Raw genomic sequence first — 57,671 nt, 5'->3', positions numbered from 1 at the left:
GTTCGACCGCAAGGGCGCGGCCGACGCACTGCGCGACGTCGCCAAGCAGGTGCAGCGCAACCGCGAAGCCTTCAATGTGATGCCGGACCAGATGCCGGTCTTCGGCACCATGGCCAGCCGCTTCAACGACGACGGCGTGACCGCGCTGTACCAGGCGCTGAAGCCACGGCTGACTGCCCTCGGCCTGCCGCTGAAGGACGGCCGCCTGCCCGCGGTGAACACCCGCCACAGCACGCACCAGGTGCCCATCGTGCCCGGCGCGCGCGTGCGCTACCTGGCCGAGATCAGCGACACCGTGCGTGGCTACAAGGCCAGAGCCCGCAGCCAGGCCCGGCTGGCACGCGAGATCCAGCAACTGCGCGAGAGCGCCCGCATGCTGACCGAAGCGCGGCCGGAAAAGAACAACGCGGTGGCTGCGCTGGACGACCTCGCACAGCAGCGGGACCAGCGCCAGGACGCCGACGCCCGCGCCCTGCTCGCCGACTGGCCCGTGCTGCGCGAGGCCTACGCGGCCGACGAACTGGTGGTCAAGGTGCGCGACAAGGAGATCCGCTCGGCGCTGACCACCACCTCGCTGTCCGGCAGCAAGATCCGCAAGGTGGCGCTGCCGCAGTACGAGGACCATGGCGAGATCCTCAAGTGGCTGATGCTGGACAACGTGCCCGGCCGCTACCCCTACACCGCCGGCACCTTCGCATTCAAGCGCGAAGGCGAGGACCCGACACGCATGTTCGCTGGCGAGGGCGACGCCTTCCGCACCAACCGGCGCTTCAAGCTGGTGTCCGAAGGCATGCCGGCGCATCGCCTCTCCACCGCGTTCGACTCGGTCACGCTCTACGGCCACGACCCGGACCTGCGGCCGGACATCTACGGCAAGGTCGGCAATTCAGGTGTCTCCATCGCCACGCTGGACGACATGAAGGTGCTGTATTCAGGCTTCGACCTGTGCAGCCCCACGACCTCCGTCAGCATGACGATCAACGGCCCGGCGCCGACCATCCTGGCGATGTTCATGAACACCGCCATCGACCAGCAGTTCGCCAAGTTCGAGGCCGAACACGGCCGCGCGCCAGATGCGGCCGAGCTGGCCAAGCTGCGCGCCTGGGCCCAGGCCAATGTGCGCGGCACGGTGCAGGCCGACATCCTGAAGGAGGACCAGGGCCAGAACACCTGCATCTTCTCGACCGAGTTTTCCCTCAAGGTGATGGGCGACGTGGCCCAGTACTTCGTGCAAAACCAGGTGCGCAACTTCTACTCGGTCAGCATCTCGGGCTATCACATCGCCGAGGCCGGCGCGAACCCGATCAGCCAGCTGGCCTTCACGCTCTCCAACGGCTTCACCTTCGTCGAAGCCTACCTGGCGCGTGGCATGCACATCGACGACTTCGCGCCCAACCTGAGCTTCTTCTTCAGCAACGGCATGGACCCGGAATACACCGTGCTGGGCCGCGTGGCGCGCCGCATCTGGGCCGTGGCGATGAAAGAGAAGTACGGCGCCAACGAACGCTCGCAAAAGCTGAAGTACCACGTGCAAACCTCTGGCCGCAGCCTGCACGCGCAGGAGATCCAGTTCAACGACATCCGCACCACGCTGCAGGCGCTGATCGCCGTCTACGACAACTGCAACAGCCTGCACACCAACGCTTTCGACGAGGCCATCACCACGCCCACCGAAGACAGCGTGCGCCGCGCAATGGCCATCCAGCTCATCATCAACCGCGAGTGGGGCCTAGCCAAGAACGAGAACCCCAGCCAGGGCGCATTCATCATCGAGGAGCTGACCGAACTGGTCGAAGAAGCCGTGCTGGCCGAGTTCGAGAAGATTGCCGAGCGCGGCGGCGTGCTGGGCGCGATGGAAACCGGCTACCAGCGCAGCAAGATCCAGGAAGAGAGCATGCACTACGAGATGCTCAAGCACACCGGCGAGTACCCCATCATCGGCGTGAACACCTTCCGCTCGCCGCATGCGGACGCGGTGCCTCAGCAGATCGAACTGGCCCGCTCCACCGACGAGGAAAAGCAGAGCCAGCTGACCCGCCTGCGGGATTTCCACACCCGCCACGCGGAACAAGCCCCCGCGATGCTGCAGCGCCTGCAACAAGCCGTGATCGCCAACCACAACGTGTTCGAAGTCCTGATGGACGCCGTGCGCGTCTGCTCGCTGGGCCAGATCACCGCCGCGCTGTTCGAGGTGGGCGGGCAGTATCGGCGCAGCATGTGAGGCCAGATTTCACAAGCATGTTCAGCGCCGCTCAACATGCTGAAAAGCCCCGCTGAAGATCTTTCCCCATGAGGACTCCGCCAAGCCATTGTCATTAAATACATTTTCCGAAGGAATTCAAGATAAATTCCTGGCGTCGTCCACTTGCTCAACACCCATGCCACAGTTCATTCACCGTGAGCTCAGGCTTCTCAACCCTCGCTTTTCGTCCCCACTGCTCGATGTCCTGACGGACCTGGAGCACCTGCGTCGGCTGGAAATCAAGGCCACCACGCCGCCCTCGGTCTTCCAGCAGCTCAAGCAGGTTTTCCATTTCCTGGAAAGCCTGGCCTCTGCACGGATCGAGGGCAACCACACGACGCTTGCGGACTACATCGAGACCAAGGTGGCGGCGCCCTCGGCCGATGCACCAGCCGACTCCATCAAGGAAGTGGTGAACATCGAGCGGGCGATGGAACAGGTCGAGCAGGCAGTCACCCCAGGCGCACCGATTGGCAACCATCTGATCCGCGGGCTGCACGCCACTGCGGTGCACGCGTTGGTCCGCGAAGGCGACGCGACACCTGGCGCCTACCGGACTGGCCCGTTGCGCATCGCCAAATCCGACCATGCGCCGCCGGACGCGATCCAGGTGCCGGGCTACATGGAAGAGTTGGTCGGCTTCGTCAACCGCGAGGACCAGAAAAAGTACGACCTGATGAAGGTTGCACTAGCCCACCATCGGTTTGCCTGGATCCACCCCTTCGGAAACGGCAATGGCCGGGTGGTACGCCTCTTCACCTACGCGCTGTTGATCAAGTACGGTTTCCGGGTCAGCGCAGAAGATGGCCGCCTGTTGAACCCGGCCGCCGTGTTCTGTGCAGACCGGGAAAAGTACTACGACATGCTCGCCAAGGCCGACGCTGGCAGCGACGAGGATTTGGAGGCGTGGTGCACCTACGTGCTCACGGGCATCCGGGACGAACTGAGCAAGGTGGACCGGCTCGCCGATTACGACAACCTGACCTCGGAAATCCTCGTACCGGCCCTGACGCACGCTCGCCAACGTCAGCTGGTGACACCGCAGGAAGAGCGCATCCTGCTAGCCGCCATCAAGGGCAAGGTGGTGAAGTCTGGCGACCTCACGGATGCCATGCCCGGCCTCACGGGCGCTCAGCGTACTTACCAGATCCGCCGCTTGGTCGGCAACGGGATGCTGCAGCCCATCTACTCAGACGCGCGGCAATACACCATCGGGTTCAGCAGCAACATGCTGCTCCGTGGTGTGGTGCGCGCCTTGACCGATGGTGGCTTCATCTCCAGCGCGCTGGCTGCGGACGGCGCCAGCTGATCTGCTTTCGCACCCCAAACGCGCGCTTGGCTGACACGCCGATGTTCATCGCGCCCTCACAATCCAGCAGAGGCTGGCGATGCTCCGGCCTGGAGAACACCTGACGATGCCGTCGAGCGAAAGTGCCCACCCGCCGCCCGCCGACGCGCTGGACAGCCGGCGGGCTGACCTGCGCCGCATGAAACTCATTGCCGCTGGCATGCTGGTGCTGGCGATTGCGGGCCTGGTGCTGGCCGAATGGCAAGGTGCGCAAGGCGGCTGGGCCTGGGTCAAGGCTTTCTGCGAGGCGGCGGCTGTGGGTGCGATGGCCGACTGGTTCGCGGTGGTGGCGCTGTTCCGCCACCCGCTTGGCCTGCCGATTCCGCACACCGCCATCGTGCCCGAGAGCAAGGACCGCATTGCCGACAACCTCGCGGCCTTCGTGCGCGACCATTTCCTCGAACCCGGCACGCTGCTGGCGAAGCTGGAGCAGGCCGACCCTGCCGCCAAGCTGGCCGAATGGCTGGCCGAGCCGGGCAACACCCAGCGGCTGACCGGCATCCTGCAGGCGGCGGTGGCCGAAGGCCTGTCGCTGATGGACGATGACGCGGTGCGCCGCCTGATCGACAAGCAGCTGGCGCGGCTGGTGGAACGCTGGGACGCGCCTGGCGCGGCCAGCCGCCTGCTGCAGCTGCTCACGCAGGACGGCCGCCACCACGAGCTGCTGGACAGCGCACTGAAGCAGGCCGGCGTGTACCTGCAGCAGCCCGAGGTGAAGGAGCAGGTCTCGGACATGGTGCTGAAATACGCCCGGCGCGAATGGCCCAAGATGCTGGCGGTGGTCGGCTGGGTCAAGTCCCCCGACACCATGGCCGACGACTTCGCCGTGAAGCTGACTGACGCGCTGCTGGACGAAATGGCTGCGGTGCTGAACGAGCCCGGTCACCCGCTCAGGCAGCGTTACCACGCCTGGTTCGAAGGTTTCATCGAACGCCTGCAGCACGACCCTGCGTTGCGCGACAAGGCCCAGGCCCTGAAAGTCGAGCTGCTGCAGCACCCGGCGCTGCGCGATTACGTGGGCAGCCTGTGGACCGACCTGAAGGCCCACCTGCAAGCCAACCTCTCCGCCCCCGATTCACCGATGGCCGAGCGCCTGCAGCAGGCCATGGCGCGGCTGGGCAAGGAGCTGGGCCGCGACCCGGCGCTGCGCGAGGCGATCAACCGTCATGTGCTGTCCGTCGCCGGCCGCATGGCCGAGTCGATGCGCTTCACGCTCACCCACCACATCTCGCAGACCATCAAGGGCTGGGACACGCCGCACCTGGTCGAACAGGTCGAGCTCGGCGTCGGCCGCGACCTGCAGTTCATCCGCCTGAACGGCACGCTGGTGGGCGGGCTGATCGGGCTGCTGCTGCACGCCTTGCTGCTCCTGGTGCACTGAAGGCGCCGGCTGGGGCCTAAAAAAACAGCGATCCCGGCGTCATCTGCAAGCTCAGCCACTCGTCTAGAGTGGACAGGCCACATCGAGGCCTGTGTGTCCCCCACCTGACCTGGAGCCCGCATGACCCACCAATACCTGTTGCTGCTGCACGAAACACCCGCCCGCTACGCGGACATGAGCGCCGACGAGATGCAGGAGATCGTCGCCCGGTACGCCGCCTGGGCGCAGCAGATGGCCGAGCAAGGCCACCTGGCTGGCGGCGAGAAGCTGGTCGACGACGGCGGCCGGCAGCTGCGGCTGGTCAACGGCCGGCCCGTGGCCACCGATGGCCCGTATGCCGAAGCGCATGACGTGATCGGCGGCACCTTCGTGCTCAAGGCTGAAAGCGATGCCCAAGCCGAGGCCCTGGCCGCCACCTGCCCGCACCTGAACGGCGGCAACTGGATCGAGCTGCGGCGCATCGACCCGGTGAACTGAGCCTTGCCACCCACCCCGGCATGCTCGCCGAACTGATCGCCGGCCAGCGCCCGCGCCTGCTCGCACACCTGGTCCGCCGCTTCGGCCTGGCCCACCTGGCCCTGGCCGAAGACGCGGTGCAACAGGCCTGCCTGCGTGCGCTGGACCACTGGCCGCGCGAGGGCCAGCCCACCAACGCTGCCGGCTGGCTGCTGCGCGTGGCCGAACACTGGGCCATCGACCAGCTGCGCGCGGCCCGGCCGCTGCAGGCCTGGGACGATCTGCCCGCGGAGCAGACCGAAGCCTTTGCTGCGGCGCCAACCGCCAGCGCGCGTTTTGCTGGCGAGCTGGACGACGACGAACTGGCCTTGCTGTTTGCCGCCTGCCATCCCGCCGTGCCACCGGCCTCGCAGGTGGCGCTGGCGCTGCGCAGCCTCACCGCGCTGCCGCTGGACACGCTGGCCGACGCGCTGCTCACCACCGAAGCCGGGCTGGCCCAGCGCCTGGCTCGGGCGCGGCAGGCACTGGCCGGTGTGTCACTGACCGTGCCCACCGGTCCTGAGCTGCCCGCACGGTGCGAGGCCGTGCTGGCCACGCTGCTGGTGATGTTCGGCGAGGGCATGAAAACCAGCGGCCGCCAGGGCGACCGGCAGGCTGGCGAGGCCCACGCACAAGCGCTGTGCTGGGAAGCCATTCGCCTGGCCCGCGCGGTCGCAGCCCACCCTCGCACCGCCAGCGGCGAGGCCGACGCGCTGGCCGCCCTGCTGCTGCTGCACGGCGCCCGCCTCAGTGGCCGGTTGGACGAAGCGGGCGACATCGTCCCGCTGCCCGGCCAGGCCCGGGACCGCTGGGACGCCGGCATGATCCGCATGGGCCTGGCGCACCTGCAGGCGTCGCAAGGCACGCCGGCCGAGCGCGGCAGCGGCCCGGCCACGTCCCACGCCCCGCTGCTGACGCGCTACCACGTGCTGGCCGGCATCGCCGCCGAGCATGCGCTGGCGCCCACCCCTGCGCGCACACACTGGCCGCGCATCGTCGCCGGCTACGTCCTGCTGCTGCGACTGGACCCGTCACCCGCGCCGCGCCTGGGGCATGCGATTGCGCTGGCCGAAGCCGGCGAGCCCGCCCAGGCGCTGGCGCTGCTGCAGGCCTGGCTGCCGCAAGGCCCCGCCGCGCTGCGGCCCCATGCGCTGGCGGCGATGGCCCGCGCCCACGAAAGACTGGGCGACACCGCCCAGGCCCTGGCCAGGCTCAGCGAAGCCATCGCCTGCGTGCGCCACCCGGCCGATGCGCGCATGCTGCAAGCCCGTGCACGCACGCTGGCCGCATCGGCGGAATGAGGGGCTACGCCGCCTTGCCGCTGAGCCAGCGGTGCACCGCGCCGGCGAAGCCTTCTTCGGTCTGCAGCTGCTCGCGCCGGCACAGGTTCACCAGGTAGCCGGCCAGCTTGTACGACAGCGCGCGCAGGTCGTCCTGGCCGTCCTGGAAGAAGTGGCCGGCTTGCAGCAGGTTTTGCAGCGTCCATTCGATCTCGCTGGCCGCAATGTCGAAGCCGTTGGCGCGCAGCCGGTCCTGCGCACGGGCCGCGTGGCCCTCGGCGCCGCCGGAAGCGGTTTCCGCCACGGCTTCGAGCAGCGCGCGGAAGGCTGCAGGCGCCAGCGGCGGGGCGCCGGTGTGCTGGTGCACTTGCAGGATCAGCGCGCGCAGCGGCGGCTCCACGCCGGCCAGGCGCTCGTCGTCCGGCGGCAGATTCGTCAGTGCCGGGATTGCCGGTGCGGGCACGGGCAGCTCGATGCCCAGCGCCTCGCGCACGAAGACCGCCGGGTCGATCAGCAGGTCGGCCGAGGCGCGGTAGGCGGCTGCGGGGAAGCCGATGGCCAGCACGGTGGTGCGGCGGTCGGCGCGGCGCAGCTTGCGCAGCACCGGCGTGAAGTCGGCGTCGGCCGAGAAGAGGATGAATTCGTCGAACGCGGGCTCGTTGCGCATCAAGTCAACGACGTCCAGCACCAGGTGGATGTCGGTGGCGGTCTTGCCTTCGCTGGTCAGCGGCGGGCAGTCGATGACATCAAAACCGGTTTGGTTGAACGCCGTGCGGTAGCGCTGGTAGGCCTGCGGATTCAGGTAGCAGCGGCGCGCCAGCAGCCGGCGCCTGGCGCCCGACAGCGCATGCTCGGGCGGCGGCAGGCTGTGCAGCAGCCAGTCCACCCAGCGCGTGGGCTGGCGGGCGAACTGGTCGGCCACGGCGGGGTCCAGCTCGCGCAGGCCGGAGTAGACATTGTCGAAATCGACGAACAGCGCACTTTTCATGGCGACCATTCTCGGCCCTGGCGAGCGGTACCGGTCGCGACCGCCAGTCTGCGGCTACCCGAAAGGAGGATGCGGCGCCGCGCGGCGGCTGCGCAGAATCGGCCGTTGCCGCTCGTCTGCCAGGAATCCGTTCCATGTTTCCACGCCCTTCCGCCGCCGCGGCGCCCGCATGAACAGCCCGCTGCGCGAGGACCTGAGCCCGTCGCTGGCGATGCTGGGCATTGGCACGCTGGAAGAGGCCGCTTACCGCGAACTGCTGCGGCGGCCGGGCAGCACGGTGGAGGCGCTGGCCGAATCGCTGGGCAGTGACGCCGGCAGCGTGACGGCCGCCACGCAGGAACTGGCCCGCAAGGGCTTCGTGACACACGCGCCGGAGCGCGTGCCGCGGCTGTTCGCGTCGCCGCCGGACATTGCCATCGAGTCGCTGCTGCTGCAGCGCCAGCAGGAGCTGCAGCTGGCGCGGCTGGCCATTCCGGCGCTGCAGCGCGTGGGCGGCGCGGCGCCGGCCGGCGCGCCCATCGTCGAGGTGATCGACGCCGACCCGGCCGCCCAGTGGCAGCCTTACGAGCAAAGCCACCGCGGCGCCGTCAAGGAAGTCATGGTGCTGGTGCGGCCGCCGTTCCTGGTGTCCGCACCAGACCGGCTGGAGATTGCCCGCGCCGAGGCCCGCGCCCGCGGCGTGCGCTACCGCAACATCATTCACCCGGACACGCTGCAGTTGCCCGGCTGGCCCGAGGCGCTGCGGCGCGTGAGCGAAGCCGGCGAGGAGCTGCGCCTGCTGTCGCAGCTGCCATTCAAGATGATCGTGGCCGACCGCGGCTTCGGCCTGCTGCCGCTGAACATCGACGAGCCCGAAGGCCCGATGCTGCTGCTGCGCGGCTCGGCCGTGCTGGACGCGCTGTGCGAGCTGTTCGAGACGCTGTGGCAGCGCGCCGCCCCCCTGCGCTTCAGCCCCAGCGGCGAGATGACGCTGGGCACGGCCGCCGACATCGAGCCGGACGCGATGCTGCCGCTGCTGGCCGCCGGCATGAAGGACAAGAAGATTGCCGAGCAACTGGGCATTTCCGAGCGCACGCTGATGCGCCGCATCGACGGCCTGTACCGCTCGCTGGACGCGCGCTCGCGCTTCCAGGCCGGCTGGCTCGCGGCCTGGCGCGCGGCAGGGCAACCGCCGCCCACCTCCTCGCCTCCGCTCCCGCCCTGAATTGAAAAAGGCCCGCGAGGGGCCTTTGCTTGGGTGGCGCAGGCGACGCTTACTTCTGCGCCTTCACCGCACGGCGCTGCAGGCTGCCGTCCGCCGTCACGAAGAAGTTGCCGATCACGACCGAGGCCTCGGCATAAGACGGGTCGCTCTTGCGGCCCATGTACAGGCGCAGGCCGCCTTCGGCGCCGCTCTTCAGCTTCTTGGACAGTGCCAGCGGGAACTGCAGCGTCTTGGTCTGGCCTGCGTCCAGCTTGATCAGGCTGGGCTTCATCGACTGCTCGGTACCGGCGGTGAAGATGGCCACACCCAGCGGCGAGCCGGACATGTAGGCGTTCACGTTCACCCAGGTCCACATTTCCAGCGGAGCGCCGGTGGTGTTGGCCAGGTCGACCGACAGCGTGCAGGCGCCCGCTTCGGTGGTGACCGTGTCGCAGCCACTCACATTGGCCACGGCCATCGGCGGCAGCGAGAGCGACAGGTCGATGCGCTGGTTGGCACTGGTCGGCGCGTTGAACGCCGGGCTGCGTGCAATGCCGTAGCCACCGCGCGCCTGGGCCTCGAACTGGTAGCGGCCGGCCGGCACCTGCGTGGTGTTGAGCTGGTACTTGCCGGTCTCGTCCAGGTAGACGAACTCACCCGGCTCCTGCGAGCAGAACTCGTCCGTCTCGCGCAGGCAGATCCACAGGTTCATGCGCGGCGACAGCGCCACCGGCAGCGGCACGCCGGTGTCGGCGGCTGTGAGCGTGCCGACGATGAACGTGCCCTTGGCGGCAGCGGCCTTGCCGGCTTGCAGCGCGCCCTGGCGCGCCTTGGCCGCGGCCGTCCTGCCCGGCTGCTGCGCCACCAGTTGCTGCGCCACGCCTTGCAGCTGCGACTCGACACCGCCCGGCGTCTGCGCCAGGCGCACGCCCTGGCTGAAGCCGGTCGTCTGGTTCGGCTGGCCAGGAGGCGAGGCGAAGAAGCTGACGATGGAATAGGCGCCGGTGTCGCGCGTGCCCACGTAGACGGACTGCGTGACCTGGCGCGTCTCGCCAGCCGCCAGCGTCAACACCGTCGGCTTGTAGCCGCCGTTGCCGCTGCTGTACTGGGTGTCCGGCGTGGGCATGTTGGTGCGGGCCGTCACCTGCGCCCAGACCTGCGTCTTCACGTCCTTGGTCGAGTGATTGGTGACCTGGTAGCCAATGTCGCACCAGCCGTTGTTCAGCGTCGTGCAGGGGTTGAACTCGGCAAACGCGATCTGCAGCGGCTTGAGCAGCAGCGCCTGCTGCAGCGTGCCTTCGGCCTCCAGCTTGAAGTGCTTGGTGTACTTGGTGCTGAAGTCGTTGGCACCGGCCACCAGCTGGTATTTGCCGGCCGGCAGGCCATCGGTCGCAATCGCCCAGGTGCCATCGTCCAGCACCCCGCCACCATTGGCAAACGCGGTGCAGAAGTCCTGCTCGGTGCCCGAAACGTCGCATTGGTACAGCGCGACAAACGGCCACAGCGAAGCATCAATGGCGTGGCCCTGGTCGTCGAGCAAGGTGCCGCTGACAGCGCCAGCGTGCGCCGCGCCGACGGCCATCGCGCCCAGCAGCGCGGCAGCGCCCAGGGCACGGGAGTGAAGGGAAAACAGCATGGGAAGCGTCCTGGTGGGTGTGCCGGAAAGCCGGTGGCCAAGCCTGCGGCAGGTCCGCCACCAGGCCCGATGGAGGCACCGGGGTCGTGGACCGATGTTCAGGCATCTGCCTACCCAGCGGCACGGCCGTCTTCTGCCATGGCAGAAGATGGTCAGGGCAAGTTCACCACCCTGTCAGCGACGGACCAGCCCGAACCCGCATTGCGCCTAGCCCTGCCGGCTTCTGAACGTGCACGCTCAGGTTCTTTCCGCAGCCATGGATTTGGCGAAGACGCGGTTTTCATACGCCTTGCCTTCAATGACGTACTGCGTCGCTCCCACGTGCCTGTATCCCAGGGCCGGGTAGACCTTCAACGCCCGCGCATTGCCAACCCAGGCCGTGAGCCACACATGCGCGGCCGCCCCCTCCTGCGCCTTGCGCTCGGCCATCGCCATCAGCCGCCGGCCAATGCCGCAACCCTGAAACGGCGCCTGCACGTACAACCGCAGCACTTCAATGCCATCGGTCGCCGGAACCGGGCAGACCGTGTCGAAAGCCAGGTCCATGAACCCCACCAGCCATTCGCCACGCTGCACGACCGTGATCTCCACGTCTGGATCGCGCAAGCGCCGCTCGAACGCAGCCAGCGAATAGACCAGGCTCGCCTCCCGCGCCAGGTCGGTGTTGATGCCGTTGGTGGCGTAGGTGTCCAGAAACACCTGCGTGGCGAGCACGCTCAGGCAGAGCGCGTCTTCGGGCGTAGCCGTGCGATAGGTGAAAATCTGGGTCATGCAGAAATGTCAGGGTTCACGGCGATGTAACTCAAGGTAGAGGTCACGAAGGGGCTGAGGCATCTGCTGCCAGTACGGCGAGCACCTTGCACTCGGCACTTGCCAGAAGGGATTCTCCACAAACGCCACATCAATGCATCGCGGAATCCCGTCAGATGCGCGGGCAAGTGCACGGCTTATAAACGATAGAGATCGAGCACCATGCGGAATGCGGGCCCAGCCATATCAACATCATTCGACAGACATATGAATTTAGACTCACGGCATCTCTTCGACTTCGAGGCAAATGGGAGGCTTGGCCCTCCATGCTTCTCACGCAACTATCCGAAACAGCGAAGTAGGAATTGAAATTTGAGGCCGTGATTTACCTCGAATGGTCATGGGTAAATCTATCCACTGAAGAGAAAAATCGGCGCTTGCTTTACGCTTCCTCAAAATCTTCTTTAGTAACTCCAGAAGATCCCCGAACGTAAGGCGCTCCTTCATAATCCACTCCATTACCTCCAGCAGGAAATCCACCTCAATGGTCGCACGCGATGCCGAGGCGCCCAATTGAGAGCACAAAAATGACGCAGCCACATAAGGAATATCTTCCGGGCGCTGCCACGCGGAAGGCAAACTATGCCACTCCACCCTTCTTGCGAACTGAGATCGTAGATTGTCGAAATTTATCTTGAGAAAGTCTGCATCGATAAAGAAAAATCTGACTCGTTTTTCGGCGGCACGATTCAGAAGCACGACACCATTTGATGCAACCGTTGAGCCGCCTTTTAATTTCAGTACCTCGTCAACAATTATGAATATTTTTTCATCATCTTCTTGGCGACAGGTTGCACATATCTTCTCGATAACCTCATTCGGCTTAGAGAGATCCCACTTTATATCAATCTCCTCGACCGAGAATGTCTTCCACCCGCCCTCCCTTGCCACCGCGGATAGGCGCGACGCAATAAGGCTTTTACCACTACCCCCAGTCGCTGCCAAAACTATAGACTTCAGGTCATCCCTAACATCACTTACCATCTTTGAAAGCGCCCGCTTTGTTACATCGGAGACGCTTACTACATCTGGTATATCCGTCTTAGCATCCTGTAGCGAAATATCAGCGCTTACAGGCAAGTAGCGAGCTGCCCCAGCCACGCTTGCCAGCGACCGAATGTCTCGTCTATAGGTATCCGTATTTTGACGCAAGGGGTGTATGTGATGCCACCGGGAAATTTGATACGTAGCAACAACATTCATCGCATGGCAAATGGCGCCGACTAAACTGCCATTGCTGGGCTTTTCGCGAGGCAAAGCTGCCGCCACAGCTCCGAGGAATACATCAGAAACTCCAACTTGCTGGCTTTTACTCTTGTCCGCAGCAGGCAAACCCGGAAGTTGCATCAGTCGGAAATTGTTTTCATTTTTATCATGCTCAACCAAAAGAATGGAATCAATCCAGTCATCGCCCACGAGAACAGCAATCGCATCCGCACTCCTGAATGACGCTAGGCAATTATGAATGAAGTCCGCCCCCACTTCCGCCTGACCAATATTCTGACTCCAGAAACTGGCATCCTCCTTCGAACCGACGAGTTTGCACCATTCCGAAAGCGTGCATACGATTGCGCGGCTAGTGGAAAATCTATACTTTGCCGCATCGTTACGAATGCGCATAAACAGAGGAATACTTCTATTTTCACAAAAAATATTGATGGCATCGACAATTTGAACATGAAGGCATCCGAAGTCGACATCATTCAATACCATACTATCCAGCGGCGATTTCTCATGAATATTATTTATGGTGTCGACAAGCTCAGCCACCTGCCTATCCACTGGAACGTGGACATGCCCGAAATCCGAAAATCTAGCATGCCGCTTATAGTATTCCCGGCTATTTTCAGCACGATCAATAGTTACAAGGCGACTAATTGTTGTCATGGACGCATCGGTCTCATCTTGGATTCCCCGCAAGTGAATACGGCGGGTTGCGCCATCCCTATCTTGCGACTGCTCTAAAATACTCCGAAATGAGCCCCATGGCGACTTACCAACCAAGCCCCAGAGAAATACGGTTGTGTCAGGAGATACGTTCACCGCTCTTGCGGTAGTGGCCGCGCCTCCCGCAGTATCAAGTCGGCGATGAACTCGAAACGACCCCTCCCCGGGCACGGGCGGAGGTTTATCGATAGAAGAGAAGACAAATGCAGTGTGGTCGATGAGTAAGTCACCGGCGATAAAAATATTCCGCGGCTCTCGCGATGCAACTTGAAGTTCTCGGTTCTCAGACGACTTTTTTCTGGCAGCTCGTTGGGCCATGATGCACCTTTTATTGACACTAATGACAATTCATTGTCATAAGATGAACGCTACGGAAGCAATCAGTAGAGACGCGAATAGAGCCGGAGCGAGCCTTGGCAACAACCATGGTTTGCACATCGGTCAAAGAGAGGCATGCCGTGTGACAACTGGCTAGTTAGCCTTATAGCCCGAATTGTTGGATCGTAGCTATACGGCAAGCATCATCAACTTGATGGATTTGGCTGCGCATAAGCGCGCTTACAAGTCACTCATGAGTTCACCAACCTATCAGCCGCAGTTGAGATGAGCCCACCGATGCGACGGAGCAACGACCGAAGCTCCTCAACACCTGCATTGGAAATTCGCGTGCAACAAGGGGCCAAGTCTTGCACTAATAATTCCTCGACGCCACCACAGCCCTTACAACGCTTTCAAATGTTAGAAGGCAAGACCCGCCCACCAACTTTCACCTCTTTTCCCCATGCTCTTTTGACCGAGGCGGCCAATGTGTAAACCTGCGCAGTCAGACGTTCGTGGGGAAAATAAGCGACTCCACGACAGCATCTCGATTTGCGAGAGAAGCGACCTGCAGTGATTCGATAATCACGGTGCACGCCTGGAGATAGTCATTAATAGCGCGCAACGTCTTGATCGGCGCCCCGCTTGCTTTGGCCTCGGCAAACGCTAGGGACTGAATGTGAGCCGATGCCTGGCGCACACGCGCTCGTGCGAACTCGCCACACTTTATGAAGTGGAATTGAGCAGCAAGGGAAATGCACAGGTCTTTGCACTTTACGAGATGGGAAACCTGATTCTCAGGAACACCTGTCAGGGCTTGACTGGGTGGTGAACTCGAAGCGACCGCGGTGAAGAACGTCCCAGAATGAGTTCTCGATCGCTCAAAGACGCGTCTCAGCGGTAGGAAGTTAAAGTAGCGGCTCTGAAAAAGGTCGCGAACCCCGTCGAAGAGTGGTGTCGCGTCGTCCATAAGTGACGCGGCCATCAAGAAAACTTCGCGCCAGCTATCTTCAAAAAAATGCGCCTGAATTACTGCATGAAGAACGCCGGTGTGCGCGGTTTCCACGATATTTCGCGCAGCAAAGTATTCGTGCAGTGTCAAATGGGAGAAAGAGTAAATCCCAATCGCTCGCTCCACAAGCAGGCCATGCTGAGCTTCTACCGCTTTCAGAATATCAATCGCATCAGTGGTCTTGCTCGCATCTCTCGGAGGTAGCTGATCCAGATACTCGTCAATAATGTCGGTTGCGCGCTGAACAGGAAAGAACACCTCAGACTTGAGAAAAGTCTTTGCTGCGACACGCCCGAGAAGTTGTTCCCGCCGAATATAGGAGAGTGTTTTGTAGAGTTCGTCTCTTCGAATGCCACGCGAGGCATCCCACTTGCGGAGCAGTGCGTTAGTCGCCTCTTGATACAGCTCAACCCGTCGCTTTGGGAACGAGAGCGTTTCGTCAAAAGCCAGACACAGTAACGCAAGCAAAAGGGGAGTTCTTGCAAGATCCCTCAGGCCTTCGTTCTCATCGTGAGTCCACTGCGTGAGAAAGCGTTCGCGGGCACTTTCGGCTGCGGTATACCATTTGGCAATAAAGTCGAGCTGCTGCTCTTGAGTAAAATCAGCAATTTCGAAATAATCAAACTGATCGAAAGAGTATTCTGCTGCGGCGATTCGACAAGTCAGAATCATCTGCGCAGTTGGATATTGGCGAGAGAGCCGGGTAAGCGCCGTTATTGCTTTCTGCCTCGCGTCATTTTCCGGAGGCACTTCGTCCAGCCCGTCGAGAAGGAGCATAGCGGTCCCGGTGGCTAGCAGGTGCTCAGCAAAGAGATCCGAGTTAGGAAACCCGCAGATTCGAAATTCGTCTCGTATGAAATTTTCGAGTGAGATACCACTGTCGTGCCACTCTTTAAGTGAGATGAAGACTGGTGTCCTGGGAATCTCGCCTTTGCAGCATAGAAGGCACAGGGTCTTTAAGAAAGTTGACTTGCCTGCCCCCGGCTTTCCAAGGACGTAAACGCGCACCCGGTCTCGGACGATTTCAAGCAACGGCTTCCTGATGATTTTTGGTGGCAATCCAGTACTTTCCCGAAGGCTGCCGCTTTCCTCATCGATCTGAAGCCTACGGTAGGCAGTTAGTTGGTCAAGCACGAGTACATCTGTGTAGATGCGATCAAGCTGAATTGGCTTGGGATTTCCTAGTAGCTTGGTGCTACTATAAAGATCGATCAAGCGCAGCTTATACGCAGCCTCGCTCTTGCCCCAATTGTGTTTATTCCATTTTTTCTTCGCGCTTTCAGCTGCGCCTTCAACGACATTTGATGCCAACGCATCCCAAAGTGCTGAACCAAGGGTAAGCGCGGCTGATACTGGTTCGATTGCCATGATTGTTGGACTTTGAGAACTGACGAATAAAAGGGACTTCCCTGTCCCGAACTCGCCGCTCAACAGCAGCCGGCAACCAATGCCGCGACGGGAATTGCGATACCTCACCGAATGCTTCAGAAGGGGAAGCTCGTGGCGATTCTGACCGTGGGCATTGATCTCGCCAAGAATGTTTTTGCCGTGCTCGGCATTAACAAGGTCGGGCATCCTCAATTGGAATGACCTTTCCTGCAGACATGCATCGAACCATGTCGGCCCGGCCTACGCAGCTCGCCGAAGGCTGCCCGTCAACCCTGCACCGGCAACGTCACCACCACCCTCAACCCCGGCCCCGCATCCTCGAACTTCAGCGTGCCCCCATGCGATTCAGCCACAAGCCGGCAGAGGTACAAGCCGAGGCCAACCCCACCGTCTCGCCGAGTGCGCGCCGCATCCGGCCGGTAGAACGGCTGGGCGAGGCGGTCGCGTTGGTCGACGGGGACGCCGGGGCCGCGGTCGCGTACGCTGAGGCTCAGTTGCTGGCCGTTGCGGTGGGTGGCGAGGTCCAGGGTGCCGCCGCTGCCGTGGCGCAGGGCGTTGTCCAGCAGGTTGCGCAGCAGGAGTTGCATGCGGCTGCGGTCCAGTTGCAGCGTGGGCAGTGTGGGGTCCAGCTGCCATTCGATGGGCTGCTCGGGGCATTGCTGGGCGACTTGGTCGCGCAGCAGCTGGTTCAGGTCGACCGGCTCGCGCTGCAGTGCGTCGTGGCCGCGGGCCAGGCGTTCGCTTTCGAGCAGGTCGTGGATCAAGTCGCGCATTTCGGCCAGGTCGCGCAGCAGGGCCTGGCGTTCGGGGCCTTCGGCGACGAGTTCGGCGTTCAGGCGCGCGCGCGTCAGGGGGGAGCGCAGTTCGTGGCTGATGGCGAGCAGCAGGCCGCGCTGGCCGTCCAGCATGCGCTGCAGGTTGGCGGCCATGGCGTTGACCTGGATCGCGAGTTCGCCGAGTTCGTCATGCTGGCGCAGCGGGATGGGCTGGCTGAAGTCGCCGGTGCCGTAGCGCATGGCGCCGGCGCGGATGTCGTCCAGCGGGCGGAACAGCTTGCGCACGTAGAAAAACGCCAGCCCGGTGAGCACCAGCAGGCCGCCCAGCGTCATGCCGGAGAACCAGCGCGGGTGCTCCTGCCATTGCCAGGCGGCAATGCCGTAGCGGATGTGGTGGCCGTCGGACGTGCGGCGGCTGAGCAGCGCGCGCAACGAGGCGTCGTGCGGCAGCTTGCGGCCATCGCTCGCGTCCTGCGGCGTGTTCGGGCTTTGCCAGTTGACCAGCGGGCCGTCGATGCCGATGCTGATCGGCAACCGCTGCGTCAGCGCCTGGGCGCGGGCAATGTCCGGCGGGCTGCCGATCTCGGCGGTGAGCCGGTCCAGGTAATCGCTGACCAATGGCTTGACCAGCTCGCGCCAGCCGGTGGAGAACACCTCGCGCGAGCCGGCGAGAAAGACCAGCGTGGTGCCCACCGCCAGCAGCACGAACAGGAAGACCAGCCGGCGCTTGAGCGAATGGCCCAGGCCATGGCGCCAGCGGCGCGCGGCATGCACGGCGCGGTGCCGTCGGCAACGTTCCACCACGCGCTGCATCAGCATCATGGCAGCCGCGCCAGCGCGAAGGTGTAGCCGGCGTTGCGCAGGGTCTTGATGGCGTCCAGCGGCTCCAGCTTGCGGCGCAGGCGGCTGACCAGCACGTCGACCGCGCGGGTGTAGAGGTCGGCCTCGCGGCCTCGCAGCCGGTTCAGGATCTCCTCGCGGCTGAGGATCTTGTGCGGGTCACGCGCCAGCAGCCACAGCAGCTCGAACTCGGTGCCGGTCAGCTCCACCGGCTCGCCCTGGCGGTGCACGCTGCGGCGTTCGAGGTCGATCACCAGGCCGTCGAAACGCAGCAGGTGCGGCGGGGCTTCGGTGGCGGCGAGGGCCGGCGCATGGCTGGCCACGCGGCGCAGGATGGTCTGCAGGCGGGCCGCAAGTTCACGCGGCTCGAAGGGCTTGGGGAGGTAGTCGTCAGCCCCCAGTTCCAGGCCGACGACGCGGTCGGTCAGGTCACCGCGGGCGGTGAGCATCAGCACGGGGATCTGACTGTCGCGGCGGATGCGGCGGCACAGCTCGAAGCCGTCCATCTCGGGCAGCATCACGTCGAGGATCACCGCGTCGATGCCGCCGGCGGCGAGCCGGGCCAGGCCTTCGCTGGGCCGCAGCGCGGCCTCCAGCGCGAAGTCGAAGCGGCGCAGGTAGGCCGCGAGCGGCGGGGCCAGGAGTTCGTCGTCGTCGATCAGCAGGATGTGGTGCATGCAACAGCCGGGCCGCGGCGGGCGCCACGCGAGAGGAGGCTCAGATTCTGACTTGCGCCGCGTAGTCCTGCCACCAGCCGCCGAAGCTGCGTGCCAGCTGCTGCTCTTCCCGCGGCACCTGCCACTGCCACAGCAGCAGCGCGTAGCCCAGGGTGCCCAGCAGCAGGCCCGGCCAGGCCAGCGCCACGCCGGTGCCGGCGAGTGCCAGCGTCAGGCCCAGGTACATGGGGTGACGGCACAGCCGGTACGGCCCTTCGTCAACCAGCATGGCCGGCCCGCTGAGCCAGCCAGCGCCGGCGGCGTGCAGCTTTTGCGCCGCCCAGCCGGCCAACGCCAGGCCGAGCACCGCCAGCGTGCCGCCCATCGCGGCCACCGCCCTGCCCCAGCCTGCAGCTTCAGGATGCAAGCCCGCCGTGGCGCTAGCCAGCACACCGCCGGGCTCGGCCAGCACCGGGACCAGCCAGGCCACGCCGGCCTGCAGCGCCAACGCGGCACCGGCCAGCAGCAGCGTCATCAGCGAGCCCATCACCGGCCAGACCGCCGGCGGCGGCAGGTCGGTCACTTCGGGCTCGCGACGCCGCCAGCCGCTTCGCATCATCAGTGCGAAGCCCACGCTCAGCCCCGGCCGAAACGATCACCGTGCCTGGCCATGAAGGCACGCACTTTTTCCTGCTGGTCAGGGCGCAGGCTGTCGTAGAAGTCGGCTGCGGCGGTCAGCACCTCGGGGCCGGCCTTCTGCACCGCGGACAGCTTCTGGTCCATCAGCGCTTGCGCGCCGGCACGGTCAAAGGCATTGCCGGCGATCAGGCGTTGCATGGCCTCGCGTGGCGAAGCGTCGGCACTGCCACCCTTGATGGCCGCGCGCTGCTGCTGCAGCACGTCGGCCAGGGTGTTCAGCTTGGCTTGCTGGGTGGTGTCCAGCACCAGCTCCTTCTGCACGCGCTCGATGACGTGCACGCGCATGCGCGCCATGTCGGCCTCGCTCATGTGGCTGAACCGGTTGCCGGCATAGGCCGCTAGGCCGCCGAACAGCACGCCGACGCTCAACAGGCCGATCAGGCCGCGTTTGATCCAGGTTTTCTTCATGGCGCTCGCTCCTTTGTCGCAAACAAAAACAGGCACGGGGTGAACCGTGCCTGAATGCTGCGCCCGAGGGCGAGTGAAGTCTTCTCGACGCTGTGTCGCTGCGTATCGTTTTATTGCAGCGGCAGCGGAGCTCAGAAGCTGTGAATGGACCGGTCGAGCCCGAAAGGCTTGTCAAAACGGGCCCAATCTAGGCGCAAAGCACAGCTGTAGCTCGGGCTACAGCGAGCATTTGCAACGACGAGTGGGCGTGTTTTGGCGGGCCGAGCGGGTTCGAGTGGTTCGTTCACAGCTTCTCATGTGTCCATCATCGCGGTGTCGTTGTCCCGCGCGGAAGGGTCGCCGTCGACCGGCTCGCGCGGCGTTCGGCTTCGTGCACCGCTGCTGCCGCGGGCGCTGGTGGCCTTGCCCACCCGCGCCGGCTTGGCGGTGCTGGTGATTGCGTGGCTGGCGGGGCTGAGGTCTGCGGCCGGTGCGACGGCAGCGGCCAGGTCCGGGCAGGTTTGCACAACAGCCTTGGCCGGGCCCGCCCGCCGCGCGGCGGTGCTGCGCGCGGTGGCGCCAGATGAACGCCGGGCCGCGGCAATCACCGGCTCGGCTTCCGAGCGCTCGACGACGAGCACCTGCTCCATCAGTTCGCCCCAGCTGGCTTGCGCTTCGCCACGCATCTGCATTTCGCGTTCGCGCATCAGTTCGGCAAAAGCTTCGGACTGCCGGTCGACCTGCACCGGGCGCGCCAGCTGGCGATCGATCGCGCGCTGGCGCGTGGGCACGGCATGGCCAAAATGCTGGGCCACGCGCTTGACGACCGACTGGTACATCTGCGAAACCCGCGAGGGCGTGACCTGCAAGGACTTGGCAACCTCCACCGGCGTCAGGCCGACACCGAGGTAGGCGTCGATGACCATGCGCTCGCGCTCGGGCAGGTCGGCAAAAAACCGCTCCAGCCGGCGCAGCACGATGCCGGTGTCCACCCGCGCCTCGACTTCCTCCTGCGCGGTGGCCGGATGGAAGCGCTGCCCGCCGCCGCCGTGTTCATCGTCATCGGATTCGGCCAGGGACTGGTGGCGGCCGAACTGGTCGGCCTGCATCAGCGAGGAGATTTCCTGCGCGCTCATGCCGGTGGCCTCGGCCAGCAGGCCCAGGCCGGGTTCTTTTCCGTCACGGTTGCGCAGGCGCTCGCGGGCGATCTGCACGACCTTGATCTTGCGGCGCTCGCCGCGGGTCAGGAAGTCCATCTGGCGCAACTCGTCCAGCATGGCGCCCTTGACGCGCATGCGGGCGTAGCGCACGAACGCTTCCTGGGCGTCCGCGCTGTCGCGGTCGCCTTCCCATTCAAAGCTCACCGCCGCCTGCGCCACCGCGATCAGTCCGACCTGGATCAGGTCGGCCCGCTCCACGTTGGCTGGCAGATGGCGCACCAGTGCCTGGGCCTGTTTGCGGACCCAGGACTGGTTCTTGGCGATGAGAACCGACGGCACACCTTGCAGCGAGATCATGGAACAGAATCTTAGGCCGCCACCTGCTGCCAGGTCTGCCGAGGAGCCGGGTCTTCGGCGCCGATATCGGCAGTTTGCCGCAGCCTCGCGGACCGCTCGCTGTCCGGCTGGCAACCGATCATCGGCCGCCGCGCCAGACTGTTTAGCGCCCGGCGCCTTTTAACGGTTTCAAATCAATTCAAGGGCAACCGCGTCCGCGCCCGCGGCCTGGACCTCGCCGATCTCGGCGGCTTCGGCAAAGCCCTGCGCGCGGAAGATGGCCAGCACTTGGTCGACCGCTTCCGGTGCGCACGAGACCAGCAGGCCGCCGCTGGTCTGCGGGTCGCTGAGCAGTGCTTGGTCCACCGCGCCAAAACCCGCCGGCAGCCGCACCTGCGCGCCGTAGCCGGCCCAGTTGCGTGCCGAGGCGCCGGTCACGTGGCCGGCCTGGGCCAGTGCGCGGGCGCCGCTGAGCAGCGGCACTTTCGCCCAGTCCAGCCGCAGCGAGCAGCCGGCGCCGCGCGCCAGTTCCAGCGCATGGCCGGCCAGGCCGAAGCCGGTCACGTCCGTCAGCGCGTGAACGCCCGGCAGCGCGGCCAGCGCCGGGCCGGGCGTGTTGAGCTGGGTGGTGCGGGCAATCATTTCGGCATAGCCCTCGGGCGAGAGCTGGCCCTTCTTGAGCGCCGCCGAAAACACGCCCACGCCCAGCGGCTTGCCCAGCACCAGGCGGTCGCCGGGCTTTGCATCGGCATTGCGGCGCACGTTTTTCGGATGCACCAGGCCGAGCGCGACCAGACCATAGATGGGTTCGACCGAGTCGATGGTGTGGCCACCGGCAATGGGAATGCCGGCCGCCTGGCAGACCGCCTGGCCGCCGGCCAGGATGCGGCCGATGGTCTCGACGCTGAGCACGTTGACCGGCATGCCGACCAGCGCCAGCGCGAAGATGGGCTTGCCGCCCATGGCGTAGACGTCGCTGATGGCGTTGGTGGCGGCAATGCGGCCGAAGTCGAACGGGTCGTCGACGATGGGCATGAAGAAGTCGGTGGTGGCCACCAGCGCCAGCTCGTCGGTGAGTTGCCACACGGCAGCGTCATCCGAGGTCTCGATGCCGACCAGCAGCTCCGGCGGCACCGGCAACCCCGGCGCCTGCTTCAGGATGCTGCTGAGCACACCGGGCGCGATCTTGCAGCCGCAGCCGCCGCCATGAGAAAGCGAGCTGAGCCTGGGTTCACCGGCAGGAAGGGAGGGGGAAGAAGCGTTCATTCGGCGCAATCAGGAAAGCAGGTGTGCATTGTCGGCCGCCGCTCGCAACGCACGGTAATGCTCGGGCAGGGCCGGCTGGTAGCCGGTGGTGCGCTGCAGCGCCAGCAGTTCTGTCGCCTGCGCCGTGCCTTCGGACGCGAGCGCGAGGAAGGCCTCCCGCAAGGCTTCGCGCAGCGCGCTGGGCAGGCCGGCCTGGGTGACCCAGAGGTAGTCGTGGTACGGCGCGGTGGTGTGGAAGACCTGCAGCGCGGCAGCGTCCGGCGAAGGCTGGGCCACAGGGGCAGGCGGCGTTTGTGAGGCCGGCGCGCTCGCGGAGCCCGGCGCGCGTGGCTGGCTCAGCGATTGCCAGGCCGCAAGGCTCAGCGCACCGGCGTCCACCTTGCCGCTGGCCACGACTTGCAGCGTGCTTTGGGCGCCGCTGGCAAAGGCCAGGCGGCGCAGCTCGGTGGCCGGTTGCATGCCGGCAGCCAGCAGTTCGCTGCGTGGCATCAGGTGACCGCTCGGGCTTTGCTGCCCGGCAAAGCACAGCGTGCGGCCTTTCAGGTCGGGCAGGCTGCGCAAGCCCAGGCTGGGCCGGGCAACAAAGACCGAGCGCCACCGGTCGTCCTGCGCGCGCTGCACCAGCGGCTGCACCTGGCCGCCGCTGCGCGCATCGGCCAGCAGGTACTGGAAGCCGCCGCACCAGGCCAGGTCGGCCTGGCGCTGGACCAGCGCGTCCACCACGCCGGTGCTGTCCGGCGCCATGACCCAGACGACCGGCATTTCCAGCCGCGCTTCCAGGTAGGCGCGCAGCGGGGCGAAGCGGCGGGACAGGTCGCCACCGGCCGCCTCATCGGCCAGCCCGGTGACGCGCAGCACATTGGCCGGCTCGTCGTCGGCCCGCAGCGGGCCGGCTGCGGCCAACAGGCCGAGGGCGGCTGCCAGGCATTGGCGTCGGGTGGCGGCGGGAACAGAAGCAGTCGAGACAGGCGGGAATGACATGGGGACAGGGCCGGTGAAGCAGGCGGCCGAAGGGCCAACCCGCGCTGGCAATATAGAGCGTAGAGCGCAAGCGCCAGTTGCTGGCCGAGATGGTGCCGCGATGCACCATCGAACCGGGCTTCAGGACACCGTTTCGCCGGCCTGCGCCGCGGCGCGCTCGGCCAGCGCCGTCGGCGCAATCGAGGCCAGCGTCTGCATCAGGCGGCCGAACTGGCGCTGCAGTTGCGCGGCTTCGTCCAGCAGCATGCGCAGCTCGGCGGCGTCGCGGCAGGCGGCTTCCAGCGTGCAGGCCGCCTGCTCCACCTCCGTGGCCGCGATCACCGCGGCCGCGCTGCACAAGGTGCGCGCCAGTTGCGCCACCTGGGCCCAGTCCCCGGCGGCGACCGCTTCGCCGAGCTCGGTGTCGGTATGGTGGTGGTGTTGGCGAAAGCGCTGCAGCGCGGCCTGCCACAGCACCGGGCTGCCGCCGCAGCGGGCCATGCCCAGCGTCGCGTCCAGCCCGGCCCAGGTCGCCAGTTCGTCCGGCAGCACCGGCTCGCCAACGGGCAGCCACTGCAGCAGCGACACATACAGCTTGTTCGGGTCGACGGGCTTGCCGACGTGGTCGTTCATGCCGGCGTCCAGGCAGGCCTGGCGGTCGTCGAAGAAGGCATTCGCGGTCATCGCCAGGATGGGGGTGTGGGCGTGGCCAGGCAGCTGGCGGATGCGGCGCGTGGCCTCCAGCCCGTCGATGCCAGGCATCTGAACGTCCATCAGCATCAGTGCATACGGCCGCGCCTGGGCCTGCGCGATGGCCTCGCTGCCGTCGCTGGCCAGGTCCACGGCCAGACCCACTCGCCGCAGCAACTCCATCGCCACTTCCTGGTTGACCGGGTTGTCTTCGGCCAGCAGGATGCGCGCGCCCGCATGGCGCTCGCGCAGCAACTGCTCCAGCTCGCCCGGCACCGGCCCGGCCGAAGGCCCCGGCCGGGCCAGCCGCGGCAGCGGCGCCGCCTGCTCGGCACTGAGCTGGACCAGGCTGTCGTGCAGCATGGAGGCGGTGATGGGCTTGCCCAGCACGGCGGCAAAGCCCGCCTCGCGCGCCGGCAGCAGCAGGCTGGCCGGGTCGCCGGCGCTGATCAGCAGCGCGCGCAGCGTCGCCGCGGAAGCGGGTGAACTGAGGCGCCAGCGTCTCAGGGTTTCCAGCCCGTCCTGGCCGGGCATCATCCAGTCGACCAGCGCCAGGTGGAAGGGCCAGCCATCACGCTCGGCCTGGGCCAGCTGGCGCAGCGCGTCGTGGCCGCTGTCGGCCGTCTGCACCGCCAGGCCCATTTGCTGCAGCATCACGCCCAGTGCCTCGCGGGCCTCGGGCTGGTCGTCGACCAGCAGCACGCGCCGGCCCTGCAGCATCGGCAGCCGGCGCGAGGCCTCGGGCCGGTCCGACAACACCAGCCAGGCCGTGAACCAGAAGCGGCTGCCCTCGCCTGGCGTGCTGCGCACGCCCACCTCACCGCCCATCAGCTCGGCAATGCGGCGGGTGATGGACAGGCCCAACCCGGTGCCGCCAAAGCGCCGGGTGGTGGAGGTGTCGGCCTGCTCGAAGGCGTTGAAGATGTCGGCCAGCTTGTCCGCCGGAATGCCCACGCCGTTGTCACCCACCTCGAAGCGGATCTGCACCTGGCCTTCGCGGCCGGCCGTGGCTTCGCCGACCATGCGGCGCCCGCGCAGCACCACGCAGCCGTGGTCGCTGAACTTGATGGCGTTGCCCAGCAGGTTGAGCAGCGCCTGCGACAGGCGGGTCGGGTCGCCGATCAGCCAGTTCGGCAACTCGTCGGTGTCCAGCACCAGCTCCAGGCCCTTGTCCTGCGCGCGCTGCGAGACCAGGGCCATCATGCGGTCCAGCAATTGGTCGAGCGAAAACTCGGTGCGCTCCAGCTCCAGCTTGCCGGACTCGATCTTGGACAGGTCCAGGATGTCGTTGATGATCTGCAGCAGGTGGCTGGCGGCGTCGTTGATCTGGCCCAGGCGGCGCAGCTGCTGCGGGTCCTCGGTGTCGCGCTGCAGCAGGTAGTTAAGGCCGAGGATGGCGCTCATCGGCGTGCGGATCTCGTGGCTCATGTTGGCCAGGAAGGCGCTCTTCGCGCGGTTCGCGCCTTCGGCCCGGTCGCGCGCCAGCGCCAGCGCCTGCGTGCGCTCGGCCACCTGGGCTTCCAGCTCGTCGTGGTACTGCGCCAGCTCGACCGCATGGCGGCGCTGGCTGCGCAGGTGCAGCGCCATCGCGGTCCACAGCCCCGCCAGCAGCAGGCCGGCCAGCATCAGCGCCCACAGGAACAGCCGCTGCTGCTGGGCGCGCAGGCGCTGCACCCAGTCGTTCAGCGCCTGGTCCAGCCGGACCGCGGCCCGGTCCACCGCCTGCAGCGCCAGCCTGAGCTCCAGTTCCTCGGCCGGGCCAGGGCGCGGGCCGAGCTCGGCCAGGCGCTCGCGCAGCGCGCTCACCTCGGGCACCAGGTCGCCCGGCGCCGGTTCGCCTGCGGCCACCAGCGCGTCGTTGGCCGCCCGTCCCAGCCGCAGCAGCGCCATGGTGGACTGGTGCAGCAGCGCCTTGCCCTGCTCGGGCTGCCAGGCCGAATCGGGCCTGGCGGCCAGCGTCAGGTACAGGTCGCCGGTGACCAGCTCGACCCGTGCCTGGCGCATGTCGCGCAGCAAGGTGTTCAGCGGAATGCGGCTCTGCATCTGCTGCCAGAACAGCATCAGCAACAAGGCCCCGACCAGGCTGGCCCCGACGACGGCCAGCAGGCCCACGCGACCCGCCCGGGCAACCACCATCGGCAAAGGTGCAGGCTGGTGGCGCTTGATCATCTTCATGAGGCCGGCGCCAGCAGCTTGGCCAGCGTGACCGGTCCGGGCAGGTCCTCCGGCGCAAAACCGAAGCGCTGCATCAAGGCCCGGTGCTCGGGCGAACCGACCACCTCCGCCTGGGCCTTGTTCCAATGGCGCTGCAACTGGCTGTCCTCCAGGTGGAACTCGAACGCGACCCAGCCCGGCTCGGCACCTTCTGCCACCGGCGTGGCCAGCATGGGCACGGCACCACCCACGGCGGCCAGGTTGCGCACGGTGGGCAAGGACAGCATCAAAGCCTGGGCCAGTCCCTGCTGCACGGCTTCGCGGCCTTCCACCGCGTCTCGCACGACCACCAGCCGCGCGTCGCCCAGCCCGGCCTGGCGGGCCTGCTGATGCTCGACCGAGCTGCTCAGCACCGCCAGTTTCAGCCCCGGCTCGGCGGCCATGGCCTGCAGGCTGGCCGGCAAGCGGGCGTCGCTGCGGTGCAGCAGGCCGGCGGCCACGCGTTCCGTCGGTTCGGAAAACAGCAGCTTGCCGGCGCGCTCGCGGGTCACGAACATGCCGGCGGCAATCAGGTCGAAGCGGCGCTCCTGCAATTGCGGGATCAGCTGGTCAAAACTGGTCTGCACCCATTCGATGGCCGGCAGCCCGGCGCGCGCAGCGATCAGGCGGGCCAGTTCGGGCGATTCGCCGGTGACGCGGCCATCGGCCCCCAGCTGCGCATACGGTGCCTCGATCGCGTAGCCCACGCGCAGCACGCCGGCAGACCGCACGCGGCCCAGCGCGTCTTCAGGCCGGCCTGAAAAAATGACCAGCAACAGCAGCACGCCCAATGTCAGCAGGGCGGCGCCAACCATCTTTTTGCGTGACACAGCCACCTCTCGGTGCCGGGACATTTCCCTGGCAATGGCGGGCAAGAGCAAACGGTCTCGAAACAGCTGAATCAACTCTAGCGCAGTCTTCCTGCCTGGCGGGGCAGCAAATGCCCTCTGCCAGACTTGTGCGCAGCCTTGCAACTTAACAGCTTGGATTGCCTGCCGGCATCAGGGTTCCGCGCAAAGCTGTGGCGGCCAGGGCAATAAAAAAGCAGCTTCTCACGAAGCTGCCTTCCGGATGCACGAGCTGCAGGGTCAGCGCATCTTCATGCCGCGCATTTCGTCGGGGCTCAGCTGGCCGTCCTTGTTGACGTCCAGGCTGTCGAACTTCTCGGCCAGCTTGGGCCGGCTGGCGACTTCATCCTTGCTCAGCATGCCGTCACCATTGGTGTCCAGCTTGCCGAAAACGTCGGACTTGTGGGCTTCGCTGAAGGCGCGAAGTTCCTGCGGCGTCAGCTTGCCGTCCTTGTCGGTGTCGATCATGTCGAACTTGCCGGCAATGGCCGGGGCAGTGGCGGCTTCTTCACGGCTGATCGCGCCGTCGCCGTTGGTGTCCAACTGCTTGAAGTGGGCGGCACCCGGGCGGGCGGTGGCAGGATCGGCGGCTTGCGCGGCCGGCAAGGCCAGTGCCAGCGCGAGGGCGGCGAGCGGGCTGAACAGCAAAGCGGTACGGGACATGGAGGTGCTCCTTGGTCGTTTCGGAAAGGACAGACAGCGGAAAAATCTGCGTGGTGAATCGCGCTGAGCGCCGCCACGGTGGGGCGCCATCTGGCGCGTCCCGTGCACAACGTGGCCCGGCGGCAAGGCGTTGATCCTCGCTGCGGCGCATTACAGCTCTTTACACCGCCGCAAACTCGACTGACCTGGGGCTTGGCAATCGGGGGGCCTGCGGCGCCGGCCGGGCCAGCGGTTCACAATCTGCCCATGATCGAAGCCCCGTTCACCCCGCGCCAACGTTTCGACGACCCGGAAGCCGCCCTGGCCCAGGTCGTCGCCCTGTACCAGGCCCAGGTCAAGCACCTGCGGCAACAACTGCAAGCCTATGTGGACGGCCAGGCCCCGGCCGGCCGGGTGCGCGCCTGGTACCCCAGCGTGCGGGTGCAAACGCACACCGACCAGCGCCCCGACAGCCGACTGAGCTTCGGCTTCGTGGCCGGCGCAGGCACCTACGAAACCACGTTGACCCGGCCCGACCTGTTCGGCGACTACTACCGCGAGCAGTTCCGGCTGTTGCTGCGCAACCATGGCGGCCAGGCCATGGCGCTGGACGTGGGCCTGGGCACGCAGCCGATTCCCGTGCACTTCTCGCTCGGCGAGGCCGACCACATCGAAGGCACGCTGACGGCCGAGCAGCGAGCCCGCCTGCGCGAGCATTTCGACCTGCCGGACCTGGCCGCGATGGACGACGGCATTGCCAACGGCACCTACGAGCCCGGCCCCAAGGAGCCGCATCCGCTGGCGCTGTTCACCGCGCCGCGGGTCGATTACTCGCTGCACCGGCTGCGCCACTACACCGGCACCGCGCCCGAGCATTTCCAGAACTTCGTGCTGTTCACGAACTACCAGTTCTACATCGACGAATTCATCCGCCTGGGCCACCAGCTGATGCAGGGCGCCAGCAGCGACTACACCGCGTTTGTCGAACCTGGCAACGTGGTGACGCCGCGCGAAGGCACCGAGCAACGGGCCAGCGGCATGGCGCCGCCGCGGCTGCCGCAGATGCCGGCCTACCACCTGGTGCGCGAAGGCCATGGCGGCATCACGATGGTCAACATCGGTGTGGGCCCGGCCAATGCCAAGACCGCGTCGGACCACATTGCCGTGCTGCGGCCGCACGCCTGGATCATGCTGGGCCACTGCGCCGGCCTGCGCAACACGCAGCAACTGGGCGACTACGTGCTGGCCCACGGCTATGTGCGCGAGGACCATGTGCTGGACGAAGAACTGCCGCTGTGGGTGCCCATCCCGGCGCTGGCCGAGGTGCAGGTGGCGCTGGAGCAGGCGGTGGCCGAGGTCACCCAGCTCTCCGGGCAGGCGCTCAAGACGCTGCTGCGCACCGGCACCGTGGCCACCACCGACAACCGCAACTGGGAACTGCTGCCGCACCCGGGTCCCGAGCGCCGCTTCAGCCAGAGCCGCGCGGTGGCGCTGGACATGGAAAGCGCCACCATCGCAGCCAATGGCTTCCGTTTCCGCGTGCCCTACGGCACCTTGCTGTGCGTGAGCGACAAGCCGCTGCACGGCGAGATCAAGCTGCCTGGCATGGCCAACCACTTCTACCGAGAGCGGGTGGACCAGCACTTGCGCATTGGCATCCGCGCGCTGGAGCTGCTGCGCAGCGCTGGCGTGGGGCAGCTGCACAGCCGCAAGCTGCGAAGCTTTGCCGAGGTGGCGTTCCAGTAGCGCAAGGTCTGCCGCGCTTCAAGGCGCGAGGCTTTCCAGGGGCAGGGCCGCGGCAGCGTGGCCCTGCCCTTTTTGCTTGCATGCCGCCGCGGCAGTGGCAGGCACGCGACATGCGCAGCCTGGGAATTCTCTTCAATCAATAATCGTTCTCATTTCGATTATGATTGGGTTTACTTTCCTTAACCGATTTGCCGAGGCGAACGCCGCCGCAGCCGCAAGTGGCAGTCGGGGTCAGCAACAGACCGGGAGGGTTCGCAAGCGTTGATCGCCGCCGGGGCCGCCCGCACAGCCCGGCTGGTTCGGCATGCGCGCGCCGCAACCCCGATTCGCATTACCCAACTCATTTGTCTCCCATGTCGCAATACATCCGCAGCCGTCGCCATGCAGGCGCCAACGCCGTCGCCCTGCTGAGCGCTGTTCCGATGGCCGTGCTGGCCCAGACCGCGCCCACCACCCCGCAGCCCACCGACGGCGCGCTGCCCACCGTCAGCGTCAAGGCCCAGCGCGAAGTGCCGTTCAAGGCCGACACCAGCGCTTCGTCCAAGATCACCCAGCCGCTGATCGACACGCCTAAGACCATCACCGTCATCAAGAAGGAAACCCTGCAGGAGCAAGGTGCCACCACGCTGATGGAAGCGCTGCGCAACACCCCGGGCATCACGATGCAGCTGGGAGAAAACGGCAACACCTCGGCGGGTGACGCCTTCCAGCTGCGCGGCTTCTCGGCCCAGAACTCGACCTTTGTCGACGGCATCCGCGACCTGGGCGCGGTGACCCGCGACACCTTCAACCTGGAGCAGGTCGAGATCGTCAAGGGCCCGGCAGGCGCCGACATCGGCCGTGGCGCCAGCGGTGGCTACATCAACCTGATCTCCAAGCTGCCCAGCCTGGACGACTCGCGCCAAGGCTCGCTGACGCTGGGCACCGCGAGCAAGAAGCGCGCGACGGCCGACCTGAACCAGGCCATTGGCGACAGCACCGCCATCCGCCTGAACCTGATGGCGCAGAAGAGCGGCGTGGACGGCCGTGACGAGGTCGAGAACAAGGGCTACGGCGTGGCACCATCGATTGCCTTCGGCCTGAACACGCCCACCCGCGTCTTCCTGTATTCGCAGCACATGCGCCAGGACAACACGCCCGACGGCGGCATCCCGACCATCGGCATGGACGGCTACTACCGCGCCGTCACAGCCTCCGGCACTTCGGCCACCACGGCCGAGCAGGCTGCCGCGATCACTGCCGGCGAACGCGTGCGCCCGGAGAACTACTACGGCAGCAAGGACGACTACGAGAAGGTCAAGGCCGACATGGTCACGACCCGCTTCGAGCACGACCTGACGCCCACCACCACGCTGCGCAGCGCCTTCCGCTTCGGCCGCACCCACATGGACCGCGTGCTCACCGGCATTTCGTCGACCATCAACGGCTCGGACATCGGCAGCCCGATCAAGGACCCGTCGGAATGGACCGTGGGCCGCTCGCGCCAGCGCACCGACCAGACCAACGAGATCATTGCCAACCAGACCAGCGTGACGACCAGCTTCGTCACCGGTGGGCTGAAGCATGACCTCAGCGGCGGCCTGGAACTGACACACGAGCGCCAGCAGACGCTGGGCACCGGCACCACCGCGCAAACCATCAAGGGCGTGAACTACACGGCCATCGCGATCCCCGCGGCCAACCTGTACGACCCGAACACCAACGACGTGCTGGGCATCCCCTACCTGACCGGCGCAGACACCGAAGGCACGACGCTGACCGCTGCGGTCTACGCCTTCGACACGCTGACGCTGAACGAGCAGTGGAAGCTGAACGCCGGCCTGCGCTTCGAGCGCTACCGCATCACGACCAAGGCCGGCACCATCGTGACCAGCGCCAACCTCAGCAGTCACCCGGGCTACGCGGTGGGCGGCATCGACGTACAGGAACTGCGCGACGCCGACAACCTGCTGAGCTGGAACCTGGGCGCGGTCTACAAGCCCACCGCCGACGGCACCGTCTACGCGGCCTACTCGAACTCGCTGACGCCTCCGGGCAGCGCGAACTTCTCGCTTTCGGCCACGGTCACCAACGCGGCGAATTCCGCGATGGACCCGCAGGAAACGAACAACATCGAGCTGGGCACGAAGTGGGACCTGCTGGACAAGCGCCTGAACGTCTCTGCCGCGCTGTACCGCTCGGAAAACAGCAAGCAGGTCACGCAGGACACGGTCGACCCGACGATCTACCGCCAGGAAGGCAAGACCCGCATCACCGGCCTGGAGCTGTCCGCCGTTGGCCAGATCACCAATTTCTGGCAGATCACCGCCGGCATCGCCAAGATGAAGACCGAGCAGCTGAGCCAGACCAGCGTGTCCAGCACCGACAGCTCGGTCACCACCACCACCGGCGTTCGCTGGTCACCCGACCTGACCGCCACCTTGTGGACCTCGTACACCCTGAATGCCTTCACGCTGGGCGGCGGCGTGCGCTACGTGTCGGACCAGAAGCGCGTGATCTCGAAGAACAGCCTCAGCACCACGCCTGACAACGTGCCCGAGATCCCGTCGTACACGGTGGTGGACCTGATGGCCGCGTGGAAGGTCAGCAAGAACGTGAACCTGCAGCTCAACATCGGCAACCTGTTCGACAAGGAATACATCAGCACGCTGAACAACAGCGGCGCTCGCATGCGCCTGGGCGCGCCGCGCAATGCCTCGCTGACCGCCAGCGTACAGTTCTGATGCGCGTCGCGCGCCACGAGTCAGGCGACTGACGCGACGGTTGCGGCGCTGCTGCGAACGTGAAGGCCTCGGTGAAAACCGGGGCCTTTTTTGTTGTCGCCATGTGGCGTTCATGGCCTCTTGCTTTGCACCAGGGCCAGGCGTACCGTGGACGCGCAACCCGAAAGGAGCGCCCCATGTCAAGCCCAGCATCGCCGGCAACAGCCGGCCTGTCAGCACGGGGCGCTGCGGCCCGCGATGCCATGCACGCGATCCGCAGCCTGGCGTTGATGGGCCCGGCCGCTGCCGGCAAAACATTGCTCGCCGAGGCGCTGCTGCACCGCGCCGGCATGCTGGGCGCGCCCGGCAGCCTGGAGCGCGGCAGCACCGTCAGTGATTTCGACCCGCTAGAGAAACGGCTTCAACACTCGCTCAACAGCGCGGTGATGCACTTCGCACACGATGGCACCCGGGTGCACCTGCTGGACACGCCCGGCACACCCGACGCGCTGGGCCAGTCGCTGCCGGCCCTCGAAGCGGTGGACACCGCCGCCATCGTCATCAATGCCGCCGCCGGCCTGGAGCCGATGGCGCTGCGGCTGATGGCGCAGGCCGCAGAACGTGGCCGGGACCGCATCCTGATCGTCAACAAGATCGACGCGCCCGGCGTGGACCTGCCCGGCGTGCTGGCCCAGCTGCAGGCCGCCTTCGGCCGTGAATGCCTGCCGCTGAACCTGCCCTCGGCCGGCGCAGCGCGCGTGGTGGACTGCTTCTTCCAGCGCCAGGGCTCGGCCGACTTTTCGTCGGTGGCCGACGCGCACCGCGCGCTGGTGGAGCAGGTGGTGGAGGTGGACGCGGCCTTTGTCGAGCGTTACCTGAACGAGGGCGACCTGGATGCCAGCGAGCTGCATGCGCCGCTGGAAGAGGCGCTGCGCCAGGGGCACCTGATTCCGGTCTGCTTCGTCTCGGCGCGCACCGGCGCAGGCGTGAAGGAACTGCTGGACGTGATCGTGCGGCTGTTGCCCGACCCGACCGAAAGCAACCCACCGGCCTTCCTGCGCGGCGAGGGCGAGGAAGCGCAGCCAGTGCAGGCCACGGCCGACCCGGCGCTGCCGGTGCTGGCCCATGTGTTCAAGGTGCTGCAGGACCCGTACGTGGGCAAGCTCGGCGTGCTGCGCGTGCACCAGGGCACCTTGAAGCGCGACATGCAGTTGCTGATCGGCGATGCACGCAAGCCCTTCAAGGTCGGCCACCTGTTCCGGCTGCAGGGCAAGGAGCACTTGCCGATTGATGAGGCGCTGCCGGGCGACATTGCCGCCATCGCCAAGGTCGATGCACTGCATTTCGACGCCGTGCTGCACGACAGCCCCGACGATGGCCGGCTGCACCTGGCGCCGCTGAGTTTCCCGACCCCCGTGCACGGCCTGGCGATTTCGCCGCAGCGCCATGGCGACGAGCAACGGCTGTGGGAGCTGCTGCAGAAGCTGGTCGACGAAGACCCTTGCCTGCGGCTGGAACATGTGGCCGCCACGCATGAGACGGTGGTCTTCGGGCTGGGCGAGCTGCACCTCAAGGTGCTGCTGGACCGGCTGCGTGAGCAGCACCACTGCGAAGTGCAGACCCAACTGCCCAAGGTCGCCTACCGCGAGACCATCACCGGCCAGGCGGTGGGCCAGTACCGGCACAAGAAGCAGAGCGGCGGCGCCGGCCAGTTCGGCGAGGTGCACCTGCGGGTGGCACCGCTGGCGCGTGGCGAGGGCCAGCGCTTTGTCGACGAGGTCAAGGGCGGCGCGATTCCCGGCAGCTTCATGCCGGCGGTCGAGAAAGGCGTGCACGAAGCGCTGGCCGCTGGCGTGGTCGCCGGCTTCCCCGTCGTGGACGTGCAGGTCACCGTGTACGACGGCAAGCACCACAGCGTGGACTCGAAAGACATCGCCTTCACCACCGCCGCGCGCAAGGCCACCTGGCTGGCGCTGCAGGAGGCGCGGCCGCTGCTGCTGGAACCCATCGTCTCGCTGGAGCTGCAGCTGCCCACCGGCTCGCTGGGCGACCTGACCGGTGATCTTGCGTCCCGCCGCGGCCAGGTCACCGGCACCGACCAGCTGGCCGGCGGCTGGAGCGAAGTGCGCGCACTGGCACCCGCGGCCGAATTGCAGGGCTACCAGAGCCGGCTCAACGCGCTGACCGGCGGCCAGGGGCGCTACACGCTGGCGCTGTCCCACCACGAAGCAGCCCCGCCGAATGTGCAGCTGCAGATGGCCAAGGAGTGGCAGCGGCACGACGAGGGCTGACGCCGAGATGCCGCGCCTTTGCGCGGCATCAAACCCATGGGCAATCCATGCGGCTCACTTTGCGAATCATTCGCATTTGCAGTAACATGAGTTCACTGCAATGCAGCAACGTGGCACCCCGCCAGTTGGCGCTGGCGGCCCTTGCGGCCAGCGTGTGTTTGACCGCCGCCGCTCCCGCCCGCCCCGTTTGTTGCCACCATGCGCCCGCTGCCCGTTCCTGCCCTGCCCGTGCCTTCGGGCGCCGCTGCCGCGCCGCCGGCGCCGCACGCCGCGGGTGGCTTCCGGTTCATCGAGCGCGAAGACCTGGGCGGGCGCAGCCGGCAACTGCTGAGCCTGGGCGTGCTGGCGCTGCACGCCGGCATCGTCTGGGCCTTGCTGCAGGCCAAGGGTGAAGCGCTGGAAGCGGCGCCTGAGCCCAAGGTCCTGACGGTGCAATGGATCGCACCACCAGCCCCCACGCCCAAGCCACCGGCCCCACCGCCACCGCGCGTGCAGAAACTGCCGCCACAGCCACCCCGGCCTGTGCTGGTGGCACCGCCCACGCCCAGCGCCGAAGCGCCCACCTTCACCGCACCGCCGCCGCCGGCTGAGCCGGCGCCGGTCGCGGTCGCCGCCGTGGCAGCGCCGCCCAGCCCGGCGCCTGCCCCCGCGCCAGCGCCACCGGCCGCACCCAAGCTGCTGCCATCCAGCGCGGTGCAGTACCTGGTGCCGCTGCAGCTCAGCTTCCCGGCGGCCTCGAAGCGGCTGGGCGAATCCGGCACGGTGCTGCTGCGCGTGGTCGTGACGGCGCAAGGCGTGCCGCGCGAGGTCAGCGTCAAGCAATCGTCGGGATATGCCCGGCTGGACGAAGCGGCGGTGCGGGCGATGCGCTCGGCGCGCTTCAAGCCCTACATGGACCAAGGCCAGGCGATCGAATGGACGACGCTGGCCCCGATCGAATTCAACCTGGAATGACCTGAACCGCCGACTCTCATGGACACCGTCTCGACCACCCAGGGCCTGGCCCATTTCCTCGCCCAGAGCGACGCCGTCGGCAAGACCTTGCTGGCGCTGCTGATCCTGATGTCCGCCGCCTCGTGGGCCATCATTGCCGGCAAGGGCGTTGCGCAATACCTGCGCCAGCGCCGCAGCAGCGAGTTCCTGAACCACTTCTGGAACGCCTCGACGCTGGACGAAGTCCGCCACGAGATCAGCACCCACGGCGCGCGTGACCCGTTTTCGCACCTCAGCGCGCACGCGCTTCATGCGCAGGTCCACCATGCCCGCCACGGCGCCTCGCGCCTGGCCGAGGCCGGCAGCGCCAGCGAGTTCGTCACCCGCACCATCAAGAAGGTGCTGGACGAGGAAACCACGCGCTTCGAGAGCGGCCTGACGACGCTGGCGACCGTCGGCGCGACCGCGCCCTTCGTTGGCCTGTTCGGCACTGTCTGGGGCGTGTACCACGCGCTGCTGGCCATTGGCATGAGCGGCGCCGGCACGCTGGACAAGGTCGCCGGCCCGGTCGGCGAAGCGCTGGTGATGACCGGCATCGGCCTGGCCGTGGCCATCCCGGCCGTGGTCGCCTACAACGCCTTCACCCGCAGCAACCGCGTGCTGGCCGGCCGGCTGGATGCCTTTGCCTTCGAGCTGCACAGCTTCCTGACCATGGGCGAGGCGCCCGGCGCCGGCCAGCAGCAGCTGGGCGCCAGCGTGAGGCCGCTGAAACCAGTGCCGCAGCAGGCCCAGACCCCGGCTTCGGCCTGAGGACCGCGCGATGGCTTTTGCTTCCTTCGACAAGCAGCGCGCGTCCGCGCCGCTGGCCGAGATCAACATGGTGCCGCTGATCGACGTGATGCTGGTGCTGCTGGTGATCTTCATCGTCACCGCGCCGCTGCTCACGCATGCCGTCAAGCTGCAGCTGCCGCAGGCCAGCAGCCAGGTCAACAACGTGCCGCCGGACAAGATCGATTTCGCGATTGACGCCAAGGGCCAGCGCTACTGGAACGGCGAGCCCGTGACCCGCGCCCAGGCCGCGGAGCGCTTCCAGGCCGAATCCGCGAAGCAGCCGCAGCCCGAGGTCCACCTGCGCGCCGACCACCAGGCGGCCTACGGCGCCGTCGCCGAAACGCTGGCCGATGCCGGCCGCGTGGGCCTGACCAAGATCGGTTTCGTCAGCGAACCCGATCCTCGCTGACGGCCCCAAATACCGCGCCCCTGGCTTTACGACGCCGCAACAACGGTGCCGTACCCTGCGGGGTCAACTGCTCCCGCGCCGATTCTTCCGCTCATGTTGTTGCACATTCCGCAAGTCCTGACCCCCGACGAACTGCAGACGCTGAACGCACGTCTGGACGGTGGCAGCTGGGTCGACGGCCGGGCCAGCGTCGGCCCGCAGGGTGCGCAGGTCAAGCGCAACCGCCAGCTGGACGACAAGTCGCCGCTGGCCGCCGAGTTGTCGCAGTTCGTCACCCGCGCACTGCTGCGCCACCCGATGTTCCTGTCGGCCGCGCTGCCGCTGGAAATCCTGCCACCCTACTTCAACCGCTACAGCGGCGGCGAGCACTACGGGGACCATGTGGACGGCGCCATCCGCTACCTGCCCAGCGGCAAGGCGCTGCGCACCGACGTCTCGGCCACGCTGTTCCTCGCCGAGCCCGAGAGCTACGAAGGCGGTGACCTGGTGGTGCGCGACACCTATGGCGAGCACCTGGTGAAGCTGCCGGCCGGCGACCTGGTGCTGTACCCGTCGACCAGCATTCACCACGTCGAGCCGGTCACCGGCGGCGAGCGCCAGTGCGCCTTCCTGTGGCTGCAAAGCATGATCCGCGACGACGCCCAGCGCGCCGCGCTCTACGAACTGGACCAGGCCATCCAGTCGCTGCGCGGCCGCATCGGCGACTGCCCGGAAACCGTCACGCTGACCGGCCACTATCACAACCTGCTGCGCCGCTGGGCTGATGTCTAAAGACCGCAATGCCTGGCTGCGCACGCTGCTGCAGTGGCACTGGATCAGCTCGGCGATCTGCCTGGTCGGGCTGCTGGGTTTTTCGATCACCGGCTTCACGCTGAACCACGCTGGCGAGATCGAGGCCAAGCCCGCCGTACACAACCAGACCGGCACGCTGACGCCAGACCTGCTGAAGCTGCTGGACGCCAGCCCGGCCGCGAAGAAGGACAAGGCCAATGCGCCGCTGCCGCCGGCCGTGCGCGACAAGCTGATGGCCGAGACCTCGCTGCGCTGGCCAGCCGAAACCGAGGCCGAGTGGTCGCCCGACGAGGTCTACCTGCCGCTGCCGCGCCCGGGCGGCGACGCCTGGCTGCGCATCGACCGCCACGAAGGCAGCTTTGAGGCCGAACTCACCGACCGCGGCTGGCTCGCCTACTTCAACGACCTGCACAAGGGCCGCCACACCGGCACCGCCTGGCGCTGGTTCATCGACCTGCTGGCCATTGGCTGCTGCCTGTTCGCACTGACCGGTCTGTTGATCCTGCAAATCCATGCCCGCCACCGCGCGCTGACCTGGCCGCTGGTGGGCGCCGGCCTGCTGCTGCCGGCCCTGGTCGCGCTGCTGCTGATGCATTGATCTGATTTTTGACAGCTCCCACATCATTCCTGTACCTCAAGGTGACCTGCATGCAACTCCGATATTCGATGGCCCTGGGCAGCGCGGTGGCGCTGAGCGCGCCGGCCTGGGCGGCCGACCTGCAGCTGCGCGTCGAAGTGCCGCGCCTCACCGTGGCCGAATACCACACGCCGTATGTGGCGGTGTGGCTGCAAAGTGCGGCCGACCAGAAGTTCGCCGGCAACCTGGCCGTCTGGTACGACGTGAAGAAGCGCGACAACGCCGGCACCAAGTGGCTCAAGGACATGCGCAGCTGGTGGCGCGTCAGCGGCCGCGCGCTGGAGATGCCGGTGGACGGCGTCAGCGGCGCGACGCGCGCGCCGGGCGAGCACACACTGAACCTGGGCAACGCCAAAGCCCTGGCCGAGCTGCCGCCGGGCCAGTACGAGCTGCTGATCGAAGCCGCACGCGAAGGCGGTGGCCGCGAAGTGGTCAAGGTGCCGTTTGCCTGGCCGGTGAAGACGGCCGACAGCAGCAGCGTCAAGGGCGAGCACGAGCTGGGCGCCGTGAGCCTCAGCGTCAAGCCTTGAGACCCCCAGGAGACACCCGATGAACACTTTCACAAGCTCCATGCGCCATACCGCGCTGACGACTGCGCTGGCCGCCACGCTGCTGGCCGGCCTGGTGCCGCTGGCCCACGCGCATCACCCGTGGATTGCGCCGACGGCGACGCTGGTGGACAACCGCGACGGCGCGGTCTCCTTCGACGCCGCGACCAGCGAAGCATTGTTCGAGTACGACGCCCGCGGCCTGCCGCTGGACGGCCTGGTCGTCACCGGCCCGGACGGCACCAACCTGGCCGTCGACAAGGACAAGCTCAACACCGCTTCGCGCCACCGCAGCAGCTTCGACCTGACGCTGCCCAAGCCCGGCACCTACCGCGTGGCCAACGTCAGCGAAACCGTGATGGCCAGCTACAAGCTGGGCAGCGAGACCAAGCGCTACCGCGGCACGCTGGAAGCCTGGGCCAAGGAAAAGCCGGCCGACGCGAGCGACGTGCAGGTCACGCAGATGCTCAGCCGCGTCGAGACCTTCGTCGCCCGCGACACGCCCAGCACCACCCCGATCACGCCGGTGGGCAAGGGCATCGAGCTGATCCCGCTGACCGCGCCGGTGGACATCAGCACCGGCGACACCAGCCGCTTCCGCGTGCTGGTCGACGGCCAGCCCTATGCCAATGCCGCCGTCAGCCTGCTGCAGGGCGGCAACCGCTACCGCTACAAGATGGGCGAGCAGAACTTCAGCACCGACGCCAAGGGCGAGTTCACCATCCAGTGGACCGAGGCCGGCCGCTATTGGCTGGGCATCAGCCAGGGCGGACGCGGCCCGGGCGGACCTGCCGCCGCGCCGGCCGCTGACGCCGCCAAGCCCGCCGCACCGGCGCGCCGCCTGAGCTACGCCGCCACGCTGGAAGTGCTGCCGCGCTGATCCACCGATGCCTTCTGCTGCCGCACCTGAACAGCGGCGGGTTTTGATCCCGCCCACGCTGCAGCCCGCGCCGCTGGTGCTGGGCCAGGCGGTGCATCGCCTGGCTGGGCGCAGCATGGGCACGACCTGGCAGGTCGACTGGGTCGGCCCGCGGCAGGTGCAACCCACGGCGGTGCAGCATGCGCTGCAAATCGCGCTGGACGAGTTGGTGCGGCAGATGAGCACCTGGGAGGCCGACAGCGAGTTGAGCCGCTTTTGCCGGCTGCCGGAGGGTGCATGGCAAGTCCTGCCGCCGGACTTTTTCCTGGTGATGCAGGCCGCGCTGCAGGTGGCCGAAGCCAGCGGCGGCGCGTTCGACCCAACGGTGGCGCCCGCCGTGGACCACTGGGGCTTCGGCCCCACCGGCCGGCACGACGAGGCCGGCTTCAGCGCGCCGGCCGCGGCGCTGCCGGTCGCTCCGGCCTGGCAGGCGCTGCAGCTGGACAGCCACCAGCACGCGATGCGCCAGCCCGGCGGCTGCCGGCTGGACCTGTCGGCCATTGCCAAAGGCCATGGCGTGGACGTGATGGCCAGGGTGCTGCGCGAACGCGGCATCGCGAGCTTCCTGGTCGAGCTGGGCGGCGAGTTGCGTGGCGAGGGCCACAAGCCCGACGGTCAGCCCTGGTGGGTGGCCCTGGAACACCCGCCAGGCGCCGAGTTGCCCAGCACCGTGCTGGCGCTGCACGGCCTCAGCGTGGCCACCTCAGGCGACTACCGCCGCGCCTACCAGGCCGGCGGCCAGGTGCGCTCGCACACCATTGACCCGCGCACCGGCGAGCCGGTCGCGCACGGCCTGGCCTCCGTCAGCGTGCTGCATGCCGACGCGATGTGGGCCGACGCCTGGGCCACCGCGCTGACCGTGCTGGGCCCGCAGGCCGGCCCGGCCTGCGCCCAGGCACAGGGGTTGGCAGCGCTGTTCATCAGCCGCGAGGCGGACGGCCGCTTCAGCGAACACCTCAGCCCGGCGCTGCGGGCCTTCCTGGCGTGATCGCCGAGCTGGAACCCAGCCGCCTGTGGGCGGCGGCCGGGCTGGTTGTGGCCTACGCGGCGATGTGCGCGGGCATCGTCTGGCGCCATCGCCGCCATGCCGCGCCGCCGGTGGACGATGGCCACGTGCTGGTGCTGCATGCCAGCCAGACCGGCCGCGCCGAACACCTCGCCGCCCAGACGGCCGCGCGCTTGCAGGCCGCCGGCACGCCGGCGCGCCTGCTCAGTCTGGCCGAGCTGGACCCTGCCGAGCTGGCCCACACGCGGCGTGCGCTGTGGATCATCAGCACCACCGGCGAAGGCGACCCGCCGGACCCGGCGCTGCCTTTCCTCAAGCGCGTGGCGCAAGAACAGGCAAGGCGCAACGGCCACCTGTCCGAGCCATGGCCTCCTTTCATGCTGCTGGCCCTGGGCGACCGGCGCTATGAAGCCTTCTGCGCCTTTGGCGAACAGGTCGAGGCGCTGTGCCATGCGCACGGTGCGCAGCCGCTGGCGCCGCGCATCGAACTGGACGGTGACGACCCGGCGAACCTGGCTCGCTGGTGGGCCCAGCTTGCGCCGCTGGGCGCTGCCGGCGCCGAGGCCGATGCCGCACTGGACGACCAGACCCTGGCCAGCGGTGCCTGGCGGCTGAGCGCACGCCAGTGGGTCAACCCCGGCAGCAGCGGCGCGCCGCTGTACCAGCTGGACCTCACACCCTCCGAGGGCCACAACAGGCCGGCCTGGCAGCCTGGCGACCTGGCGCTGGTGCAGGTGCCGGACGCGGCCGGCGTGCTGCAGGCGCCACGCAGCTATTCCATCGCCTCGCTGCCTTCGGAGCCCACGCTGCGGCTGCTGGTGCGGCTGCAGTCGCAGGCCGACGGCACACCCGGCCTGGCTTCGGGCTGGCTGTGCCAGCAGGCGCCGCTGGACACGCCCGTCGCGTTGACGCTGCGCGCCCACCCGCGCTTCCACGCCGCGCCCGAAGACCTGGCGCAACCGGCGCTGTTCATCGGCGGCGGCAGCGGCCTGGCCGGCTTGCGCGGCCACCTGGCGGCACGCGCCGAGGCGGCAGCGCGCGGCGAAGCGGTGGGCCCTGGCTGGCTCATCTATGGCGAACGCCACGCGGCACACGACAGGCCTTGCGAGCAGGACCTGGCGCGCTGGCTGCGCGGTGGCACGCTGCAGCGGCTGGACCGCGTCTTCTCGCGCGACGCTGCACCGGGCGCGCCCCGCCACGTACAGCAGCAGTTGCTGGCCGAAGGCGCGCGGGTGCAGGAGTGGCTGGCGCGAGGCGGGCGGATTTACGTCTGCGGCAGCCTCACAGGCCTGGGCCAGGGCGTGGACCAGGCGCTGCAGCAACTGCTGGGCGAGCCGGCGCTGGCCGAGCTGGCCGCGCAGGGCCGCTACAAGCGCGACCTTTACTGAGCAGCCCAGCAGCTTATGCCCATCAAGGCTTGGCCAACGATGTCTTGCCAGGCTGAGACACGAAGCTGCGTACCGCGGCTGCGCTGAAGCGCTCGGCGGGGATGGGCGTGCCGTCGGTGATGGTCAGCAGGCGCTCGTTGAGGAAGGCGCTGGCCTCGCCCAGCATTTGGTCCAGCACATCGCCTTCGGTCGAGCCGGAGCCTTTCAGCACGACCAGTTCGTGGTGCCCGTTGTGCACATAGAGCGGCTGGCGCTCGTAGAGGCAGTAGTCCGCCTCGGGGCTCTTGCCGTCATGGCCCTTGGCGGCCAGCCCGGCGGTCTTCATTGTCTTGGCCAGCACGTCGCTCTGCCAGACGCAGCGGGCGCCGCCGGCATCCTCGGCCGGCAAGCCGGCGAGGTCGTAGGCGTCGACCTTCTTGCCCGCACAAGCGGTGCGCCCCGCGCCCTGCGTGCTCAGCTCAGGCTGGGACGCTTGCGGGGCGGTGTAGTCGATCATCTCCCCCAGCGGCGTGGAGCCACCGAGGGTTGCCTCGCCGCACACGTCGCCGGCCCAGGCGTGGCGTTCGGCGAACAGCGCCAGCGCGCAGCTGCCACTGGCCGGATCGGCCGCGACCCGGCGCACGGTGGTGTAGGTGGCATGGCGGGCGCCGTCGAAATACTCCTCGGTCTCGGTGACCCTCAGCTTGGCAAGGTAGTCGTCCGATGGCAGCCTGGCCGGCGCCGGTGTCGGCGGCAGGTTCTTCTCCAGACGGCAAGCCTCCACGCTGACCAGGATGCCGTTCTTCAGGCCCTCGACATTGCCCAAACCGGCGCGGTGCAGGTAGATCGGCGTGCGGCTGTCCGGTGCAACGCCGGCGGCCGGCACAAGCGGCGCAGCGCCTGCCAGGGTCAGCGCAAGGCAGCAACGGTTCAGGAGCTTCAGTCGGAGAGAAGAAATGGCGTGCATGCGGCGATTTTGATGCAGGCCGCCTCGCCAGCGGCCGACCCTGCCGGCCGTGGGCAGGGCAAGGCGGCTTTATCATCGGGGCCATGGAGTTTCCCCGCGACGTGGCCGCCATTCGCCTCGACAACGCGCTGGTCCTGTTCGACGAATTTGTCCGCAGCACTGTCAAACACGCCGACGCCGCCACCTTGCGTGGCCTGGAGCGGCGTTTCGCCGAACGTCTGCAAATACAACCCAGCTACTGGAGCCAGATCAAGGGCCGCTCGCGCCAGATCGGCGAGCGGCTGGCGCGCCAGTTCGAACAATGCTGCCAGAAGCCGGCCGGCTGGATGGACCAGCCGCATGCCGGCGGCCGCGCCGCGCTGGGCCTGGGCGGCACCGACGAAGCGGCCGAGCACCCGCTGCCGCAGGACGACGACGAACGTTTCATCGTCGGCCTGGTATTGACCTACTACCGCCGCCACCCGCAGCGCGCCCGTACCCGGCTGCTGGACCTGCTGGGCGAAGTGCTGGTGCCCACGCCTGCCGCCGAGCCCAGCCCGGCGCCGGCAACCCGCAGCGCGCCGCTGCCGGCGCCCGGCTCCGGCATCGTGCGGCCACCACCACCTCCGCCGCCTGCGCCGGAAGACCCGCACGCGCTGTGGCTGAAGCTGCAGACCGGCGTGGCGCCGCTGAAGAAAAAGCGCTGAGCCCGCGCAGCACCGCGCGTGGCAGCCGGCGCCCGTTGCTCAGAGGCGGCAGGCGAGTTTGCGCAATTCGTTGCTCAAAAGATAAAAAACACTTGCGCAAGATAATCAGTTGTTTATCATCGCGGCACGTTGATTGATGCAGCGCTGAGCCGCGACACCGCTTTCTCCCCGGAAAGCGCCGCCGGCCCCCAGCGCCAGCCCTCACCGCCCCGGCGGGTGACGGCGCCTGGTTCGGAGCCTCGGCTCCCAAGCCTGGCGGCTCCCGCACCTGCCGGCCCTGCCACCTGACTGGAATGCCAATGCTGTTGACCTTGTGGACCCGTGCCGCCCGTGCTGCTTTGGCAGCCACGGTTGGCGTGGCCCCGATGTCGCCCGTGCATTGCCCGATCCGCCCTCGCGGCCGCTGCTGACTTCGTTCATCGGCGCGTTCCGCTGAAGCGGCCCGGGTGGTGTGTCCCTCGGGCCGTTTTGCTTTGTTCATTGCGTTTGTCGCCAACCTGCCCAGCCCCGGGCAGCGCCGCCGCATGCGCCAAGGAGATTTTCATGAAGCTGACCCTCACCCCGCAAAAGCCCCGCAACCCGCTCGCCACGCTGGCCCGCCAGCGCCGCGCCGGCTCGCACCAGCCCTCCGGCAAGGCGCAACGCCAGCAGCAGCGACGCTCGCTACAGCGTGAGATGCACTTCGCCGCGCCCGATAGACACAGCCCCTGAAACCCGACCCTGGTCCCACCTGCGCATGCGTGGGACCGTCTGGAGCCTCCCATGCACCGCCGCCTGATTGCCGCGCCCGCCCATGGCGCCCTGCCTGTTGTTGACCTCTTGCCCGCGCCCCGGCGCTGGCTCGCTCGCCTGTTGCGCCGCTCGGGCGCCGGCCTGAGCCTCGTCGCCCGCCGCCTTGCCGGGCGCACGGTGCGCCCGGTCGGACCTGCCTGTGAATTGCCGACCATCGAGTTCCACGCCGTGCACAGCGACGCCGGAGCACCCGAAGGTGCGTTGTACGTGAACGGCGAGTTCGTCGGTCGCATCGATGTGAGCCGCATCTGAACGGCCCTGCCGGCGTCAGGAAAAACCCCTGGCGTCGGCGGGCCTCGCTTCAGCCGAGCACACGACATGCCGATAGTCAAGGGGAAGCCCCTTGCTGCCCGCCCCGTCGTTTGCCATGTCCCAGATGCCCTCAGCCCCCCTGCCCACCACCGGTCACCCGCATGACCTGGCGGGCTGGGTGCGCCTGTTCCAGCACGCCGAGCTGCCGGTGCTGGCGCGCACCGCGGCCGCACTGGAAGAGCTGCGACCGATGGAGGACGAGGTCGACGCCCGCATGGTGGCCGAAGCGGTGGGCGTCGACCCGCTGATGACGCTGAAGGTGCTGGCCCGCACGGCCGAGTTGCATCGGCAGCGCCGTACCACCGATGCCGAAACCATTTGCGAAGCCGTGGTGCTGATGGGCATCACCCCGTTTTTTGCCGGTTTCGGACCACAGCCCACGGTGGAGCAACACCTGGCCAGCCAGCCAGAAGCGCTGGACGGACTGAGGGCCGTGATCAGCCGTGCCGAGCGCGCCGCCCGCTTCGCGCTGGCGTTTGCAGTGCACCGCCAGGACCACGACGCCGGCGTGATCCATGAAGCCGCGCTGCTGCACGACTTCGCCGACATGCTGTTGTGGCTGCATGCGCCCACGCTGGCGCTGGAGATGCAGCAGCGCCAGCAGGCGGACCCGACGCTGCGCAGCGCCACGGTGCAACGCCAGGTGCTTGGCGTCACGCTGACCGAACTGCAGCATGCACTGATGCTGGCCTGGCACCTGCCCGAGCTGCTGGTCAACATCACCGACGACCGGCACGAGGAGGCTTCGCAGGTGCGCAACGTGCTGCTGGCGATCCGCCTGGCGCGCCACACCAGCCGCGGCTGGGACAACCCGGCCGTGCCGGACGACGTGCGCGACATTGCCACGCTGCTGAACATGGCGCCCGCGCCCACGCTCGGGCTGCTGCAGGACCTGGACGCCTGACCGGGCGCCTGCCGCCAGCCAGGCGGCGACCATCCAAGGAGGGTGGTGCCCGGTCGCCATCCCCCAACGGAGCGATGGCGCGCAGCTTGCGTACAGGCCGACACTTCGCGCCTGCCATTTCGCGCCGGTTGACCAGCCGGCCTGCTTTCCGCCCATGTCATCTTCCGTTTCCCGCCGCAGTGCGCTGCTGCTGTTCCTGGCCCTGTCACTGGCGGTGGGCTGCGGACTGGCGGCACTGCCGGCCCTGGATCCACTGGCCTCGCTGCGCGGCCACGACGCACCAATGGGACTGGTGACCGCGCTGCTGCACCTGAGCACCGCCTGGCTGGCCACCGCCGCTTGCCGGCAGTGCCTGGCGCAGCGTGTGCACCCCGGCTGGGCGCGGACCTGGGTGGGCGGGCTGCAAGCCGGTGCGGTGCTGCTGGCCTGGACGCTTTGGCTGCTCAGCTGGCAGACCGCCGCACACGACGCAACGGTCGAAGCCGATGCCAGGGCGCTGCTGTGGCTGCAGACGCTGCCGCTGTGGCTGGGCCCGGCCGGGCTGCTGACCCGGCGAATCTTGTCAGCCGACGGCCAGCACAGCGCCCGTGTCGGCCGGCGCGAGCCCCAGCGCATGGCAGACGGCGGCAAAGCTCTCGGGACGCTGCATCAGGTCCACATGGGCTGCACCCGCGACGTGCAGGACGGCGCTGGCGCCCGGCAAGACCGCGCTGCGGGCGGGGAACACGATGTTGTCGCAGTGGCTGAACAGGCACACGAACAAGGCCTGTCTTGAGGCGGATTCACTGGCCGCCAGCGTGCTGAGCCAGGCGCTGTGCTGGCGCATCTGTTCGCCATTGGTCCGCCGCGAAAAGCCTGCCAGCCAGGTGCCGTGGTGCGGTGAGCCCATGGTCACCACACCATGCACCCGCGCGTCGCTCCCGCCACCGGCCTGGTTGGCTCGCAGCCACGCGCGGATCGCCAGCCCGCCCATGCTGTGGCCAACCAGCAGCGGTGGCCGGCCGGTCAGCTGGCTGAGCTGGCGCACCGCCGTTTCCAGCGTCGGCACGTAGTCGTCGATCGAGCCGAACACCGGCTCCAGCGACACGGCAATACACGGCACGCCCAGTGCGCGCAGACGGCGGATCCAGGGGTTCCAGAAGCCACGGTTGCACAGGAAACCGTGCACCAGCACCACGCCGATGCGGCCTTGCGCATCGCCGGGCAGGACGTCCGGCTCGGCTTGGCTGCGAAAGGGCTGGCGCCAGCAGAAGACCTGCGGCGCGGTGCACACCTCGGCCCACCAGGCGGCCAGCCACTGCGCAGCGCTCGCCGTTGGAACGGTGGATGCCGCGTCGCGCCGGTTCTGCCACGCGGCCAGTGCGCAGGTCAAACCCAGCCAAGCCGCGTGGCCGCACAGGCCCAGCGCCAGCAGCGCCAAGGCCCAGCCGGCATGGCCTTGGGCCAGCAAGCAGCCTGCGCCACCCAGCACCAGTGCAAAGCCCAGCAGCGTCAGAAAACGCTGCCAGCGCGCCACCATCGGTCTGTTCCTTGTCGTGTCATCTGAAGTTCTCGGGGTTCCGGGCCGCCGAGGCTGCCGCCCGCGCCGGGCTCAGGCCAAACTGACCGGATTTGCACCGAGGCGCTGCGCCAGCCCGGTGGCCAGCCGGTTCGCCAGACCATACACCGAGAGCTGCGGGTTCGCGCCGATGCTGGTCGGAAAGAGAGACCCGTCGTGCACAGAAAGGTTCTCGATCTGCCAGTGCAGGCCGTCCGGCCGCACCACGCCCCGGGTTTCGTCGCCGGCCATGCCGCAGCCGCCCATCACATGGGCGCTGACCACGCGGGTCAGCAGCGGCTGCATCGGCAGGGTTTCGATCATGGCTCGCGCCTCGGGCCAGCGGCCGGCTGCACGGGCCATCTCATGCACCGGCATGACCTGCGTGGCGCCGGCGGCGAACTGGATCTCGGCCATGCTCAGCAACGCGCGCCGGGCGCCTTCCATCACGAAAGGCGTCAGCGGGTAGTCCAACTCAGGGCTACCGTCGCTGCGAAGCCGCACCTGGCCACCGGGCGACTGCTCATGGAAGCCATCACGGAGCAAGGCCAACAGCGAATGCGTGTTGGGGAACTGGCGCAGCGACTCGGCCTGCTCGCGGCCGAAACCAATCAGCGAGGACGAGAAAATCACCGGGTGCAGCGGTGGCACTTCGAGCTTGTAGCCCATCGGCCCGTCGGCCGCGGCGGTGTGCAGGAAATGGTCGCTGTAGATGCTTTGCGGCGCGCCGCGCCAGCCTTCGACCGGTTGTGGCATCAGCGCGGCCGAGATCACCACCGGATGCAGGAAGGTGCGCGCGCCCAGGCGCTGGTGCGGGTCCGGCGCCTTGGAGCGCAGCAGCAGGCCAGGCGAGTTGATCGCGCCACCGGCGACGACCACGTGCTTCGCGACGATGCGGGTGCCGCCGCCCGCGGCCACGCTGCCGTCCAGCTGCACCGGCACGCAGTGCAGGGCCTGCACCCGGCCGCCCCGCAATTCGAGCTGTTCCACGCGAGTCTGCACCAGCAGCGTGGCACCGCCGGCCAGCGCGGCGGGCAGCGTGGTCACCAGCATGGACTGCTTGGCATTCGTCGGGCAGCCCAAGCCGCAGGAGCCGAGGTTCCAGCAGCCTTTGACGTTGCGGCGGATGCTGCCGTTCTCCAGCCCCAGGCTTTCGGTGCCGCGGCGCAGCAGGTCGTTGTTCTCGTTGGGCGAGGTCAGCCAGGGCGCGATGGACAGCCGCTGCTCGGCCTGCTCGAACCATGGCGCCATGCCGGCTTCGGTAAAGTCCTTCAGGCCAAAGTGGCTGCGCCAGTGGGCCAGCGTGTCGATCGGCGTGCGAAATGAGGTCGTCCAGTTGACGGTGGTGGAGCCGCCCACGCAGCGGCCCTGCAGGATGGTGATGGCCTGGTCCACCGTCTTGCGCGCGGCGCTCTCCTGGTACAGCGTGGGGTAAGCCTCGGCCTCGATCTGCCGGAAGTCGCTGCTGGAGCGCAGCGGCCCTTCTTCAACGATCACCACCTGCAGCCCGGCGCGCGTGAGCAGTTCGGCGGTGATGCCGGCGCCGGCGCCGCTGCCGACGATGGCCACGTCGCAGGTCAAGGAGGCCGGCAACTCGCCATGCGGGCCACCCTTCACATGCCAGCCGGCCGCCAGGCCGGCGCGGATGGGATCGGGGATGCTGGACACGGCAGCCGCCGCGGCCAGGGGAATCGCCGCACGCGGCGCGCTCGAACGACTGAACAGGCTCATACGGCTTGCGGCCCCGGATAGCCCATCGCGGCCCAGGTGCTGGGGTCGGCAAAATAGGCGGCGTTGGTGAGGTCGCGCAGTGCGTGGTAGACCTGCTGGCGCGTGGTGTTGGACGACATGCGCAGCGACTGCAGCATGTTCGCGAGCTGGTCCGGCGTGGCCTGGGCCCAGTCGACCGGCAGACCGGTGAGCGCCAGCCGGCCAGGCGCCATGCACAACACGGCCAGCAGTTGCGAGATCTGCTGGCGCGTGGCCGGCGCCAGCCCGCGCAACGAGGCCTCAAGGCGAACCAGGTGCGCCTGCAGGGCTGCAGCACGTGGTGCTGGTGCATCGGGCAGGCTGCCGTCCAGCACCACGCCGGCAACTGCCGCGAACAAGCTGCGCGCGGCTTGGCTGAGCCTGTCGTCGCGCCAGCCCGGAGCCCACAAGACGGCGCCGGTGCCGGCCAGGGCCAGCAGCACGCCGGCTGTCCCGCCCAACTTCAACCAGGTTCTTCTTTGCATGGCCGGCAGTGTGGCAGGGCCATGCCGGCCAAATCCAGGGCCCTGCGAGCCAGCCTGCTTCATGACAAACCCTGAGCTTCCCAGGCAAGGGTCTGTGCTGTCTCGCTAGCGACAGGAGAACCACGGTAGCGCGATGCCGCCGGCTGGGGCAGCATGCGCTCGCTTCTTCAACCGTCTCTCTGCCTTGACCACAGGACTTGCCGTGTCGACTGCCGCACTTTCCCACGCCCCCTGGCTGCAGCATTACCCGCCCTCGGTGCCGGCCACCGTGCGCACAGATGGCTACACCTCGCTGGTCGCCTTGCTGGAAGAAGCCTGGCGCCAGCACGCCAGCCGCGACGCATCAGACTGCATGGGTGCCCGCATGACGTTCGGCCAGGTGGACGAACGCTCGCGCGACCTCGCCGCGTGGCTGCAGGCCAAGGGCCTTCGCAAGGGCGACCGCGTCGCGGTGATGATGCCTAACCTGCCGCAGTACATGGTGGTGATGGGCGCGATCCTGCGTGCGGGCTGCGTGGTGGTGAACGTGAACCCGCTCTACACGGCACGCGAGCTGGTGCACCAGCTGAAAGACTCGGATGCGCAGGCCATCATCGTGCTGGAGAACTTCGCGCACACGCTGGCTGAAGTGGTCACGCAGACCTCCGTCAAGCATGTGCTGTTGTGCGCAATGGGCGACCAACTGGGCCTGGTCAAAGGCATGGTGGTGAACTTCGCGGTGCGCCACCTGAAGAAGATGGTGCCGGAGTTCCGCCTGCCGCTGGATGGCGTGCGAACGGTGACCCGCTTCAACAAGGCGCTGGCCGAGGGCGGCAGCCTGAACTACAAGCCGGTGCCGCTGACGCCCGACGACGTGGCCTTCCTGCAGTACACCGGCGGCACGACCGGTGTGTCCAAGGGCGCAACGCTGCTGCACCGCAACGTGGTGGCCAACATCCTGCAGTCAGAGGCCTGGTTCAAGCCGATGCTGGACAAATTGGGCGACAAGCAGCTCACCGTCGTCTGCGCGCTGCCGCTGTATCACATCTATGCGCTCACCATCTGCTACATGATGGGTGCACGCCTGGGCATGCTGAACCTGCTGATCCCCAACCCGCGCGACCTGCCGGGGCTGATCAACACCTTGTCCAGGCACAAGGTCAACATGTTCCCCGCGGTCAACACGCTGTTCAACGCGCTGGCCAACGACCCGGCCTTCGCGCGGCTGGACTTCTCCGAGCTGGTGGTGTCCAACGGCGGCGGCATGGCGGTGCAGCAGGCGACGGCCGAGAAGTGGTTGAAGATCACCGGCTGCCCGGTGGTCGAGGGCTATGGCCTGTCAGAGACCTCGCCTGTTGCGACCAGCAACCGGCTGGACGTGCGCGAGTTCAGCGGCAACATCGGCGTGCCCATCCCGTCGACCGAGATCGCGATCCGAGACGACGATGGCCGCGACATGCCGGCCGGCGAGCCGGGCGAGATCTGCATCCGCGGCCCGCAGGTGATGGCCGGCTACTGGAACCGGCCGGACGAGACCGCCAAGGTCATGACGCCCGACGGCTACTTCAAGAGCGGCGACGTCGGCATCATGGACGAGCGCGGCTACGTGAAGATCGTCGACCGCAAGAAGGACATGATCCTGGTGTCGGGTTTCAACGTGTACCCGAACGAGATCGAGCAGGTGGTGAACCTGCACCCGGGTGTGCTGGAGTGCGCCGCGGTGGGCGTACCGGACGAGAAATCCGGCGAGGCGGTCAAGCTGTTCGTGGTCCGCAAGGATCCGGCGCTGGACGAAGACGACATCGCCGCCTACTGCCGCGAGAACTTCACCGGCTACAAGCGGCCTAAGTTCATCGAGTTCCGTGACGAGCTGCCCAAGAGCAACGTGGGCAAGGTGCTGCGGCGCGAGCTGCGCGTGGCCAGCCCCGCCTGAGCGACGGGCTGTGATGGCGTGGCAACGGGCGCTCGGGCTGCAGCTGCTACAGCGCGACTGGTTGTCGGCCAACCACGTCGTGTTCGCGGCCGACGGGCCGACGCCAGCCACCGTGGTCGACACCGGCTACGCCCGCCACGCGGACCTGACGCTGGCGCTCCTCGACCGCGCGCTCGCTGGCGCAGCGCTGGGCCGCATCGTCAACACCCACCTGCACTCGGACCACTGCGGCGGCAACCGAGCGCTGCAGGCTCGCGGCGAACCGCAGACGCTGGTCCCCGCAGCGTCGTTCGAGGCCGTCTCGCAGTGGGACGAAAGCCGGCTCAGCTACCGGCCCACAGGCCAGTACTGCGAGCGCTTCCGGGTCGATGGCGTGCTGCGGGACGGCGACACAGTCCGGCTGGGCCCGGCCGACTGGCAGGTGCACGCGGCGCCCGGACATGACCCGGACGCGCTGATGCTATTTGAGCCGCAGACGCGCACGCTGATCTCGGGCGACGCGCTGTGGGAAGACCGGCTGGCCATCATCTTTCCCGAACTGGAAGACCAGCCGGGCTTCGAGCCGGCGGCGCAGACGCTGGCTTTGATCGAGCGCTTGGCGCCGCGAAGCGTCATTCCCGGCCACGGCGCCGCATTCGAGGACCTGCCGGCCGCACTGGCCGCGAGCCGCGTGCGCCTGAAGGCCTTCAGCGCCGAACCGGCGCGCCACCTGCGCCATGCCGCGCGGGCGCTGGTGATGTTCCACATGATGGAGATGCGCGAGCGCGAGCGCGCCGAGCTCACCGTCTGGCTGCAGCGCACCCCGCTGTTCGCCGCGATGGCCACGCGCAGCGGCACGCCCGGCGGCGCCGCGGCCTGGGCCCACGCGCTGCTGCAGGGCCTGCTGGATGACGGGCTGTTGACGCAGGTCAGCGAGACCTTGCGCTTGTCCGCTGCCCTGCCTGCCTGAGACGGGCCTCGTGGTCGTCGACAATGGCGGCATGTCCTTGCACCGGCAGGTCTTTTTCTTCGGCGGCTTCGATCCGCGCTCCCCGCGGCACTACCACCGGCTGTACCGCGCTGCGGTGCGCGAGCGCCAGCCCGAAGCCAGCGAGCAGGTGAAGGTCGGCCCGCGCCAGGAAGCCTCGGCGATTCGCGATGAATGGGACGTGCACTGGCAGGCGCCTGATGGGGAAACACGGCTGACCCGCTACGCGGTGATGCGCTGGGACGACATCGTGCTGCAGCACTGGCCGCGCCACCTGCGGCAGGCTTTGAAGGACCTGTATCAGCTGCATGTGCGTGCGCAGTTGCACGGCGTGTTGACCCGCGTGCGCCGGCATGCGCCGAACATGCGCCAGTTGGCGCAGATGCCGCTGTACGTGGCCAGCGGCACGGCAGTGGGCGTCGCGCTGGTCATGTCACTGCTGAGCTGGTTGACGCCGCTGCCGGCCTGGCTCGCCGCAGTGCTGGGCGTGGCGGCTTGGCTGCCGCTGTGGCGCACCGTCGAGAAACGCCTGGACGGCGAATGGCTGCTGCGCCTGTACGCCTTCGTCAACGCATTCGCCGAAGGCCGCGTGCCGGCGATGGAGGCGCGGCTGGATGCGCTGGCCGACGAGCTGGTGCAGCAAGCGCGGCAAAGCCGCGCGCGCGAGTTGCTGGTCGTTGGCCACAGCGTGGGCGCCATCATGGCGGTCAGCGTGCTGGCGCGGGCGGTCCAAAAAGCGCCGGAGCTGGGCGCGCCGGGTGGGCCGCAGATTGCGCTGCTGACGCTGGGCCACTGCACGCCGCTGATGGTCTGGCAGCTGCCGGCCGACAAATTCCGCGAGGAGCTGGTGCGGCTGCGTGCGCATGCGCCGCTGGTGTGGTGGGACTTCACCGCACCGGCTGACTGGGCTGCGATGGCCCAGATACCGCCTTGGATGGACGGCAATGGCGCCGCCGCGCAACTCGAAGCCCGTTCGCCGCGCTTTCACCAACAAATGTCGCCCGAAGCCTACGCGCAGCTCCGCCGCGACCGCCACCGTCTGCACATGCACTACCTGCACGCACCTGAGCGGGCGGGCGGCTACGATCCGGTGACGCTGACCGCCGGGCCGCTGACGCTGGCCGACCGGCAAGCCGCTTTGGCCAAGCCCCGCGCCTCCTGACCTCGCCGCTTTTGATGACCCATTTCCGCCCGCACTACCCACCACCTGCGCCCCGCAAACCGGGGCCGTGGCAGCTGTTTTTCCACAAGCGCCGCTCCTGGCTGGACGGGCTTTATGAGCGCAGCTACCGCATGAAGATGGGCGAGATCCACCTGCCGGGTGTGGACCTGTACATGGTCAACGAGCCGCCGCTGGTGCGCCAGGTCATGGTCGAGCAGGCGGCCGACTTCCCGAAGCACGAGATGCTGGGCGACGCGCTGCGGCCGCTGCTGGGCGACAGCATCTTCACGACCAATGGCGCGGTCTGGCAACGCCAGCGCGAACTGATGAACCCGTCCTTCGAGGCGGCGCGAGTCAAGCGCGTGTTCGGCCGCATGCGCGACGCGGCCGATGCGATGGTGCAGCGCTTGCGCGCGGTGCCCGAGGACAGCGAACACGACCTGGAAGTGGAGATGACGCACGTCGCGGCCGACATCATCCTGCGCACGATTCTTTCTCAGCCCCTGGACGGCGAGAGCGCCCACCGGGTCTTCGAAGCTTTCGAGCGCTACCAGGCGCTAGCCCCGAGACTGATGATGCCGGCGTTTTTCGGCCTGCGCTGGTTGCGGCCCTGGTGGCTGCAGCGCCAAAGTCACCGCGCAGCGGTAGAGATCCGCTCGCTGCTGGTCGGCATGATCCGTCCGCGCTACGACGCCTATCAAATGGCGCTGAAGGCCGGCGACGAGGCGGCCGCGCTGCCCGATGACGACATCCTTGCGACACTGCTGCGCGTTCGCGACGCGAAGACCGGTAAGGGCTTCGATTTCGACGAGTTGGTGAACCAGGTCGCCATGCTGTTCCTAGCGGGTCACGAAACCTCGGCCAGCGCGCTGTCCTGGTCGCTGCACCTGCTGGCGCACGCGCCGGAGGTGCAGCAGCGCATGCACGATGAGGCCGTCGCCGGTCTGGTGGGCGTGGAGACGCTGGACCACGACGAGGCGGCCGGCCGCGTCAAGGACATGGTGCTGGTGCGCAATGTGTTCCGCGAGACCTTGCGCCTGTTCCCACCGGTCGGCTTCTTTGCACGCCAGGCAGCGGTCGGCTGCACGATGCGTGACAAGCAGGTCAAGCCCGGCGCTTCGGTGGTCATCTCGCCCTGGCTGATCCAGCGCCACCGCGAGCTGTGGGCGGCGCCGGATGACTTCGATCCGGACCGCTACGAGCGCGAAGCCTCGGATGCGGAAGTCGCCGCTGGCTGTCCTCACGCCCGCGAATCCTTGCGCAAGGCCTACCTGCCGTTTGGCATGGGGCCGCGGGTCTGCATCGGCACGGCGTTTGCGCTGCAGGAGGCCTCGCTGATCCTGGCAATGCTGGCCCGTGAATTCCGTTTCGAGCCGGTGCCGGGCCACGTGCCCCAGCCAGTGGGCCGGCTGACGATCCGAGCCGACAATGGCATCCGGTTGAAGGTCCATCGGTGGCAGGCGGGATGAGGGCATGAAGGAGCGGCTGGCGGGTTTTGTGTTGATGACGGCGATCGTGCCGCTGGCGGTGTCCGGCTACCTGCTGCTGGTATGGGTCGGTTTTTTCGGCCGCACCGAGCGCGGCCGGGCCGGTGTGCGTGCGCTGGACCATTTCGTCAATGCCACGCTGTTCAATGGCTACGCCTGGGAGTCGGTCTCCTCGCATGCCTGGCGCATGCGGCACCGGCGGTGGGCGCGGCTGGTGATCTGGGTCACCGACAGTTTCCAGCGCGGCCACTGCCAGCGTGCCAACAAGCGTGAGCAACCCATCGTCGACCTGATGCTGGCCAAGGGCCTGCACAAGCAGACGATCTTCTGAGGCGGCGCGTGTCCACCCCGTCCTCTTCAGATGCAGAGGCCAACAGGCCGGTGCGACGTCGGCATGTGCTCTACCTGGGCGGCTTCGATCCGCAAGGCCCGGCGCACTACCACGCGATGTACCAGCGCGAAGCCGCCAAGCAGGCAGCGGTCAGCGGCTACACCTTGACCGTTGGGCCACGCCTGCGCGCGGGAGCGCATGCCGCGACCTGGGCGCTGTCCTGGCAGAACCCGGGCGGCGAAGTCTGCGAAACGGACTATGAATTCCTGCGCTGGGACGATTTCGTGCGCCAGCACTGGCCAAAGGGCCAGGCCAAGCTGATCGGCATGACGCTGCGGACCACCTGGCGAATGTTGGCCAACGGTTCACTGTGGCGCATGCTGCAGACCAGCTGGCCGGCCTTCCTGGCCATCAGCGCACCGGGGCTGATGATCGTCGGCGTGACGCTGGCGCTGCTGCTTCTCTTCCTGGCCGCCGTGGGCCTGGAAGCCGCCACCGCGAGCCTGTGGCCCGCGTTGGCCTTGCTGGTGTTCGGCCTGCCCAGCCTGTTCTTCGCCGCGCGCTGGCTGCAGGCGCGCACACAGATGGCCTGGCTGATGCGCAGCGCCACCGTAATCTTGCAACAAGCCTGCGGCCAGACGCCGGACCTGGAAGCCAGGTTGGACGAATTCGCCAGCCGGCTGCACCAAGTGCTCAGTCGGCCGGACTTGGACGAGGTGCTGGTCGTCGGACACAGCTCGGGCGCAATGCTGGCCGTCAGCGTGGTCGCGCGCGCCTTGCGCATGGCCGAAGCGACAGGACTGCCATCCTCGAGTCGCCTCAGCCTGTTGACGCTCGGCCAGTGCATGCCGGTGTTGAGCTACCAGCCAGAGGCGACGGCGTTCAGGGCCGAACTCAACACGCTGAGGCGGGCCCCCGAACTCTTTTGGCTGGACGTGACCGCCCCGCCGGATGGTTGCTGTTTTGCACTGCACGACCCGAGCGGCATCTGTCTCGATGGCCTGTCCACCGCGCCCGAGGGCGATCTGGGCGGCGCAAAGTGCGTGTCGCCGCGTTTTGCGCAACTGTTCAGCGCGGCCACCTATCGAGAGGTGAAACGCGACAAGTACCGCTGCCATTTCCAGTACCTGATGGCCGGCGAACGGGTTGGCTTTTACGACTTCTTTGCGATCACCGCCGGCGGGTCCGCGCTGGATCGGCGCTTTGAGGCGGCGCCCGCAGTGCAGGGCTTTCGCGATCTGCAGCGCTTTGGCAGCCCGGCGCGCTGATGCCCTCCGCCCGCCTGCGCTTCGCAATGGTCACGCTGGGCAGTGCAGGCGACCTGCACCCCTACCTGGCCATCGGCCGCACGCTGGCTGAACGAGGTCACGAAGTCCATCTGCTGAGCCAGGCCCCATACGAGCAAGCAGCACGCGCCGCGGGTCTGCAGTTCACCGCCGTCGTTGACGCAGCCGCGCACAACAAGACGCTGAATCATCCACGGCTGTGGCAACCGATCGCTGGCTTTGGCGTGCTGTGGCGGCATCTTTGCGTGCCGGCCATCGGCCCCACGATCGACGCATTGCGCGCGCTTGCAAACGGCAGCGCAGAACCGCTGCGCGTGCTGGCTTCACCACTGGCCGTCGGCGCCCGCCTTGCGCAAGACATCCTGCCTTTGCGCTTGTGGACGGGCTATACCGCGCCCAGCGCGCTGAGGAACGTCGAGGATCCGATGTTCATTGGTACATGGCAGGTGCCAAAGCTTGTGCCAGCCCCGGTGCGCCAATGGCTGTGGAAGGGCGTGGACCGCTGGAAGCTGGAGCCGATGGCACGTCCGGTGCTGACACGCTGGCAACAAACACTTGGCGCAAAACGGCTGCCAGGCAGCATATTCGGCGACTGGGTGCATTCACCAGGCGGCGGCTTGGCCTTGTACGACGCCAGCTTCGCTCGCGTGCCGGAACGCTGGGCGCGGCGCGGTGTGGTCAACAGCGGTTTCCCACTTTTTGAAGCGGACGATCAGGCCCTGCCGGTCGCTCTGTCCGAGTTCCTCGACGCCGGGCCCAAGCCCGTCGTGATCTTCGGTGGATCAGCCGGCAGCACCGACCATCTTGGCATGCTCGCCTTGCAGGCGGCCGAACAACTGGGATATCGCGCGGTTCTGATCCGATCCGAACAAGCCGGCCAACGGGATGAAGCGTCCAACTCCAAGAGCAGCAAAGTACACATCACCGGCCCCGTCAGTTTGATGCATCTGCTCCCGCGGGCAGCCGTCTGGATTCACCATGGTGGCATCGGTAGTTGTGCACAGGGACTGGCATCAAGCACACCACAGCTGGTGCTCGCTTCGGCCTATGACCAGCACGACAACGGGCAACGACTGGCGTTGATCAATGCCGGCGCATGGTTAGACAGTCAGGGCCTAGACATCCCCGTGATAAGCAAGACACTTGCTCGGGTGCTAAACCAAAAGTATTTGGGCAAGTCTAACAATCCGGCTCGGTCACTGCCCGGCCGTCCCAATCTCGCCAGCCAATTTGCCGCGGATCATCTATCGCACGAGTAAACGGAACCGAAATGTCACCCGCCATGAACAGCGTGACGTATGGCGCAGTCGTTCAAAATCAAAAAAACCCTCGGCACCGAAGTAGCGAGGGTTCGTTCTTCAGAGAAGAAACGCCCGGCAAAGACCGGGCGTTTTACTCTGGTATTAGTAGCCTGACGATGTCCTACTTTCA

At 67.3% G+C, this 57,671-nt stretch carries 49 protein-coding genes (1 of these 49 running past the window's edge); 29 read left to right on the top strand and 20 right to left on the bottom strand.

The annotated features are described in order from the left end of the window. The 5 genes from icmF to LRH25_RS29765 all read left to right on the top strand — a co-directional run. Positions 1-2,221: the 3' portion of a fused isobutyryl-CoA mutase/GTPase IcmF gene (gene icmF, locus LRH25_RS29785; RefSeq protein WP_231013073.1), read on the top strand. The gene continues 1,073 nt to the left of window position 1, outside the view; the window shows 2,221 of its 3,294 coding nt (coding positions 1,074-3,294); its start codon lies off the left edge, out of view; its stop codon occupies positions 2,219-2,221. Between the two features lie 157 nt (positions 2,222-2,378). After that, positions 2,379-3,551 (top strand): Fic family protein, encoded by a 1,173-nt coding sequence (locus LRH25_RS29780; protein WP_141289112.1) that lies wholly within the window; start codon positions 2,379-2,381, stop codon positions 3,549-3,551. A gap of 106 nt (positions 3,552-3,657) precedes the next feature. Further along, the gene (locus tag LRH25_RS29775; RefSeq protein WP_141289110.1) at positions 3,658-4,971 is read left to right on the top strand and encodes a DUF445 domain-containing protein; all 1,314 of its coding nucleotides are present in this window, start codon (positions 3,658-3,660) and stop codon (positions 4,969-4,971) included. Between the two features lie 120 nt (positions 4,972-5,091). Beyond that, positions 5,092-5,448, top strand: coding sequence for a YciI family protein (locus LRH25_RS29770; RefSeq protein ID WP_211361461.1), 357 nt, complete (start codon positions 5,092-5,094; stop codon positions 5,446-5,448). A gap of 20 nt (positions 5,449-5,468) precedes the next feature. Then, positions 5,469-6,767, top strand: coding sequence for an RNA polymerase sigma factor (locus tag LRH25_RS29765; RefSeq protein ID WP_231013072.1), 1,299 nt, complete (start codon positions 5,469-5,471; stop codon positions 6,765-6,767). A gap of 4 nt (positions 6,768-6,771) precedes the next feature. Here the strand turns inward: LRH25_RS29765 and LRH25_RS29760 are convergent, their stop codons facing one another. Then, the gene (locus LRH25_RS29760; protein WP_231013071.1) at positions 6,772-7,734 is read right to left on the bottom strand and encodes an NYN domain-containing protein; all 963 of its coding nucleotides are present in this window, start codon (positions 7,732-7,734) and stop codon (positions 6,772-6,774) included. Positions 7,735-7,903: 169 nt separating this feature from the next. Here LRH25_RS29760 and LRH25_RS29755 point away from each other — a divergent pair, with 169 nt between their 5' ends. Further along, entirely contained in the window at positions 7,904-8,938 is a 1,035-nt protein-coding gene (locus LRH25_RS29755; protein WP_231013070.1) for a helix-turn-helix domain-containing protein, read from the top strand. 49 nt (positions 8,939-8,987) lie between these two features. Here LRH25_RS29755 and LRH25_RS29750 read toward each other — a convergent pair whose 3' ends face one another. The 15 genes from LRH25_RS29750 to LRH25_RS29685 form a co-directional block, all read right to left on the bottom strand. Further along, the gene (locus LRH25_RS29750) at positions 8,988-10,553 is read right to left on the bottom strand and encodes a hypothetical protein (protein ID WP_231013069.1); all 1,566 of its coding nucleotides are present in this window, start codon (positions 10,551-10,553) and stop codon (positions 8,988-8,990) included. A gap of 237 nt (positions 10,554-10,790) precedes the next feature. Next, positions 10,791-11,324 (bottom strand): GNAT family N-acetyltransferase, encoded by a 534-nt coding sequence (locus tag LRH25_RS29745; protein WP_141287952.1) that lies wholly within the window; start codon positions 11,322-11,324, stop codon positions 10,791-10,793. Positions 11,325-11,333: 9 nt separating this feature from the next. Further along, positions 11,334-11,534: a DUF7674 family protein gene (locus LRH25_RS33360; RefSeq protein WP_425551824.1), complete on the bottom strand. Its 201-nt coding sequence runs from the start codon at positions 11,532-11,534 to the stop codon at positions 11,334-11,336. 102 nt (positions 11,535-11,636) lie between these two features. Then, complete coding sequence (locus tag LRH25_RS29740) at positions 11,637-13,628, bottom strand: hypothetical protein (RefSeq protein WP_231013068.1); 1,992 nt, start codon at positions 13,626-13,628, stop codon at positions 11,637-11,639. A gap of 505 nt (positions 13,629-14,133) precedes the next feature. After that, positions 14,134-16,008, bottom strand: a complete 1,875-nt coding sequence (locus LRH25_RS29735) for an NACHT domain-containing protein (protein ID WP_170200887.1) — start codon at positions 16,006-16,008, stop codon at positions 14,134-14,136. 287 nt (positions 16,009-16,295) lie between these two features. Then, on the bottom strand, positions 16,296-17,627 hold the full coding sequence (locus LRH25_RS29730; RefSeq protein WP_231013067.1) for a HAMP domain-containing sensor histidine kinase: 1,332 nt from the start codon (positions 17,625-17,627) through the stop codon (positions 16,296-16,298). Further along, a complete protein-coding gene (locus LRH25_RS29725; RefSeq protein ID WP_141287949.1) occupies positions 17,624-18,322 on the bottom strand; it encodes a response regulator transcription factor in 699 nt (232 codons plus the stop codon). Before LRH25_RS29725 ends, LRH25_RS29730 begins: the two co-directional genes overlap by 4 nt. A 40-nt stretch (positions 18,323-18,362) precedes the next feature. Further along, complete coding sequence (locus tag LRH25_RS33230) at positions 18,363-18,935, bottom strand: methyltransferase family protein (protein WP_231013066.1); 573 nt, start codon at positions 18,933-18,935, stop codon at positions 18,363-18,365. 2 nt (positions 18,936-18,937) lie between these two features. Further along, the gene (locus tag LRH25_RS29715; RefSeq protein ID WP_231013065.1) at positions 18,938-19,408 is read right to left on the bottom strand and encodes a Spy/CpxP family protein refolding chaperone; all 471 of its coding nucleotides are present in this window, start codon (positions 19,406-19,408) and stop codon (positions 18,938-18,940) included. A 293-nt stretch (positions 19,409-19,701) separates the two neighbouring features. After that, a complete protein-coding gene (locus LRH25_RS29710) occupies positions 19,702-20,904 on the bottom strand; it encodes a sigma-70 family RNA polymerase sigma factor (RefSeq protein WP_231013064.1) in 1,203 nt (400 codons plus the stop codon). Between the two features lie 168 nt (positions 20,905-21,072). Further along, a complete protein-coding gene (selD, locus tag LRH25_RS29705) occupies positions 21,073-22,149 on the bottom strand; it encodes a selenide, water dikinase SelD (RefSeq protein ID WP_231013063.1) in 1,077 nt (358 codons plus the stop codon). 9 nt (positions 22,150-22,158) lie between these two features. Continuing rightward, positions 22,159-23,130: a phosphate/phosphite/phosphonate ABC transporter substrate-binding protein gene (phnD, locus tag LRH25_RS29700; protein WP_231013062.1), complete on the bottom strand. Its 972-nt coding sequence runs from the start codon at positions 23,128-23,130 to the stop codon at positions 22,159-22,161. Between the two features lie 120 nt (positions 23,131-23,250). Further along, positions 23,251-25,974, bottom strand: a complete 2,724-nt coding sequence (locus LRH25_RS29695) for a response regulator (protein ID WP_231013061.1) — start codon at positions 25,972-25,974, stop codon at positions 23,251-23,253. Beyond that, on the bottom strand, positions 25,971-26,822 hold the full coding sequence (locus LRH25_RS29690) for a transporter substrate-binding domain-containing protein (protein WP_170200886.1): 852 nt from the start codon (positions 26,820-26,822) through the stop codon (positions 25,971-25,973). Before LRH25_RS29690 ends, LRH25_RS29695 begins: the two co-directional genes overlap by 4 nt. Positions 26,823-27,080: 258 nt before the next feature. Continuing rightward, positions 27,081-27,503: an EF-hand domain-containing protein gene (locus LRH25_RS29685; protein ID WP_170200885.1), complete on the bottom strand. Its 423-nt coding sequence runs from the start codon at positions 27,501-27,503 to the stop codon at positions 27,081-27,083. A gap of 246 nt (positions 27,504-27,749) precedes the next feature. On the opposite strand from LRH25_RS29685, the gene LRH25_RS29680 reads away from it, so the two are divergent. The 12 genes from LRH25_RS29680 to LRH25_RS29625 all read left to right on the top strand — a co-directional run bounded on the left by LRH25_RS29680 (position 27,750) and on the right by LRH25_RS29625 (position 41,684). Further along, positions 27,750-29,228 carry an AMP nucleosidase gene (locus LRH25_RS29680; RefSeq protein WP_141287945.1) on the top strand — a complete coding sequence of 493 codons (1,479 nt, stop codon included), beginning with the start codon at positions 27,750-27,752 and terminating at the stop codon, positions 29,226-29,228. A gap of 353 nt (positions 29,229-29,581) precedes the next feature. Then, the gene (locus LRH25_RS29675; protein ID WP_141287944.1) at positions 29,582-31,951 is read left to right on the top strand and encodes a catecholate siderophore receptor Fiu; all 2,370 of its coding nucleotides are present in this window, start codon (positions 29,582-29,584) and stop codon (positions 31,949-31,951) included. A gap of 176 nt (positions 31,952-32,127) precedes the next feature. After that, complete coding sequence (gene fusA / locus LRH25_RS29670) at positions 32,128-34,221, top strand: elongation factor G (RefSeq protein WP_141287943.1); 2,094 nt, start codon at positions 32,128-32,130, stop codon at positions 34,219-34,221. 198 nt (positions 34,222-34,419) lie between these two features. Further along, positions 34,420-35,175: an energy transducer TonB gene (locus LRH25_RS29665; protein WP_231013060.1), complete on the top strand. Its 756-nt coding sequence runs from the start codon at positions 34,420-34,422 to the stop codon at positions 35,173-35,175. Between the two features lie 18 nt (positions 35,176-35,193). Beyond that, a complete protein-coding gene (locus LRH25_RS29660; protein ID WP_141289984.1) occupies positions 35,194-35,964 on the top strand; it encodes a MotA/TolQ/ExbB proton channel family protein in 771 nt (256 codons plus the stop codon). Between the two features lie 10 nt (positions 35,965-35,974). Then, on the top strand, positions 35,975-36,394 hold the full coding sequence (locus LRH25_RS29655; protein WP_141289983.1) for an ExbD/TolR family protein: 420 nt from the start codon (positions 35,975-35,977) through the stop codon (positions 36,392-36,394). Positions 36,395-36,487: 93 nt separating this feature from the next. Further along, positions 36,488-37,165: a Fe2+-dependent dioxygenase gene (locus LRH25_RS29650; protein ID WP_141289982.1), complete on the top strand. Its 678-nt coding sequence runs from the start codon at positions 36,488-36,490 to the stop codon at positions 37,163-37,165. Next, complete coding sequence (locus LRH25_RS29645; protein WP_141289981.1) at positions 37,158-37,784, top strand: PepSY-associated TM helix domain-containing protein; 627 nt, start codon at positions 37,158-37,160, stop codon at positions 37,782-37,784. Before LRH25_RS29650 ends, LRH25_RS29645 begins: the two co-directional genes overlap by 8 nt. A gap of 50 nt (positions 37,785-37,834) precedes the next feature. After that, the gene (locus tag LRH25_RS29640; RefSeq protein WP_141289980.1) at positions 37,835-38,353 is read left to right on the top strand and encodes a DUF2271 domain-containing protein; all 519 of its coding nucleotides are present in this window, start codon (positions 37,835-37,837) and stop codon (positions 38,351-38,353) included. Positions 38,354-38,372: 19 nt separating this feature from the next. After that, a complete protein-coding gene (locus tag LRH25_RS29635; RefSeq protein WP_231013059.1) occupies positions 38,373-39,251 on the top strand; it encodes a DUF4198 domain-containing protein in 879 nt (292 codons plus the stop codon). A gap of 7 nt (positions 39,252-39,258) precedes the next feature. Next, on the top strand, positions 39,259-40,278 hold the full coding sequence (locus LRH25_RS29630) for an FAD:protein FMN transferase (RefSeq protein ID WP_231013058.1): 1,020 nt from the start codon (positions 39,259-39,261) through the stop codon (positions 40,276-40,278). After that, positions 40,275-41,684: an NADPH cytochrome P450 oxidoreductase family protein gene (locus LRH25_RS29625; protein WP_231013057.1), complete on the top strand. Its 1,410-nt coding sequence runs from the start codon at positions 40,275-40,277 to the stop codon at positions 41,682-41,684. Before LRH25_RS29630 ends, LRH25_RS29625 begins: the two co-directional genes overlap by 4 nt. 22 nt (positions 41,685-41,706) lie before the next feature. Here the strand turns inward: LRH25_RS29625 and LRH25_RS29620 are convergent, their stop codons facing one another. Further along, positions 41,707-42,630 carry a hypothetical protein gene (locus LRH25_RS29620; protein ID WP_141291931.1) on the bottom strand — a complete coding sequence of 308 codons (924 nt, stop codon included), beginning with the start codon at positions 42,628-42,630 and terminating at the stop codon, positions 41,707-41,709. Between the two features lie 83 nt (positions 42,631-42,713). Between LRH25_RS29620 and LRH25_RS29615 the strand changes: the two genes are divergently transcribed. The 4 genes from LRH25_RS29615 to LRH25_RS29600 all read left to right on the top strand — a co-directional run bounded on the left by LRH25_RS29615 (position 42,714) and on the right by LRH25_RS29600 (position 45,324). Next, a complete protein-coding gene (locus LRH25_RS29615; protein ID WP_231013056.1) occupies positions 42,714-43,316 on the top strand; it encodes a hypothetical protein in 603 nt (200 codons plus the stop codon). Positions 43,317-43,859: 543 nt separating this feature from the next. Further along, a complete protein-coding gene (locus LRH25_RS29610) occupies positions 43,860-44,027 on the top strand; it encodes a hypothetical protein (protein ID WP_231013055.1) in 168 nt (55 codons plus the stop codon). A gap of 51 nt (positions 44,028-44,078) precedes the next feature. Then, entirely contained in the window at positions 44,079-44,360 is a 282-nt protein-coding gene (locus LRH25_RS29605) for a hypothetical protein (RefSeq protein ID WP_231013054.1), read from the top strand. 115 nt (positions 44,361-44,475) lie between these two features. Next, positions 44,476-45,324 carry an HDOD domain-containing protein gene (locus tag LRH25_RS29600; protein WP_141291904.1) on the top strand — a complete coding sequence of 283 codons (849 nt, stop codon included), beginning with the start codon at positions 44,476-44,478 and terminating at the stop codon, positions 45,322-45,324. A gap of 562 nt (positions 45,325-45,886) precedes the next feature. Here the strand turns inward: LRH25_RS29600 and LRH25_RS29595 are convergent. From LRH25_RS29595 to LRH25_RS29585, 3 genes are all read right to left on the bottom strand, one after another. After that, positions 45,887-46,843 carry an esterase/lipase family protein gene (locus LRH25_RS29595; RefSeq protein WP_141291635.1) on the bottom strand — a complete coding sequence of 319 codons (957 nt, stop codon included), beginning with the start codon at positions 46,841-46,843 and terminating at the stop codon, positions 45,887-45,889. A gap of 72 nt (positions 46,844-46,915) precedes the next feature. Next, positions 46,916-48,529, bottom strand: coding sequence for a GMC family oxidoreductase (locus LRH25_RS29590; RefSeq protein ID WP_231013094.1), 1,614 nt, complete (start codon positions 48,527-48,529; stop codon positions 46,916-46,918). Positions 48,530-48,588: 59 nt separating this feature from the next. Next, complete coding sequence (locus tag LRH25_RS29585; protein WP_141290144.1) at positions 48,589-49,095, bottom strand: hypothetical protein; 507 nt, start codon at positions 49,093-49,095, stop codon at positions 48,589-48,591. Between the two features lie 202 nt (positions 49,096-49,297). Between LRH25_RS29585 and LRH25_RS29580 the strand changes: the two genes are divergently transcribed. The 7 genes from LRH25_RS29580 to LRH25_RS29550 are packed head-to-tail and all read left to right on the top strand — an operon-like array spanning position 49,298 to position 57,499. Beyond that, a complete protein-coding gene (locus LRH25_RS29580) occupies positions 49,298-51,007 on the top strand; it encodes a long-chain-fatty-acid--CoA ligase (protein ID WP_310733365.1) in 1,710 nt (569 codons plus the stop codon). Between the two features lie 13 nt (positions 51,008-51,020). Beyond that, on the top strand, positions 51,021-51,956 hold the full coding sequence (locus LRH25_RS29575; protein WP_231013053.1) for an MBL fold metallo-hydrolase: 936 nt from the start codon (positions 51,021-51,023) through the stop codon (positions 51,954-51,956). Between the two features lie 31 nt (positions 51,957-51,987). After that, positions 51,988-53,136, top strand: coding sequence for a hypothetical protein (locus LRH25_RS29570; RefSeq protein ID WP_141286237.1), 1,149 nt, complete (start codon positions 51,988-51,990; stop codon positions 53,134-53,136). 14 nt (positions 53,137-53,150) lie between these two features. Continuing rightward, on the top strand, positions 53,151-54,605 hold the full coding sequence (locus LRH25_RS29565) for a cytochrome P450 (RefSeq protein ID WP_141286239.1): 1,455 nt from the start codon (positions 53,151-53,153) through the stop codon (positions 54,603-54,605). Positions 54,606-54,609: 4 nt separating this feature from the next. Continuing rightward, on the top strand, positions 54,610-54,954 hold the full coding sequence (locus LRH25_RS29560; RefSeq protein ID WP_141286241.1) for a hypothetical protein: 345 nt from the start codon (positions 54,610-54,612) through the stop codon (positions 54,952-54,954). Between the two features lie 8 nt (positions 54,955-54,962). Continuing rightward, complete coding sequence (locus LRH25_RS29555; RefSeq protein WP_141286243.1) at positions 54,963-56,222, top strand: hypothetical protein; 1,260 nt, start codon at positions 54,963-54,965, stop codon at positions 56,220-56,222. After that, positions 56,222-57,499, top strand: coding sequence for a glycosyltransferase (locus LRH25_RS29550; RefSeq protein ID WP_141286245.1), 1,278 nt, complete (start codon positions 56,222-56,224; stop codon positions 57,497-57,499). Before LRH25_RS29555 ends, LRH25_RS29550 begins: the two co-directional genes overlap by 1 nt. Positions 57,500-57,671: the final 172 nt, after the last annotated feature.

The organism is Ideonella azotifigens (assembly GCF_021043325.1).
Lineage (GTDB): Bacteria > Pseudomonadota > Gammaproteobacteria > Burkholderiales > Burkholderiaceae_C > Ideonella > Ideonella azotifigens.
Note: the sequence above shows the minus strand (reverse complement) of the source record. Positions and strands in the feature narration are given on the sequence as shown.

What these genes read in the sequence shown, in the direction of transcription:
- LRH25_RS29675 (WP_141287944.1), top strand. Translation starts at nt 29,582, where the DNA reads ATGTCGCAATACATCCGCAGCCGTCGCCATGCAGGCGCCAACGCCGTC.
- LRH25_RS29605 (WP_231013054.1), top strand. Translation starts at nt 44,079, where the DNA reads ATGCACCGCCGCCTGATTGCCGCGCCCGCCCATGGCGCCCTGCCTGTT.
- LRH25_RS29750 (WP_231013069.1), bottom strand. Translation starts at nt 10,553, where the DNA reads ATGCTGTTTTCCCTTCACTCCCGTGCCCTGGGCGCTGCCGCGCTGCTG.
- selD (WP_231013063.1), bottom strand. Translation starts at nt 22,149, where the DNA reads ATGAACGCTTCTTCCCCCTCCCTTCCTGCCGGTGAACCCAGGCTCAGC.
- LRH25_RS29780 (WP_141289112.1), top strand. Translation starts at nt 2,379, where the DNA reads ATGCCACAGTTCATTCACCGTGAGCTCAGGCTTCTCAACCCTCGCTTT.
- LRH25_RS29665 (WP_231013060.1), top strand. Translation starts at nt 34,420, where the DNA reads ATGCGCCCGCTGCCCGTTCCTGCCCTGCCCGTGCCTTCGGGCGCCGCT.
- LRH25_RS29575 (WP_231013053.1), top strand. Translation starts at nt 51,021, where the DNA reads ATGGCGTGGCAACGGGCGCTCGGGCTGCAGCTGCTACAGCGCGACTGG.
- LRH25_RS29550 (WP_141286245.1), top strand. Translation starts at nt 56,222, where the DNA reads ATGCCCTCCGCCCGCCTGCGCTTCGCAATGGTCACGCTGGGCAGTGCA.
- LRH25_RS29560 (WP_141286241.1), top strand. Translation starts at nt 54,610, where the DNA reads ATGAAGGAGCGGCTGGCGGGTTTTGTGTTGATGACGGCGATCGTGCCG.
- LRH25_RS29610 (WP_231013055.1), top strand. Translation starts at nt 43,860, where the DNA reads ATGAAGCTGACCCTCACCCCGCAAAAGCCCCGCAACCCGCTCGCCACG.
- LRH25_RS29640 (WP_141289980.1), top strand. Translation starts at nt 37,835, where the DNA reads ATGCAACTCCGATATTCGATGGCCCTGGGCAGCGCGGTGGCGCTGAGC.
- LRH25_RS29660 (WP_141289984.1), top strand. Translation starts at nt 35,194, where the DNA reads ATGGACACCGTCTCGACCACCCAGGGCCTGGCCCATTTCCTCGCCCAG.
- LRH25_RS29595 (WP_141291635.1), bottom strand. Translation starts at nt 46,843, where the DNA reads ATGGTGGCGCGCTGGCAGCGTTTTCTGACGCTGCTGGGCTTTGCACTG.
- LRH25_RS29565 (WP_141286239.1), top strand. Translation starts at nt 53,151, where the DNA reads ATGACCCATTTCCGCCCGCACTACCCACCACCTGCGCCCCGCAAACCG.
- LRH25_RS29725 (WP_141287949.1), bottom strand. Translation starts at nt 18,322, where the DNA reads ATGCACCACATCCTGCTGATCGACGACGACGAACTCCTGGCCCCGCCG.
- LRH25_RS29755 (WP_231013070.1), top strand. Translation starts at nt 7,904, where the DNA reads ATGAACAGCCCGCTGCGCGAGGACCTGAGCCCGTCGCTGGCGATGCTG.
- LRH25_RS29745 (WP_141287952.1), bottom strand. Translation starts at nt 11,324, where the DNA reads ATGACCCAGATTTTCACCTATCGCACGGCTACGCCCGAAGACGCGCTC.
- LRH25_RS29635 (WP_231013059.1), top strand. Translation starts at nt 38,373, where the DNA reads ATGAACACTTTCACAAGCTCCATGCGCCATACCGCGCTGACGACTGCG.
- LRH25_RS29740 (WP_231013068.1), bottom strand. Translation starts at nt 13,628, where the DNA reads ATGGCCCAACGAGCTGCCAGAAAAAAGTCGTCTGAGAACCGAGAACTT.
- LRH25_RS29685 (WP_170200885.1), bottom strand. Translation starts at nt 27,503, where the DNA reads ATGTCCCGTACCGCTTTGCTGTTCAGCCCGCTCGCCGCCCTCGCGCTG.
- LRH25_RS29680 (WP_141287945.1), top strand. Translation starts at nt 27,750, where the DNA reads ATGATCGAAGCCCCGTTCACCCCGCGCCAACGTTTCGACGACCCGGAA.
- LRH25_RS29710 (WP_231013064.1), bottom strand. Translation starts at nt 20,904, where the DNA reads ATGATCTCGCTGCAAGGTGTGCCGTCGGTTCTCATCGCCAAGAACCAG.
- LRH25_RS29735 (WP_170200887.1), bottom strand. Translation starts at nt 16,008, where the DNA reads ATGGCAATCGAACCAGTATCAGCCGCGCTTACCCTTGGTTCAGCACTT.
- LRH25_RS29570 (WP_141286237.1), top strand. Translation starts at nt 51,988, where the DNA reads ATGTCCTTGCACCGGCAGGTCTTTTTCTTCGGCGGCTTCGATCCGCGC.
- phnD (WP_231013062.1), bottom strand. Translation starts at nt 23,130, where the DNA reads ATGTCATTCCCGCCTGTCTCGACTGCTTCTGTTCCCGCCGCCACCCGA.
- LRH25_RS29765 (WP_231013072.1), top strand. Translation starts at nt 5,469, where the DNA reads ATGCTCGCCGAACTGATCGCCGGCCAGCGCCCGCGCCTGCTCGCACAC.
- LRH25_RS29630 (WP_231013058.1), top strand. Translation starts at nt 39,259, where the DNA reads ATGCCTTCTGCTGCCGCACCTGAACAGCGGCGGGTTTTGATCCCGCCC.
- LRH25_RS29770 (WP_211361461.1), top strand. Translation starts at nt 5,092, where the DNA reads ATGACCCACCAATACCTGTTGCTGCTGCACGAAACACCCGCCCGCTAC.
- fusA (WP_141287943.1), top strand. Translation starts at nt 32,128, where the DNA reads ATGTCAAGCCCAGCATCGCCGGCAACAGCCGGCCTGTCAGCACGGGGC.
- LRH25_RS29760 (WP_231013071.1), bottom strand. Translation starts at nt 7,734, where the DNA reads ATGAAAAGTGCGCTGTTCGTCGATTTCGACAATGTCTACTCCGGCCTG.
- LRH25_RS29645 (WP_141289981.1), top strand. Translation starts at nt 37,158, where the DNA reads ATGTCTAAAGACCGCAATGCCTGGCTGCGCACGCTGCTGCAGTGGCAC.
- LRH25_RS29600 (WP_141291904.1), top strand. Translation starts at nt 44,476, where the DNA reads ATGTCCCAGATGCCCTCAGCCCCCCTGCCCACCACCGGTCACCCGCAT.
- LRH25_RS29650 (WP_141289982.1), top strand. Translation starts at nt 36,488, where the DNA reads ATGTTGTTGCACATTCCGCAAGTCCTGACCCCCGACGAACTGCAGACG.
- LRH25_RS29620 (WP_141291931.1), bottom strand. Translation starts at nt 42,630, where the DNA reads ATGCACGCCATTTCTTCTCTCCGACTGAAGCTCCTGAACCGTTGCTGC.
- LRH25_RS29585 (WP_141290144.1), bottom strand. Translation starts at nt 49,095, where the DNA reads ATGCAAAGAAGAACCTGGTTGAAGTTGGGCGGGACAGCCGGCGTGCTG.
- LRH25_RS29695 (WP_231013061.1), bottom strand. Translation starts at nt 25,974, where the DNA reads ATGAAGATGATCAAGCGCCACCAGCCTGCACCTTTGCCGATGGTGGTT.
- LRH25_RS29775 (WP_141289110.1), top strand. Translation starts at nt 3,658, where the DNA reads ATGCCGTCGAGCGAAAGTGCCCACCCGCCGCCCGCCGACGCGCTGGAC.
- LRH25_RS29730 (WP_231013067.1), bottom strand. Translation starts at nt 17,627, where the DNA reads ATGATGCTGATGCAGCGCGTGGTGGAACGTTGCCGACGGCACCGCGCC.
- LRH25_RS29655 (WP_141289983.1), top strand. Translation starts at nt 35,975, where the DNA reads ATGGCTTTTGCTTCCTTCGACAAGCAGCGCGCGTCCGCGCCGCTGGCC.
- LRH25_RS29715 (WP_231013065.1), bottom strand. Translation starts at nt 19,408, where the DNA reads ATGAAGAAAACCTGGATCAAACGCGGCCTGATCGGCCTGTTGAGCGTC.
- LRH25_RS29615 (WP_231013056.1), top strand. Translation starts at nt 42,714, where the DNA reads ATGGAGTTTCCCCGCGACGTGGCCGCCATTCGCCTCGACAACGCGCTG.